The sequence below is a fragment of the uncultured Clostridium sp. genome (assembly GCF_934754915.1).
In the GTDB taxonomy this organism is placed as follows: domain Bacteria; phylum Bacillota; class Clostridia; order Clostridiales; family Clostridiaceae; genus Clostridium.
The window spans coordinates 1-45,332 of record NZ_CAKVKB010000018.1; the positions used below are offsets into that span (position 1 = coordinate 1).

General features: G+C 30.0%; 45 protein-coding genes, 3 tRNA genes, 1 rRNA gene and 1 other annotated feature. Of the genes, 44 read left to right on the forward strand and 5 right to left on the reverse strand.

Translation table 11 applies throughout. The features are described from left to right. The first annotated feature begins 402 nt into the window (after nucleotides 1–402). The 8 genes from Q0F58_RS04900 to Q0F58_RS04935 all read left to right on the forward strand — a co-directional run bounded on the left by Q0F58_RS04900 (nucleotide 403) and on the right by Q0F58_RS04935 (nucleotide 3,778). Nucleotides 403–714, forward strand: a complete 312-nt coding sequence (locus Q0F58_RS04900; protein ID WP_294373204.1) for a DUF6442 family protein — start codon at nucleotides 403–405, stop codon at nucleotides 712–714. Between the two features lie 6 nt (nucleotides 715–720). After that, a complete protein-coding gene (locus tag Q0F58_RS04905) occupies nucleotides 721–930 on the forward strand; it encodes a helix-turn-helix transcriptional regulator (protein ID WP_294373206.1) in 210 nt (69 codons plus the stop codon). Between the two features lie 37 nt (nucleotides 931–967). Continuing rightward, nucleotides 968–1,549 carry a signal peptidase I gene (gene lepB / locus Q0F58_RS04910; RefSeq protein ID WP_294373209.1) on the forward strand — a complete coding sequence of 194 codons (582 nt, stop codon included), beginning with the start codon at nucleotides 968–970 and terminating at the stop codon, nucleotides 1,547–1,549. Nucleotides 1,550–1,695: 146 nt separating this feature from the next. Then, nucleotides 1,696–2,595, forward strand: a complete 900-nt coding sequence (locus tag Q0F58_RS04915; RefSeq protein WP_294373211.1) for a YafY family protein — start codon at nucleotides 1,696–1,698, stop codon at nucleotides 2,593–2,595. Nucleotides 2,596–2,714: 119 nt separating this feature from the next. Continuing rightward, entirely contained in the window at nucleotides 2,715–3,167 is a 453-nt protein-coding gene (locus tag Q0F58_RS04920; protein WP_294373213.1) for a GyrI-like domain-containing protein, read from the forward strand. Between the two features lie 334 nt (nucleotides 3,168–3,501). After that, nucleotides 3,502–3,618 (forward strand): 5S ribosomal RNA (rrf, locus tag Q0F58_RS04925). Nucleotides 3,619–3,623: 5 nt separating this feature from the next. Next, a tRNA-Phe gene (locus Q0F58_RS04930) sits at nucleotides 3,624–3,699 on the forward strand. A 5-nt stretch (nucleotides 3,700–3,704) separates the two neighbouring features. Further along, nucleotides 3,705–3,778: transfer RNA gene (locus tag Q0F58_RS04935), tRNA-Cys, on the forward strand. A gap of 90 nt (nucleotides 3,779–3,868) precedes the next feature. On the opposite strand, the gene Q0F58_RS04940 is transcribed toward Q0F58_RS04935, so the two are convergent. Beyond that, nucleotides 3,869–4,813 (reverse strand): magnesium transporter CorA family protein, encoded by a 945-nt coding sequence (locus Q0F58_RS04940; protein WP_294373215.1) that lies wholly within the window; start codon nucleotides 4,811–4,813, stop codon nucleotides 3,869–3,871. 120 nt (nucleotides 4,814–4,933) lie between these two features. Then, on the reverse strand, nucleotides 4,934–6,097 hold the full coding sequence (locus Q0F58_RS04945) for a M20 family peptidase (RefSeq protein WP_294373216.1): 1,164 nt from the start codon (nucleotides 6,095–6,097) through the stop codon (nucleotides 4,934–4,936). 205 nt (nucleotides 6,098–6,302) lie between these two features. Here Q0F58_RS04945 and Q0F58_RS04950 point away from each other — a divergent pair, with 205 nt between their 5' ends. The 7 genes from Q0F58_RS04950 (at nucleotide 6,303) to Q0F58_RS04980 (ending at nucleotide 9,982) form a co-directional block, all read left to right on the forward strand. Then, complete coding sequence (locus Q0F58_RS04950) at nucleotides 6,303–6,488, forward strand: sigma factor G inhibitor Gin (RefSeq protein ID WP_294373218.1); 186 nt, start codon at nucleotides 6,303–6,305, stop codon at nucleotides 6,486–6,488. A gap of 50 nt (nucleotides 6,489–6,538) precedes the next feature. After that, the gene (tmk, locus tag Q0F58_RS04955; RefSeq protein WP_294373220.1) at nucleotides 6,539–7,174 is read left to right on the forward strand and encodes a dTMP kinase; all 636 of its coding nucleotides are present in this window, start codon (nucleotides 6,539–6,541) and stop codon (nucleotides 7,172–7,174) included. Between the two features lie 106 nt (nucleotides 7,175–7,280). Continuing rightward, nucleotides 7,281–7,616, forward strand: coding sequence for a cyclic-di-AMP receptor (locus tag Q0F58_RS04960; protein ID WP_294373222.1), 336 nt, complete (start codon nucleotides 7,281–7,283; stop codon nucleotides 7,614–7,616). An 18-nt stretch (nucleotides 7,617–7,634) separates the two neighbouring features. Then, a complete protein-coding gene (locus Q0F58_RS04965) occupies nucleotides 7,635–8,567 on the forward strand; it encodes a DNA polymerase III subunit delta' (protein WP_294373224.1) in 933 nt (310 codons plus the stop codon). A gap of 4 nt (nucleotides 8,568–8,571) precedes the next feature. Next, nucleotides 8,572–9,477 (forward strand): stage 0 sporulation family protein, encoded by a 906-nt coding sequence (locus tag Q0F58_RS04970; RefSeq protein WP_294373226.1) that lies wholly within the window; start codon nucleotides 8,572–8,574, stop codon nucleotides 9,475–9,477. Between the two features lie 9 nt (nucleotides 9,478–9,486). Beyond that, entirely contained in the window at nucleotides 9,487–9,690 is a 204-nt protein-coding gene (locus Q0F58_RS04975; RefSeq protein WP_294373227.1) for a heavy-metal-associated domain-containing protein, read from the forward strand. A gap of 121 nt (nucleotides 9,691–9,811) precedes the next feature. After that, entirely contained in the window at nucleotides 9,812–9,982 is a 171-nt protein-coding gene (locus Q0F58_RS04980) for a DUF362 domain-containing protein (protein WP_294373230.1), read from the forward strand. A gap of 39 nt (nucleotides 9,983–10,021) precedes the next feature. Here the strand turns inward: Q0F58_RS04980 and Q0F58_RS04985 are convergent, their stop codons facing one another. Then, a complete protein-coding gene (locus Q0F58_RS04985) occupies nucleotides 10,022–10,672 on the reverse strand; it encodes an MBL fold metallo-hydrolase (protein WP_294373232.1) in 651 nt (216 codons plus the stop codon). Nucleotides 10,673–10,989: 317 nt separating this feature from the next. Between Q0F58_RS04985 and Q0F58_RS04990 the strand changes: the two genes are divergently transcribed. The 5 genes from Q0F58_RS04990 (at nucleotide 10,990) to trxB (ending at nucleotide 16,679) form a co-directional block, all read left to right on the forward strand. Continuing rightward, nucleotides 10,990–11,451: a CtsR family transcriptional regulator gene (locus Q0F58_RS04990; RefSeq protein ID WP_294373234.1), complete on the forward strand. Its 462-nt coding sequence runs from the start codon at nucleotides 10,990–10,992 to the stop codon at nucleotides 11,449–11,451. 14 nt (nucleotides 11,452–11,465) lie between these two features. Further along, nucleotides 11,466–12,038 carry a UvrB/UvrC motif-containing protein gene (locus Q0F58_RS04995; protein WP_294373236.1) on the forward strand — a complete coding sequence of 191 codons (573 nt, stop codon included), beginning with the start codon at nucleotides 11,466–11,468 and terminating at the stop codon, nucleotides 12,036–12,038. After that, the gene (locus tag Q0F58_RS05000; RefSeq protein WP_294373238.1) at nucleotides 12,031–13,041 is read left to right on the forward strand and encodes an ATP--guanido phosphotransferase; all 1,011 of its coding nucleotides are present in this window, start codon (nucleotides 12,031–12,033) and stop codon (nucleotides 13,039–13,041) included. Before Q0F58_RS04995 ends, Q0F58_RS05000 begins: the two co-directional genes overlap by 8 nt. Nucleotides 13,042–13,062: 21 nt before the next feature. After that, complete coding sequence (locus tag Q0F58_RS05005) at nucleotides 13,063–15,510, forward strand: ATP-dependent Clp protease ATP-binding subunit (RefSeq protein WP_294373240.1); 2,448 nt, start codon at nucleotides 13,063–13,065, stop codon at nucleotides 15,508–15,510. Nucleotides 15,511–15,746: 236 nt separating this feature from the next. After that, nucleotides 15,747–16,679 (forward strand): thioredoxin-disulfide reductase, encoded by a 933-nt coding sequence (gene trxB / locus Q0F58_RS05010; RefSeq protein ID WP_294373242.1) that lies wholly within the window; start codon nucleotides 15,747–15,749, stop codon nucleotides 16,677–16,679. Between the two features lie 48 nt (nucleotides 16,680–16,727). Here the strand turns inward: trxB and Q0F58_RS05015 are convergent, their stop codons facing one another. Next, nucleotides 16,728–16,955, reverse strand: coding sequence for a glutaredoxin domain-containing protein (locus Q0F58_RS05015; RefSeq protein ID WP_293978838.1), 228 nt, complete (start codon nucleotides 16,953–16,955; stop codon nucleotides 16,728–16,730). Nucleotides 16,956–17,496: 541 nt separating this feature from the next. Here Q0F58_RS05015 and radA point away from each other — a divergent pair. Both radA and disA read left to right on the forward strand, forming a co-directional pair. After that, nucleotides 17,497–18,873, forward strand: coding sequence for a DNA repair protein RadA (radA, locus tag Q0F58_RS05020; protein ID WP_294373245.1), 1,377 nt, complete (start codon nucleotides 17,497–17,499; stop codon nucleotides 18,871–18,873). Nucleotides 18,874–19,240: 367 nt separating this feature from the next. Then, nucleotides 19,241–20,305, forward strand: a complete 1,065-nt coding sequence (gene disA / locus Q0F58_RS05025) for a DNA integrity scanning diadenylate cyclase DisA (RefSeq protein WP_294373247.1) — start codon at nucleotides 19,241–19,243, stop codon at nucleotides 20,303–20,305. A gap of 198 nt (nucleotides 20,306–20,503) precedes the next feature. Here disA and Q0F58_RS05030 read toward each other — a convergent pair whose 3' ends face one another. Beyond that, nucleotides 20,504–20,905, reverse strand: a complete 402-nt coding sequence (locus Q0F58_RS05030) for a DUF1573 domain-containing protein (protein WP_294373249.1) — start codon at nucleotides 20,903–20,905, stop codon at nucleotides 20,504–20,506. Nucleotides 20,906–21,162: 257 nt separating this feature from the next. Between Q0F58_RS05030 and Q0F58_RS05035 the strand changes: the two genes are divergently transcribed. From Q0F58_RS05035 to fusA, 22 genes are all read left to right on the forward strand, one after another. Further along, complete coding sequence (locus Q0F58_RS05035; RefSeq protein ID WP_294373251.1) at nucleotides 21,163–22,281, forward strand: PIN/TRAM domain-containing protein; 1,119 nt, start codon at nucleotides 21,163–21,165, stop codon at nucleotides 22,279–22,281. Between the two features lie 44 nt (nucleotides 22,282–22,325). After that, nucleotides 22,326–23,000: a 2-C-methyl-D-erythritol 4-phosphate cytidylyltransferase gene (gene ispD, locus Q0F58_RS05040; protein ID WP_294373253.1), complete on the forward strand. Its 675-nt coding sequence runs from the start codon at nucleotides 22,326–22,328 to the stop codon at nucleotides 22,998–23,000. 408 nt (nucleotides 23,001–23,408) lie between these two features. After that, nucleotides 23,409–25,121, forward strand: a complete 1,713-nt coding sequence (locus tag Q0F58_RS05045) for a proline--tRNA ligase (protein ID WP_294373255.1) — start codon at nucleotides 23,409–23,411, stop codon at nucleotides 25,119–25,121. A gap of 18 nt (nucleotides 25,122–25,139) precedes the next feature. Next, nucleotides 25,140–26,540, forward strand: a complete 1,401-nt coding sequence (cysS, locus tag Q0F58_RS05050; protein WP_294373257.1) for a cysteine--tRNA ligase — start codon at nucleotides 25,140–25,142, stop codon at nucleotides 26,538–26,540. A 50-nt stretch (nucleotides 26,541–26,590) separates the two neighbouring features. After that, complete coding sequence (locus Q0F58_RS05055; protein ID WP_294373258.1) at nucleotides 26,591–27,004, forward strand: Mini-ribonuclease 3; 414 nt, start codon at nucleotides 26,591–26,593, stop codon at nucleotides 27,002–27,004. 31 nt (nucleotides 27,005–27,035) lie between these two features. Beyond that, on the forward strand, nucleotides 27,036–27,848 hold the full coding sequence (rlmB, locus tag Q0F58_RS05060) for a 23S rRNA (guanosine(2251)-2'-O)-methyltransferase RlmB (protein ID WP_294373261.1): 813 nt from the start codon (nucleotides 27,036–27,038) through the stop codon (nucleotides 27,846–27,848). A 12-nt stretch (nucleotides 27,849–27,860) separates the two neighbouring features. Continuing rightward, nucleotides 27,861–28,373 carry an NYN domain-containing protein gene (locus Q0F58_RS05065; RefSeq protein ID WP_294373262.1) on the forward strand — a complete coding sequence of 171 codons (513 nt, stop codon included), beginning with the start codon at nucleotides 27,861–27,863 and terminating at the stop codon, nucleotides 28,371–28,373. Between the two features lie 87 nt (nucleotides 28,374–28,460). Further along, nucleotides 28,461–29,081, forward strand: coding sequence for an RNA polymerase sporulation sigma factor SigH (sigH, locus tag Q0F58_RS05070; RefSeq protein ID WP_294373264.1), 621 nt, complete (start codon nucleotides 28,461–28,463; stop codon nucleotides 29,079–29,081). Between the two features lie 77 nt (nucleotides 29,082–29,158). Beyond that, nucleotides 29,159–29,234: transfer RNA gene (locus tag Q0F58_RS05075), tRNA-Thr, on the forward strand. A gap of 60 nt (nucleotides 29,235–29,294) precedes the next feature. Next, a complete protein-coding gene (tuf, locus tag Q0F58_RS05080; RefSeq protein WP_294373266.1) occupies nucleotides 29,295–30,488 on the forward strand; it encodes an elongation factor Tu in 1,194 nt (397 codons plus the stop codon). A gap of 182 nt (nucleotides 30,489–30,670) precedes the next feature. After that, nucleotides 30,671–30,820 carry a 50S ribosomal protein L33 gene (gene rpmG, locus Q0F58_RS05085; protein ID WP_015390327.1) on the forward strand — a complete coding sequence of 50 codons (150 nt, stop codon included), beginning with the start codon at nucleotides 30,671–30,673 and terminating at the stop codon, nucleotides 30,818–30,820. A gap of 50 nt (nucleotides 30,821–30,870) precedes the next feature. Continuing rightward, nucleotides 30,871–31,101 carry a preprotein translocase subunit SecE gene (secE, locus tag Q0F58_RS05090; RefSeq protein ID WP_294373268.1) on the forward strand — a complete coding sequence of 77 codons (231 nt, stop codon included), beginning with the start codon at nucleotides 30,871–30,873 and terminating at the stop codon, nucleotides 31,099–31,101. A gap of 40 nt (nucleotides 31,102–31,141) precedes the next feature. After that, nucleotides 31,142–31,663 carry a transcription termination/antitermination protein NusG gene (nusG, locus tag Q0F58_RS05095; protein WP_294373269.1) on the forward strand — a complete coding sequence of 174 codons (522 nt, stop codon included), beginning with the start codon at nucleotides 31,142–31,144 and terminating at the stop codon, nucleotides 31,661–31,663. A gap of 72 nt (nucleotides 31,664–31,735) precedes the next feature. Then, nucleotides 31,736–32,161, forward strand: coding sequence for a 50S ribosomal protein L11 (gene rplK, locus Q0F58_RS05100; RefSeq protein WP_294373270.1), 426 nt, complete (start codon nucleotides 31,736–31,738; stop codon nucleotides 32,159–32,161). A 76-nt stretch (nucleotides 32,162–32,237) separates the two neighbouring features. Next, a complete protein-coding gene (gene rplA, locus Q0F58_RS05105) occupies nucleotides 32,238–32,927 on the forward strand; it encodes a 50S ribosomal protein L1 (RefSeq protein ID WP_294373271.1) in 690 nt (229 codons plus the stop codon). A 46-nt stretch (nucleotides 32,928–32,973) separates the two neighbouring features. Continuing rightward, nucleotides 32,974–33,100, forward strand: a sequence feature (ribosomal protein L10 leader region). Between the two features lie 31 nt (nucleotides 33,101–33,131). Continuing rightward, a complete protein-coding gene (gene rplJ, locus Q0F58_RS05110) occupies nucleotides 33,132–33,623 on the forward strand; it encodes a 50S ribosomal protein L10 (RefSeq protein WP_294373272.1) in 492 nt (163 codons plus the stop codon). Nucleotides 33,624–33,669: 46 nt separating this feature from the next. Next, the gene (gene rplL, locus Q0F58_RS05115) at nucleotides 33,670–34,035 is read left to right on the forward strand and encodes a 50S ribosomal protein L7/L12 (RefSeq protein ID WP_294373273.1); all 366 of its coding nucleotides are present in this window, start codon (nucleotides 33,670–33,672) and stop codon (nucleotides 34,033–34,035) included. Between the two features lie 335 nt (nucleotides 34,036–34,370). Continuing rightward, nucleotides 34,371–38,078, forward strand: coding sequence for a DNA-directed RNA polymerase subunit beta (gene rpoB, locus Q0F58_RS05120; protein WP_294373274.1), 3,708 nt, complete (start codon nucleotides 34,371–34,373; stop codon nucleotides 38,076–38,078). 21 nt (nucleotides 38,079–38,099) lie between these two features. After that, nucleotides 38,100–41,636: a DNA-directed RNA polymerase subunit beta' gene (gene rpoC / locus Q0F58_RS05125; RefSeq protein WP_294373275.1), complete on the forward strand. Its 3,537-nt coding sequence runs from the start codon at nucleotides 38,100–38,102 to the stop codon at nucleotides 41,634–41,636. Between the two features lie 250 nt (nucleotides 41,637–41,886). Beyond that, on the forward strand, nucleotides 41,887–42,261 hold the full coding sequence (rpsL, locus tag Q0F58_RS05130; protein ID WP_294373276.1) for a 30S ribosomal protein S12: 375 nt from the start codon (nucleotides 41,887–41,889) through the stop codon (nucleotides 42,259–42,261). 157 nt (nucleotides 42,262–42,418) lie between these two features. Continuing rightward, nucleotides 42,419–42,889: a 30S ribosomal protein S7 gene (rpsG, locus tag Q0F58_RS05135; RefSeq protein WP_294373277.1), complete on the forward strand. Its 471-nt coding sequence runs from the start codon at nucleotides 42,419–42,421 to the stop codon at nucleotides 42,887–42,889. A gap of 92 nt (nucleotides 42,890–42,981) precedes the next feature. Beyond that, nucleotides 42,982–45,048, forward strand: coding sequence for an elongation factor G (fusA, locus tag Q0F58_RS05140; protein WP_294373278.1), 2,067 nt, complete (start codon nucleotides 42,982–42,984; stop codon nucleotides 45,046–45,048). Nucleotides 45,049–45,332 lie beyond the last annotated feature (284 nt).

Here is a 45,332-nt window from a genome sequence, read left to right on the forward strand (position 1 = left end):
AGAATATTAAGGGATTGTAGCATCAAGATTATATTAAACAATATTAGTTGTTTTAGTAAAAAACAATGATGAATATTGTAGTTATAATGCTTAATGTGACAATCCTTTTTTGTACAAGAAATTATATGATTTTTTTGCTTCAAACATGATAATATTAATGGATTAAGAGGTACGAATCTGTTAATAAAAATTTGAGAAGTATTTTTGAAAATAGTACTAATATAAATTTTATGAAGTGTATTTTTTAAGAGGTAGTTGTTATGCAATGAAATAATAAAGATAGAATTCTTAGTATAATGAATATAAATTGACTAGTTTTTTTGAAAAAATGTCTGCTATACTTTACAAAAAGTTAATAGAGTGTTACAATTAATTTGAAAAAAATGTAAGGAGGCAACACTTTTGAATAGGGAAGAAATTCTAGAGCGTAATAGAAAAAGTAAGCCTGTAGATGAAGGAGAGCAATATGTAGAAGATAAATCACGAAATGTAGGAGAAATAGGAATAATAATGTTTTTTATTATTTTATTTGTGTATAAAGAGTGGAAAGGAATTCCTACTGAAGATTTAATAGGATTGTTTTGGGGATATCTTGGGTTTTCATACATTGGAAAATTTAAATATTATAGGACCAAAAGATATTTGGTATGCACTATATTGGGATTACTTGGAGCGTTAATATTTATAACTTCATACATGTTGAAGATGTGGTAAAAGATTATGCAGAATGAATTAATATTAAACAATAAAATAAGAATGTGGAGAGCTGAAAAAAGAATATCCCAGGGTGATTTAGCTGAAATGGTAGGTGTATCAAGGCAGACTATAAGTTCTATCGAGAATTTACAATTTTGCCCAAGTGCAAAGCTTGCATATTTAATATGTATTGCATTAGAAAAGAAATTTGAAGAAGTATTTTATTTTGAATAAATTGGGAAAGTAAATTAATAAGGGGAGGAATTGAATTATGCAAGAAAATAAATCTTTAATACATGATGAAACTAATCTGGAAAGTAAAGAAAATTTAAAAAACACTAATAAAAGCAGTTTTTTTAAAGAGTGGATTCTTCCAGTAATATTTTCTATAGGAATTGTATTCTTATTAAATAAATTTGTGTTTATAAATGTATCTCTTCCACCAAGCGGTTCTATGATACCAACTTTAAATGATAATGATAGACTTATTGCAACAAGAGTATGGGACAAAGATAAAATAAAAAGAGGAGATATTCTTGTATTTAAGTCAGAAGAACTTGGTGGAAAATTATTAATAAAAAGAGTCATTGGTTTGCCAGGAGATCATATTGAAATTGATAATGGTATAGTCAGTATTAATGGCAAGGAATTGAATGAAGAATATGTTAAGAACGATGAATTATATAATGGAATATTTGATGTGCCTGATAATAGTATATTTTTCTTAGGAGATAACAGGGCAGGATCATATGATTCAAGGTATTGGGAAAATCCCTATATAGATAAGTCGGAAATTGAAGGAAAAGCCCAAATAAGATATTATCCAATTAGTGATTTTAAGATTATAAAATAAAAATCAGCTATACTCAATAAAATAAAAAATTAATTAATATGTTGTACGCTTAAAGTAAATGGATATTGAAAAAATTATAATAATTTTTGATGAATGTTAATGAGATTAATAAAAGGAAATGTTTATATAGAAGAGAGATTAAAAATATGAAAATAGACAGATTATTTTCTATAGTTCAAATTTTAATAAATAAGAAAACAGTAACAGCTAAATATTTAGCTGATAAATTTGGAGTATCCATAAGAACTATATATAGAGACATAGAAGATCTTTCAGCAAATGGGATTCCTGTTTATTCAATTCAGGGAAAAGGTGGAGGAATATCTATTTTAGATAATTATTCTATTGATAAAACACTAGTTTCAGATGAAGAACAGGACAAAATTCTTATGGCTCTACAGAGTGTAAATGCTACAGGACAGATTGATGTTAAGGATTCACTTATAAAATTAAAAAATGTATTTAAAAAAGATGATACTGATTGGATACAGATTGATTTTTCAGGATGGGAACAAAGCGAAGAAGAAAAGAAAAATTTTGAACTTATAAAGAAAAGCATAATGGATGTAAAGTGTATTAAATTTTTGTACTATAGTAATAAAGGCGAGTCACTGGAAAGAATTATTGAACCATATAAGCTCATTTTTAAGGGAAATAAATGGTATATATATGGATACTGCAAAAAAAGAAAGGATTTTAGATTCTTTAAACTTACACGAATTGATAATATACATATATTAGAGGAAGGATTTAAAAAGAGAAAAGAAGGAATAGTAAACACTCAATATAATGAAGAGGAAAAAAAAGACTACATAGATGTTAAATTAAAGGTAAATATGTCTGCTGCTTCACGTGTTTATGATGAATTTAGAAAAGGCATAATTAGGAATGAAGGTGATTTCCTTATTGTAAAGTTTAGAATGCCTAAATATAAATGGCTTTATAATTATTTTATTGGGTTTGGAGAAGAGCTGGAGATTCTTGAACCTGAATACATGAGAAAAGAATTTAAGCAGTTTATAGAAAACATATTAAATAAGTATTGAAGAAGTTGAAGTCAATTACACATTATAAATTAAAATATATAGATTTTTAGTATAACCTGACATTATGATGTCAGGTTATACTTGTTAATATGAGAATATAAGAAAGGAGATGGATGTTTATGGAATATACAGTAGTTAATTTAAAAGGAATGAAAATAGAAGGATTGAGTGCAGTAACTAAGAATTCAGATCCTGATATGCCATGTGTAATAAGTGGTTTATGGGGAAAATTCTATGAAGGTGGAATTTGCCAGAGTATATCTAATAAGGTTAATGAAAAGGCTGTAGAGATTTATTCAGATTATGAAAGTGATGTAAATGGAAAGTATAAAGTTACTGTAGGTTGTGAAGTGAGTCAATTTAGTAATAGAAAAGATTTGAGTATTAAAACAATTTCAGAAGGGAAATATGCAAAATTTATAGTGAAGGGACATATGATTAAAGCAGTTCAAGAATTCTGGCAGAAGTTATGGAAAATGGATTTAGATAGAAGTTATAAATGTGATTTTGAAGAATATCAGAATAGTTCCATTGATAATGCAGTAATTCATATATATATTTCTATCAATTAAAATTTATATATATTCCAATTAATAATTTACAGTTGACAATCAAGGATAAAATCTTTTCAAGATTTCTTTGAAATTTTTATATGTGTAAAATAAATTTTAAATGTAATTTCAGTCTTGATATATATAAATTATGGGATAGAATAAAAAAATGGTCTAATATTAGAGAAAAGTAAATAAAAATATATAATGTATTAGATTCCTCTAAAATCGTTTATATATGAGGATTAGGAGGAATTCTTATGCATTGTTTTTTACAAAATAATTATAAAAATTAAAAAAAGTTAAAAAAAAGTGTTGACATATTATCTGTATCTCGATATAATTCTATTTGTGATCTGGTGATGATGGCGTAGAGGTAACACTCCTTCCCATTCCGAACAGGAAAGTTAAGGTCTATAGCGCCGATGGTACTGCACGGGAGACTGTGTGGAAGAGTAGGAAGTTGCGAGGTAAGATGGCTCGATAGCTCAGTCGGTAGAGCAGAGGACTGAAAATCCTCGTGTCACTGGTTCGATTCCAGTTCGAGCCACCATATATGGCGCTATAGCCAAGTGGTAAGGCAGAGGTCTGCAAAACCTTTATCCCCAGTTCAAATCTGGGTGGCGCCTCCAAATAAGAACTGAAGCATTTGCTTCAGTTTTTTTATTTATAAATAATATTTTTTACAAACAAAAAAGATATGTTTGGATTACATATCTTTTTTAAAACATATCCTTTTTGTATAGTATAAATGCTACAATAGTACAAAGACCAGCTATTATTCCCATAACAGCAGTAAAAGATTGCGGACCATGAGCAAATGGAAGAACATCAATATTCATACCATAAATACCACTGATTATAGTAGGAATTGCTAGTAATATTGTTACAGAAGCTAAGACTTTCATTACAATATTAAGATTATTGGATATTACAGAAGCAAAGAAATCCATTGTACTTGCAAGAATATTACTGTAAATTTCAGTCATTTCAATAGCCTGCTTATTTTCTATAATAACATCTTCCAAGACATCTTTATCTTCCTCATATTTTTGCATTAGTTCCAGCTTTAGCATTTTTTCTAATGTTATTTCGTTAGCTTTTAAAGAAGTAGAGAAATATACAAGAGATTTTTCTAAAGAATGCAGTTGGATTAATTCTCTATTTTTCATTGATTTATGAAGCCTTTTTTCAATCATAAGGCTTTTTTTATCAATCTGTCTTAAATAAATTAAATAGTAAGTTGAAATTCTATTTAAAATCTGTAATATAAATCTTGATTTTTTAAATGTATAAAAAGATTTAACTTTCATATTAATAAAATCAGTTAGAATTTTACTGTTTTTTAAACATACAGTTATTATCTGTTTTTCAGTATGTATAATTGCCAAGGGGTATGTATCATAAGTTAGAGAGTTATCCTCCATTTCAGTAAAGGGAATATCTACAATTACTAATAAAGTGTCATCTTCAATCTCTATACGTGAAGTTTCCTCATCATCTAATGCTGATTTTAATAAATCAAGATTGACGCCAGTTTTTTTTGAAATTAGAATTAATTCTTCATCTGATGGTGCAACTATATTTATCCATGATCCATTTTCAATAGTATCTAATATTTTTAGGTTGCAGTTAGATTCACTCTCGCTTTTATAAATTTGAATCAATGTGTACACCTCCTGATAGTTATTATATTTATTATACTATTATAACATATATACTATATGTCTAGGATAAATATTTAATAAAGCTCCAGACAACATAAAGATGAATGGAGCTTATGATATTTATTTAATTGTGTTATAGAATTCACTTTTTACTTCTTTTAAAAGAAGTTCATTTTCTATTAAATCTACAGCAGTATGAGCTAAAGAAGTTGCAGCAATTAAACTTTGAGTTAGAGCAAATTCAGATATGGTATTCTTAGCAAATTCGATACTTCCATATTTAATATTATTTGTTCCTTCTTTTAATACAGAAATATAAGGATGAATACAAGGAACTTTGTGACTTACATCACCAATACTTAGACCAGCATATATGTTTTTAGGTTGGTGAATGTGAATTATACCATTTTCTTTAAGATTATGACTGAATAATCTATTTAAAGTTCTGTTTGTTATTAGTTCTTTATTAGGACATTCATATAGGAAAAACTTATGCTGAATATTAGTCAGATCAGTTACATGATTAGCAATACTTCTAATTTTATCATCACCAAATTCAGCTGTTTTTATATCGGTAGCTCGAATATAAAATTTAATTTCTGTTTTTGAAGGCAAGAATAATGGAGTCTCTCCACCATTTGATATAACTGAATTAATTTCAAGGTTGTTAGAAAAGCCTTTTTTTATTGATTGAAGTATATTTAATGTAAGCAGAGATGCATCCAAAGGTGTATATGCATTTTTATTTAAAAAGCTTAATTCTTTCTTGCCAATAAAATTAAGACCAAGAGGTATTATTGCAGAAGAAGACCCACTTTCACAAGTTTCTACATCAGGATGAGTTACTAGAACTACATCAATATCATCAAATACACCTTGCTTTACCATAGTTCCTTTTGTCCCACCAAGGTATTCTCCTGGACATCCAATTAATATTGAAGAACCACCTATTTTATCAACAATATTTCCTAATGCAATGGCAGCAGCAAATGATGTAGCTGTTATCAGATTATGACCTGTTATATGTCCTTCATTTTCTATTGCATCATATTCGCATAAAAAACATATTTTTGGATACCCAGAACCTTTTTGAGCCCAAAATGCATTATCTATATCTAAAAAGTTTTCCTTAACATCAAAGTTATATTTTTTTAGCAAGTTACAAATATATTTTGAAGAATCAGATTCATTGTAGCTTGTTTCAGAAGTTTGATATAAATATTTAGCCAAATTTTCTATATCATCTTTGCATGTAGATAAAAAAGAAATAATATTTTGTTTCATAAGTTTAAATTTTACTAAAGATAAATTATTATAAATTAGCAGTTATAATCTTTAGTAAATTCTCCTTTCTAAAATTCTATCTAATTAATTTTAGTATTACCAATAAAATAAAAATAATTTATTTATAAATGATAGGTATTAAATTTTCTAATAAGGAAATAATTTTAGATAGATTTATTTTTTATGTTAAAAAGGGGGAATAATTGTGGAAAACTTATTAAAAAAATGTTTTATATGTGGACAAATTAAGAGTGATGGTATAATAATAAATGGAGAAATGATTTGTAGAGATTGTGAAAGAAAGATTATAGATACAAAGGTAGAAGATTCGGAGTATGATGAACTTAAGGATTCAATAAAAGTAATTTTATTTGATGAATGTGTAAATTAGATTACTACTTTAGTATATTTCTCTAATATATTTAATGAAGTGAGGTATATATGAGTAAAGGATTGTTTATAACTTTTGAAGGTGGAGAAGGTACTGGAAAAACAACAGCCATAGAATCAATATATGATTGGATTGTAAAAAAAGGATTTAAATGTATAAAAACAAGAGAACCAGGCGGGATAAAAATAGCAGAACAAATAAGACAAGTTATTTTAGATAAAGAAAATACAAAAATGGACGGAAGAACAGAAGCACTTCTTTATGCAGCAGCAAGAAGGCAACATTTAATTGAGAAAGTTATACCAGCATTAGAAGATGGATATGTGGTTTTGTGTGATAGATTTATAGATTCTTCACTTGCATATCAAGGTTATGCAAGAGGATTAGGAATTGATGAAGTTATGAGCATAAATAAGTTTGCAATAGAAGATTATATGCCAGATATATCAATATTATTTGACTTAGATCCTAAAATTGGATTGAAAAGAATAAGTATGAATGAAGAACGTGAAATTAATAGGCTTGATCTTGAAAAACTAGATTTTCATGAAAAAGTAAGAGAGGGATATAATAAAGTTTATGACAAAAATAAGGATAGAATTGTCATGATAAATGCAGATCAATCTAAAGAAGCGATTGTAGCTGAAATTAAAAATATATTGAATGAAAAGTTAAAACAGAATTAGCAATATAATATTTAAAGTAATATCAAATGCATCCTATTTGTGGTAAAATAAAGAATATCTATTTACTTTATTAAAAAAATTATTATTTTAAAGGGTGGAATTGAAAATGAAATTAGTTATTGCTATTGTAGAAGATGAGAATTCAATAAATTTGATAGATGCCTTAACTGATGGTGAATATAGAGTGACTAAACTAGCTACTACAGGAGGATTTCTTAAATCAGGAAATACAACTTTACTCGTAGGAGTTGAAGAAGATAGAGTTAATGATGTTGTAGGTATAATAAAGAATGTATGTAAAAAGAGAAAAGAAATAAGATCTACTCCAACAGCAATGAATGGAGCTGAAAGTGCGATTATGCATCATCATTATCCTATACAAGTGAGTGTAGGAGGCGCTACTGTTTTTGTAATTGATGTAGATCAATTTATAAAAATATAATATTAGGAGAGTAAGAAATTGAGGAAGATACTAGGACATGAAAATATTATAAAAGGAATTGACAGAAGAAAAATTAATAATTCTTTTTCTCATGCAAACTTAATTGTTGGTGCAGATGGAATTGGAAAGAGTGTTGTGGCAAAGTATCTTTCAAATAATATTATAGAGCCTAGAGATAATGTTGAAAGTGTGGATATTGTAAGATATTATCCTTCTTCTGTATCTTTTGGTGTTGATGATGTCAGAAATATAATTGAAGAAGTAAATAAAAAGCCTTATGAAGGGGATAAGAAAGTATTAATATTATACAGATGTGATAAAATGACTGCACAAGCCCAAAATGCATTATTGAAAACAATAGAAGAACCACCAGAAGGGGTATATTTAATATTATTAAGTGATTCATTAGAAAATATATTGGATACTATTCAATCAAGATGTCAGGTATATAAATTAACACCTTTATCTAAAGAAGATATAGAAAAATATATTGATTTAAATTATTCAAATATAGATTCTAGTGACAAGCAGGCAGCTATTGCATTTAGTACTGGAATACCTGGAAAAGTGGATAAATTTATAAACGATGAAAAATTAAAAGAATTAAGAAATATATGTGTTGAGTTATTTTTAGATATTCTTAAACGAGAACATGGTATTGTGCTTAAATATGGAGAATTGCTAAAAAACTTTAAAGATGAAAAATATGATCTTTTAGATATGTTTATCTTATTTATAAGAGATATTATAATATTTAAAGAATTAAATAACAAAAATTTAATTGTTAATTTTGATAAAATAGATGATATTGAAGATATATCAAGGGGAATATCTTATAAAAAGCTTAATAGTATGTTAGAATACATAAAAGAAGCTAGAATAAATTTTAATAGTAATACAAACTATTCAATGACTGTTAGTGTAATGCTGATGGGATTTGCGGAGGTATAAATAGATGATAAAAGTAATAGGAGTGAGATTTAAAAAAGCAGGAAAGATATATTATTTTAGTCCTGCTGATTTTGATATAAAAAGGAATCAATATGTAATAGTGGAAACTGCAAGAGGAATTGAATTTGGAGAATGTGTAATTGGAATAAAAGAAATCAGTGAAGAAGAAATAGTGTCTCCATTGAAATGTGTTATAAGAATTGCAGATGAAAAGGATATTCAAAAACATAGAGAAAATAAATCAAAAGAAATTGAAGCATTAGATATATGTTTAAAGAAGATTAAAGAACATAAACTTGATATGAAATTAATAGATGTAGAATATACTTTTGATAATAACAAAGTTATTTTTTATTTTACAGCCGATGGAAGAGTAGACTTTAGAGAATTAGTTAAGGATTTGGCAACTATATTTAAAACAAGAATTGAATTGAGACAAATAGGTGTAAGAGATGAAGCTAAAATGGTGGGAGGTCTTGGACCATGTGGAAGGCCTATGTGCTGTTCAACATTTTTAGGTGATTTTGCTTCGGTTTCAATTAAAATGGCAAAGGAACAAAATCTTTCGCTTAATCCTACTAAGATATCTGGAATATGTGGTCGTTTAATGTGCTGTTTGAATTATGAACAGAGTACATATGAGGAAATAAGAAAGAGATTGCCTAAAGTTGGAGCAACTGTGAAAACTGAAAATGGAACAGGTTTGGTTGTAGGCAATTCAATAGTGAATGAGATGGTTAAGGTAAAACTTAAAAGAGGAGACGAAGAAGTTGTTGAAGAATTCAAAATCAACAATATTGAATTAGTTTCTGGGGAATACGAGGATACTATTGATGATAGTAATATAAAATTAATACCTGAATCAGAGGAAGATAAAAAACTTATAAAAAATCTGATTAATGAAAAATAGAGGTGGGCTATGAAATCAGTAATAAGAATTTTAAATATGGATTCACAAGAAGATTCGAAAAAAATTCAGAATGTTATTTCACATAATGCTGGAATTATAGCAAGTCAGATATCTTTAAATAAAAAAGAAGTAACAATAGTTTATGATGAGTTATCGGTAAAAATAGAAAAAATATTAGAATCAATAGAAGATATGGGATATTTGGTGATTTAAATAATTTCTATAAATAATGATTAAATTTAGAAAATAGATAGTATAAAATACTTTAAAAACATTAGGATACATGATAAAATGTAATTGGTTAATTACCACAATTTATTAGGAGGTGTTCTAAATGGCATATGTTATTAATGATTCATGCGTTAGTTGTGGAGCATGCGCTGGAGAATGTCCAGTAGAAGCTATATCTCAAGGAGATACTCAATTTGTTATTGATGCAGATACTTGTATCGATTGTGGAAACTGTGCAAATGTTTGTCCAGTAGGAGCTCCAAACCAAGAATAATTATAAAAAAGGAGACTGCTTTAGAGCAGTCTTTTTTCTTTAAAAACTAATAGGTGGAGTTAAAAGTAAAACATTCATATTGTTAGTATTTAAATTCCAATCAGATAAATTTATCTGATTGGAATTAATTTTTTGTATATTATTCATAGATATTAGAAATTTTTTACTGCCGTTTAAATTGATAGAAGTTAAATTCGTTTTATAGTGCATTGGTATAATATAATGTGGTTGTAATAACTTGCAAAGTTTTGAGGCAGTATTTCCATCTATCGTAAAATTCCCACCAATAGGTATAAGAAGAAAATCTAAAGAACTAAGATGATTCAAAACTGAATCATCAGGTATATTTCCGAGATCTCCCAAATGGGCCAATGATATATTTTTGAATTTAAAAATATATATTATATTACGTCCTCTTTTTAAACCATTATAATCATCGTGGAATGAATTTAATCCTTCTATATGTACATAATCTAAATTCAGAATATCACATGTATTAAGAATTTTAGTTTTTGCATTTATTTCATTTATGTAAGAATGATCAAAGTGATTATGACTTATAGTTATTAAATCACATTTTGGAAAATTTGAATTGTAGCCCAAATAATTATTAAATGGGTCCATTAAAATTCTTTTACCTTCATCTGTTTTTATTAAAAAGCAAGAATGTCCAAACCAAATTAATTGCATAAATATCCTCCGAATTTGAATACTATAAATATACTAATTAGTTTTAACAATAATATGAAAATTTAATCTCTCTGTTTTTCGATTCTTTTAATATTTTAAATCTTAAAAAATTAGGATAATATAGATGTTCTAATAATAAAACTATATTAATAATTAAAGAAATTTTTTTAAAATTTAAGTATTCATTGTAAATTGTATATTGTTAATTGGAATATATAATTATGTACTTTAAAAGCTAAAAAAATAATAGTATAATTATATAAAGTCAAAGTAAGTCAAAAACAAATATTTTATTAACAAAGTAAGCAGGTGATGTTATGGCAAGACTTTCAGATGTAATAGAAGACTTTATAAAGGATATGTTTAATAATAACGACAACAATAATAATGTCGTATTTATACAAAGAAATGAATTGGCTGATCAGTTTAGATGTGCTCCTTCACAAATAAATTATGTATTAACAACAAGATTTACGTATGAAAAGGGTTATCTAATAGAAAGTAAAAGAGGTGGTGGAGGACATATTGCCATCAAACAACTTGAAAAAGACTCTTTAAAAAACAGAGAAGAAATAATAAATGAAAGTATTGGAGATACAATAACATATCATAATGCCAGTGCATTGTTAGATCATTTACAGGAGTCGGAGATTATAAGTAAGAGAGAATGTCAAATAATGAAGATGGCAGTAAATGATAGAAGTCTTACGTCATCAGAAAATAGAAATAAAGTAAGAGCTGATATATTAAAAGGAATGATTATGATAATTTTATCTTAAGGGCGGGGATATATATGTTATGTGAAAAATGTAAAAAAAACGAAGCTAGAATTAATTTAGTTAAAATAATTAATGGTGAGAAACAACAGATATGGTTGTGTGAAGAATGCGCTAAAAATATTTCAAATATACCATTTTTAAATTCAATACCTGATGGAGCAGGATTTCCATTTCAAGAAATTTTAAATGGATTGTTAACAGGAGTTGAAAATTCAAGACCAAGGAAAGAACGAATTAAACCTTCATGTCCAACTTGTGGATTAACATATGATGAATTTAAAAAGACTAAAAAAGTTGGATGTTCTGATTGCTACAGTGTATTTAAAGAACCAATTAAGGCAATAATTAAAAATACTTATGGAGAAAAGGTTCATAAAGGAAGAATTCCTAATAGGGTACACAAAGAATTTTTTCAAAGGGATAAACTCAAAAATCTTAAACAGCAGTTACAAATATTAATTGAAGAAGAACAATATGAAAAAGCAGCAATTATAAGAGATGAAATAAGACAAATAGAATTGCATATAATAGACAGTAATATTGGTTCTGATAACAATGTATGTAAGGAGGAAAACTGTAATGAATAACTGGATTCTTAATTGTAATCAGAATGATTTAGTTGTAAGTACAAAAATTCAACTTTCTAGAAATGTTGAAAAGGTGCCGTTTACTGAGAAACTTACTGTTACTGCTGGAAGAAAAAATGTTGAAAATATATATAATTCTATAAAAAATAATTTTAATGAAGATGAATTCAAATTTTATGAAATCTGGGAAAATGATAAAAGCAGTTTTAATAAATATATTGATAGAGATTTAATAAGTGAAAAATTACTTGAAAACGCAGATAAAGCATCATTTATTTTAAATACTGATGAAACTATAAGTATTATGATAAATGAAGAAGATCATATAAAGATTCAATGTATTACTTCAGGATTGAATTTGGAAGATGCTTTAGATAATGCAGTTAAAATCGATCAAAAAATTGAAGAATGTGTAAAATATGCTTTTGATGAAGAATTTGGATATCTGACTTCGAAAATAGAAAATGTTGGAGCTGCTATGAAAGTAAATGTATTAATACATCTGCCGGCTTTGACTATGAGTAAGGAAATTGAAAAAGTTTCTAAAAAATTAAATAATAGAGGATTAGAAATAAAATCACCATATTCTGATGGTTCTAATTTAGGTAATATATATATAATATCTAATAAGGCATCTTTAGGTATGGATGAAGAAGAAATCATAAGTACAGTAAAAGAAGAAGTTTTAAATTTAATTGCAGATGAATATAAGTTTAGAGAAGTATTAACAGGAAAATGCAAATATGAACTTGAGGATAAAATATATAGGGCTCTTGCTATTTTAAAACATGCAGTATTGTTAGATTTTAAAGAAGCATTAGATTTAATATCTAAAGTAAGGCTTGGTGTAGAATTATCAATAATTCAAATTGATAAAGAAAAATTAAATAAATTACTTGTAAGTATCAAAGATTCAGCAATTGAAAGTGTGTTGGGAAGAAAATTAAGTGAAAAAGAAATAAACTATGAAAGAGCTAATATAGTTAGAAAATTATTAATATAAGTAAGATTGTGAGGTTAGAAGATGGAATATAGCAAATTGACAGAACGAGCTCAAGTTGTAATCTTAGAAGCAGAAAATGAATCTGAAAAATTTAAGCATGGATATGTAGGTACAGAACACATATTACTTGGTGTTTTGAAAGAAAATGGATATTCAGCTGAAGTGCTTGAGAAATATGGAATATATCTGGAAAATATAAGAGAAATGCTTCAGAAATATTTAGGGTATGGTGATGTTGTTAAACAAGGAGACGATATATTATTAACTCCAAGAACTAAAAGATTATTGGATGAAAGTTTTTTAGAAGCGAAAAAGTTAAATCATAGATTTGTAAGCCCAGAACATATATTATTAGCACTAACAGCACAAGAAGAAGGAATGGCTTATACAATATTAAAAAGCTTAAAACTTAATTTTGCTGCTGTAAGACAGGATATAATTGCATTTTTATCAAGTGGAAGTTATGAAGATAAATCTGTAGATAAAAATGAAGATGGACATAATATTAAAAAAGAAAAGACTCCTATGCTTGATAAATATGGAAGAGATCTTACTCAAATGGCACAAGATAAAAATTTAGATCCTGTAATAGGAAGAGATAAGGAAAATCAAAGAGTCTTAGAGATATTATGTAGAAGAATAAAGAACAATCCATGTCTTATTGGAGAACCAGGAGTTGGTAAAACTGCAGTTGTAGAAGGCCTTGCACAAAGAATAGTGGAAGGAAACGTACCAGAAATTCTTAGAAATAAGAGAGTGGTATCTTTGGATTTGACATCTATGATAGCAGGAGCTAAGTATAGAGGTGAATTTGAAGAACGTCTTAAAAAGACAATGGAAGAAATACGCAAAGATAAAAGTGTAATAATATTTATCGATGAAATACACACAATTATTGGAGCAGGAGGAGCTGAGGGTGCAATAGATGCATCCAACATACTAAAGCCCGCTTTAGCTAGAGGTGAAATTCAATGTATTGGTGCAACTACAATTGATGAGTATAGAAAGTATATTGAAAAAGATTCTGCCCTTGAAAGAAGATTTCAACCAATAACTGTAAATGAACCTTCTAAGGAGGATACTTTAGAAATATTAAAAGGATTGAGAGATAAATATGAAGAACATCATGGAGTTAAGATAACAGATGAAGCATTAGAAGCTGCTGTTGAATTATCTGCAAGATATATAACAGATAGATTTATGCCGGATAAAGCAATTGACTTAATTGATGAAGGGGCTGCTAAGATAAGGATAGAAAGTTTGACTACTCCTCCAGATCTTAAAGATATTGAAGAAGAAATAGCAAAGATAGATAAAGAAAAAGAAGAAGCTATAATGATTCAAAACTTTGAAAAAGCAGCAAGTTTGAGAGATAAGGAAAATGAATTAAAAGATGAATTGAAAAATAGAAAAGCTGTATGGAATTCTCAAAGTTCAGAAAAATCTTTAATTGTAGATAAAGAACAAGTTGCTAAAGTTGTATCTGCATGGACTAATATTCCAATTGAAAAATTAACTGAATCAGAAAGTGAGAAACTCTTACATTTAGAAGATATACTTCATAAGAGAGTTGTAGGTCAAAATGAAGCAGTTAAATCAATTGCAAGAGCTGTTAGAAGGGCAAGAGTTGGAATTAAAGATCCTAATAGACCTATTGGAAGTTTTATATTCTTAGGACCAACAGGAGTTGGAAAAACTGAGCTTTCAAAAGCACTTGCAGAAGCTATGTTTGGAGATGAAGGCAATATTATAAGAGTAGATATGTCAGAATATATGGAAAGTCATTCTGTTGCAAAATTAATTGGAGCACCTCCTGGATATGTTGGGCATGACGATGGGGGACAATTAACAGAGGCTGTCAGAAGAAAACCTTATTCAATAGTTCTTTTAGATGAAATTGAAAAAGCACATCCTGACATATTTAATGTTCTTCTTCAAATAATGGAAGATGGAAGGCTTACAGATGGAAAGGGCAAGGTTGTAAATTTTAAAAATACAATAATAATAATGACATCTAATGTAGGAGCACATCAAATTAAAAAGCAAAATACTATAGGTTTTAATTCGATTAAAAATGAAGAATCTGATTATGAAAAAATGAAGGAAAATATTTTACTTGAACTTAAGAAACAATTTAAACCAGAATTTTTAAATAGAATAGATGATACTATAGTGTTCCATAAACTTAATGATGAAGATTTAGATAAGATTATGGATCTGATGCTTAATTCAATTAAAGAAAGGCTTAAAAATAGAGATATTTATTTGAATTTTGAAGATGACAGCAAAAAGTTCTTGTTAAATAAAGGAATAGATATTGAAAATGGAGCAAGACCTTTAAGAAGAATATTAATTAAAGAAGTAGAAGATAGACTTAGTGAAGAAATTCTTATGGGCAATATACAGATAGGAGATAAAGTAAAGGTTAGTAATTCAGACGATAAACTCGTTTTTAGCAAATTAGCATAGTTCATATGTGAAACTGTACTGAAAATTTTTATTGAATTTTCAGTACAGTTTTTATATAATGCTTAATTAAGTTTTTTGATATAAGTTAATGGTTATGATTATATATGAACAGGAATTTATATAAGCATATTTGCCTTTTATAAAACAAATAATATATAAGGAATAAAGATTTTTGTGTAAAAATAATCATTTAGATGATAAAATCAATAAAAACATATAATTGATTAGGAGAAGTTATGAATAAAGAAATAAAAGAGTTGGATTTAATAATAATTGGTGGGGGGCCAGCAGGATTAACTGCAGCAATATATGCTGGCAGAGCTAAATTAAAAACTTTGCTTTTGGAAAATATGATTCTAGGAGGTCAAGTGAGAAATAGTTTCACGATTGAAAATTATCCTGGATTTAAAAAAATTGAAGGAAGCAAATTAGCAGATTTGTTTCAAGAACATGCAACTGAGTTTGGAGCAGATATAGATGAATTTGACTTGATTGAAAATATATATCTTTCTAATGATGAAAAGATTATTGAAACAGAAATGTATACTTATAAACCTAAAGCAGTAATAATAGCAACAGGAGCTGTTCCTAAAAAACTTCCTATAAAAGAAGAAAAGGAATTTTCAGGGAAAGGAATTCATTATTGTGCAGTATGTGATGGAGCTATGTATGAAGGTAAAAAAATTGCGGTTGTAGGAGGCGGAAATGCAGCACTTGAAGAGGCTTTATTTTTGACTAAATTTGCAGAAAAAGTATATCTAATTAGAAGATATGACTATTTTAGAGCTGAACAGTCAATAATAGATCAAGTGTTAAATAATCCTAAAATAGAAGTGCTTTTTAATGAAGATTTAATTCAAGCTAAAGGAGAAAACTTTTTAAGCAGCGTTATATTAAAAAATACTAAAGAAGGAACATTATCTGAATTGGGTGTTGAAGGTGTTTTTGTGTATATAGGAACAGAACCGGAGACTTCTAATGTAAAGAAATATCTAAATTTAAATGAAAAAGGCTATATAATTACAGATGAAGATATGCAGACAAATATAAAAGGAGTTTATGCAGCTGGAGATGTAAGAGAGAAAAAATATAGACAAATTACAACAGCTGTAGCAGATGGAACAATAGCACTTCTTAATGCAGAAAAATACATATTGCAAAGTGAGTAAAAAGAAGAGAAGCTGACTTGAAGTTGGCTTCTCTTTTTAAAATGAAGGCTATTTACCTAAGGCTTTTAAAATAGCAGGTTTATCAAAACCAATTATAATATTATCATTTATATCTAATACTGGAACACCCATTTGACGAGATTTTTTTATCATTTCTTCTCTTGCTTCCATATCATCTTGAACATTTAATTCAGTATATTCAAGATTTTGAGATTTTAAATAAGCTTTAACTTTATCACACCAAGGACAAGAATCTGTAGTATATACTTTTATCATAAAGCAACTATTACTATTAAATTATGAAAGTATTAAATAGCAATAGTTTTTCACCTCCTTAATTAATATTTTGTAGATATTATTATAGTATAGCGTTAATATGTAGGCAAGATATTAGAGCATATAATTTAAGATGTAAAACATAAAATAAATTTACTATTAAATAATTGTTTGTCATTTAATAATATTAGAATTATCAAGATTAGAATTAAAAATTAAGTTATTAAATTGATATTGTGAACAGTTATAACTTGATAAGTGGGTTAAATTTATATGATAAGGTTCATGAAGAATGTTTGATTTGGGTTCAGGAATGTTATTAATATAATTATTATTTAACATACTATATCAGCTCCTTAAATTTTATTCATTATAGTTTTTGTAATAAATCCCTCAATTATGTTGAAACAATTGAGTTAATTGAGAATATATTAAACAGCATTAATATAATCAAAATAAATTATTAAAACATTGGATTATGGTATAATAATTAATAGGAATAATATTATATTTTTATATAAATTTCTAAGGGAGATATTTAATGAAGAAGAAAACAGTTTATAGATGTTCAAATTGCGGATTCGAAAGCATTAAATGGCTAGGAAAATGTCCAACTTGCAATTGTTGGAATACATTGGATGAAGTTGTTATAGAAGCTAAGAATACTACAGCATCAAAAGTGAGAGATGCTTCCAAAAAGCCAATAAGGAAATTGAATGAAGTAATATCCAATAAAAGTGATAGAATAATCACAGGAATAAATGAATTTGATAGGGTTATGGGTGGAGGAATTGTTAAAGATTCTATATCAATAATTACAGCAAGACCAGGTGCAGGAAAATCAACATTATTACTTCAGATATCAAATGAAGTGGCTAAACAAGGACTTAAAGTTATTTATGCATCTGGAGAAGAAAGTGACAGTCAAATAAAGAACAGGGCAGACAGAATTCTTGATAAGATACATGAAAATATATGGGTGTTACAAGAAACAAATCTTGATAATGTGTTGGATTCAGTAGAAGAAGTTGATCCTGATTTATTGATAATAGATAGTATTCAAACATTTACTATGGAGAATGCAATGCCGGCAAGAGCTGGATCACCAACTCAAACTATGGAGTGCGCAAATGCACTGCTTAATGTTGCTAAGAATGAAAAGAGGCCTAGGGCAGTAATAATTGTGGGTCAGATGACCAAAAATGATGAACTTGCAGGATTGAGAGCGCTTGAACATCTTGTGGATACTGTTTTGATAATTGAAGATGATAATGATGAAGAACTCAGGGTTCTTGTAAGTTCAAAAAACAGATTTGGAGGAATTGAAAATGGATTTTTTCAAATGTGTGAAAGAGGAATCTTATCAATTGATAATCCATCAGAATTTTTTATGACTAAAAGAGATGAAGGAGAAATCGTTTCTGGAAGTGCGTTAGCAGTTATAAAGGAAGGAACACGCTCTATAATAACTGAAATAGAAAGCCTTGTATCTAAAAGTTTTACACCATATCCAACACGTATAGGCGAAACATTAGGTAAAGATAAACTTAATACGTTAATATCTATACTTGAACAAAGAGGTGGGATAAATTTATTTGATAAAAATGTGATAATAAAGACTACTGGAGGAATAAAAATTCGTGAACAAGGAATAAACTTAGCAGTAATAATGAGCATAGTTTCATCTGTAAAACAGCAAGGAATTGAATCTAATATAGCGTTTATTGCAGATGTTGGATTGACTGGAGAATTAAAAAAAGTTCCATCATTAGAAAGTAGAATAAAAGAATTGGCAAGAATGGGATTTAGAAGGGTTTATGTTCCTAAGGATTCTTTTGTGAAGAGACCTAACATAAAAGAAATTGATATAGTTCAGCTTAAAACATTAAGTGATGTTATAAAACATGTATATAATTGATTAATTTATATGATATAGAAATGTTGTATGGAATGAATTATTTTGGTAAAGTATAGATAAGTATAGTCAATAAATTATTAACTCCATAATTGTTATTGAGTATGGAATTTTATTATAGTATCATATAAATTAGAAGTAAATTTTTGAAGTTTAAATTTGAACTATAAAGATAATTTTTTGACATATTAACTATTACTTTAAATAATTCAATATGAAAAATAAATTACATAAATTTAAGGATTAAAAATTTATTTTATAGAATTTTTAAGAAATCTATTGTATCTATATTTAAATCTGATTTAAATATATTTTCTAATTAAAATATGTGGTAAATATAAATTAATCTATGATGAATAGGGGTGAGTGTATGAGATTAGAAAAAGGAACAGGTATTAAAGATGTATTAAAAATAATATGTCCTGGCACTCAGCTGAGAGAAGGAATTGAAAATATATTAAGAGCTAAAACAGGTGGATTAATAGTAATTGGTGATGATGAAGAAGTAATGGAACTTGTTGATGGTGGTTTTTATATTAATTCAGAATATACTCCTTCATATGTTTATGAATTAGCTAAGATGGATGGAGCTATAGTAATAACAGGTGATTTAAAAAAAATAGTATGTGCGAATGCGCAACTAATTCCAGATTCATCAATACCAACGTATGAAACAGGAACAAGACACAGAACAGCTCATAGAGTAGCAAAACAGACTAATAATATAGTTATTGCAATATCTCAAAGAAGAAATATAATAACTATGTATAAAGGTGACATTAAATATGTCTTGAGAGAAAGCAGTGTGATTTTAAGTAAAGCTAATCAGGCTATTCAAACTCTTGAAAAATATGTAGCTGTTTTAGAACGTGTAATTAATAATTTGAATTTGCTAGAATTTCAAGATTTAACTACTTTGTTTGATGTGGTTAGTGCAATTCAAAGAACCGAAATGGTAATGAGAATTGTTGAGGAAATAAATATGTATATATTAGAACTAGGTAATGAAGGAAGACTTATTTCCATGCAGCTTAATGAACTAGTTAAACATGTAGAGAGAGATGGAATTTTGTTAATAAGAGATTATTGTGCTGAAGGATATAAATTCAATGAAGTTTATGAACATATTCAAAGATTAAATTCGTCAGAACTTCCTGATTTAGATGCTATAGCTAAAACTTTGGGATATGGAGGAATACCGCTTATGGATACTTTAATATCACCAAAGGGATATAGAATATTGAGCAAGGTTCCAAGGATTCCATCAAATGTAATAGAAAATCTAATTAAAGAATTTAAAGAATTAAGCAATATAATTGAAGCTGATATTGACGAATTAGATAATGTTGAAGGAATAGGTGAAGCTAGAGCAACAGCAATAAAAAATGGATTGAAACGTATAAAAGAGCAGGTTTTATTAAAGAAAGAGTTATAATGTGAATTATACACAGAATTTAATTATGTTAGACTCATAAAAGCATAAATAAAGTTTTATGCTTTTATGAGTCTTTTATTTTAATAAATTGAATTTATAATATTGAAAGACATTTACAATATATGTTGTAATTATCTTTTGCATTTTAAGCTTTAATTGGATTACATTAATGTATTATTAGTCAATATTGAATAATAATTAATATAAATTGAATTTTCCTAAAGTTACAGACTTATTATATTCTTTAAGTAAAACATCATATAAATTAATATTTAAATGATTGCAAAGTGCTGCTAAATAGAAGAGATTATTACCAATTTCTCTTTCTATTATTTCATGACACTTATCACAAAGTTCACCATTAATATGAGTGCCTAAACAATTTTTTAAATCTATTTGGGAGTCAAATTTGTTTTTTGGAATATGTTGTTTTTCAGCAGAAATATTTATACAACCACATTGAGTCACTGATTTTGCTATAGAACGAGTGATTTTAGAAGTGGATTCATTGTATTTTGTAATTATATCTAGGATACTTCTATGGCGTATTAATGAATCATCTACACAATTTTGAAAATCATCAAATATTATATCTTTCATATTTTCAGCTCCTTAATTAAAATAATATACAAAAAGGCACTATAATATAATGAATATTGGTAATAATTATATTTGAAATATGTGTATATAATACAAAATTAATTTTTAAATTAATAGGGGGCTTGTGAATTAAACTTAAGAATTTATTCATTTTAGAAGAGGATATTGTATGTTATAATTAACAATATAGTGTAATCTTTATTATTATTGATTAAAACAAAATAAAAATGTAAATAATTTAAGAGGAGGTGAAAAGAATGATAAAAAAGATTACTAGAGGTGTGTTTTCTGTAATGGGATTAATTTTAGGATATATTATTGCAGAAGCATTACTTGAAATACCTCAGATTGCTGATTTATCGTATTTTTCGAAAAGCATTTCACGAATAGCATTTATAGTTGTTCTTTCTATTATATCTGGACTTATATTATATATTATTTCTCCTGCAATATATAAAGGTATTTCGAATTTAATTGAGTATGTTGAAAAAAATGCACAAAAAATGAGTATTACAGAAATAATTTATGGAACAATAGGAGCTGTAGTGGCTTTAATTTTAATGACATTTATTGCAAAACCTATAAGTGATCTTCATAGATTTTTTGGACCTATTCTTTTGGTTTTATTAAATATTTTGGCAGCTGTTATTGGAGCAGAAATATTAATAAAAAAGAAGGAAGACGTAACAACTTTACTTTTAAATATAAAAAAGCCAATTAAAGAGAAAAAAGCTAAAGAATCTTTAAAAGAAGTAAAAGATGAAAAGGAAATTAAGGGAGAAATCCCTAAAGTTTTAGATACGTCTGTAATAATCGATGGAAGAATTTTTGACATATGTGAAACTGGTTTTATTGAAGGACCTTTAATAATACCTAATTTTGTATTAGTAGAATTAAGACATGTATCAGATTCAGCTGACGCGTTAAAAAGAAATAGAGGAAGAAGAGGCTTGGATATTTTAAATAAAATACAAAAAGAATTAACAATTGAAACTAGAATTGTTGATGATGATTTTCCTAAAATACCTGAAGTTGATGTAAAACTTTTAAAGCTTGCTCAAAATATGAATGGTAAGGTAATAACCAATGATTATAATTTAAATAAAGTTGCTGAATTTCAAGGGGTACCAGTATTAAATATAAATGAACTATCAAATGCAATAAAACCAATAGTTTTGCCAGGAGAAGAAATGGTAGTAGATATAGTTAAAGATGGTAAGGAATCAAGCCAAGGAGTAGCATATTTAGATGATGGAACTATGATCGTTGTTGAAGGTGGAAAAAAGCATATAGGTGAAACTAAGGATGTTGTAGTTACTTCGGTTTTACAGACAGCAGCTGGAAGAATGATATTTGCTAAGCCTAAAGAAAATTAATTTATAAAAGTGTTAAATTTAATATTAAAAGGAGACTTTTCTAAATGGTTAGTGCAATAGTATTAGCTGGAGGAAGAGGTAAGAGAATGGGTTCAGTTCAAAGCAAACAGTACATTGATTTGAATGGAAAGCCCATTCTTTATTACACTCTGAATCGATTTATAAGCAATGAAAATATTGATAAAGTAATATTAGTAATCCCAAAAGATGAAACTCAATTTTGTCAGAGAGAGATTTTGGAAAAATATAATCTCAAAGTTGATGAGATAGCTTTTGGAGGAAAGGAAAGACAAGATTCTGTATATAATGGCTTAAAAAAAGCTGAGGGTTCAGATATTGTTTTGATTCATGATGGAGCAAGACCTTTTGTATCTGATAAGATTATAGAAAATGGCATTAAATATGCAAAATTATATGGTGCAGCAGCTCCAGGAGTAATGCCTAAAGATACTATTAAAGTAAAAAACGAAAAAGGATTTTCTTTAGAAACGCCTGATAGAAATACTCTTGTAGCAGTCCAGACTCCTCAGGTATTCGATTATAAAATGATATGTGAATGTCATGAAAAGATAAAAGAAAACAAAATAGAGGTTACTGATGATACGATGGTTGCTGAAATTTTTAATAATAATGTGTATTTATATGAAGGGGATTATACCAATATTAAGATAACAACTCCAGAAGATTTGATATTAGCACAATATTTGGTGGAATCTTAGTATATTGACAGTTAATTTTTTAAAAGTTATAATAAATTAAAAATAAAATGAATTTTAGAGCAATGATGAAGAATAGTAGAAGTCGGCTTTTAAGAGAAAAAGTCCATAGGCTGTAAGACTTTTAATAGACTTTGAACCAGCTTCGGAGCAGTAGGAAAAAACTATCGGTTTAATACCGTTATCATTATTAGAGAACAAATTTAGGTGGTACCGCGAGTTGAATCGCCCTAATATTATAAGTATTAGGGGCGATTTTTTATTTTGTATCAAAATATGATAGCTGTTGAAAAATTGATATATTTAAATAATGATACAGATAGAGAAAAAATTTAAAATTAGTAATTAAATTATAAAGTATTTAATTATTGTGTAAATAATAATGGACAATTGATTAGGAGGAAATTAAAAATGAAAATGTCTAATATGTTAATCTCTACATTGAGAGAAGTTCCAGCAGAAGCGGAAATTGACAGTCATAAACTTATGTTGAGATCTGGAATGATAAGAAAGATGGCTGCTGGTATATATAATTATATGCCTTTAGGATTAAAAGTTCTTAAAAATGTAGAAAATATAGTAAGAGAAGAAATGAATGCAGCAGGAGCTCAGGAATTCCTTGCTTCAGCTATGATACCAGCTGAATTATGGCAGGAATCAGGAAGATGGGATGCTTATGGAGCAGAAATGTTTAGGGTAAAGGACAGAGGCGATAGAGATTTTTGTTTAGGACCTACTCATGAGGAAGTATTTACAGATATAGCTAGAAATGAAATTAAATCTTATAAACAACTTCCATTAAATTTATATCAAATTCAAACTAAATATAGAGATGAACGTAGACCAAGATTTGGCGTGATGAGATCTAGAGAATTTATAATGAAAGATGCATATAGTTTTGATAAAGACCAAGCAGGATTAGATATTGCATTTAATAAAATGCATGATGCATACGTTAAAATATTTAGCAGATGTGGATTAGATGCAAAACCAGTTGAGGCTGATTCTGGTGCAATTGGAGGAGCTAATTCAGCTGAATTTATGGTTAAATCAGAAGTGGGAGAAGATGATGTAGTATTCTGTAGCAGCTGCAATTATGCTGCAAATATAGAAAAAGCAGTTTCGATTCCAGAAAAAGAAGAAAAAGTAGAATTACAAGAATTAAAAGAAACTGAAACTCCAAATGCAAAAACTATAGAAGAAGTAGCAGCATTCTTTAATAAAAATGCAAAGAATTTTGCTAAAACTATTTTATTTAATGCTGATGGAAAGATAGTTGCTGTTATGGTAAGAGGCGACAGAGAAATAAATGAAGTCAAAGTAACAAATGCTATTGGAGAGGTTCTTAATCTTGAATTAGCAAGTAATGAAGAAGTTCATAATGCTACAGGAGCAGCTGTAGGATTTGCAGGTCCAATTGGATTAAAAGCGGATATATTATTAGTAGACGAAGAAGTAGCAAACATGTATAACTTTATAGTTGGAGCTAACAAAACAGGATATCATCTTGAAAATGTAAATTATGGAAGAGATTTTGAAGGCACTGTTGGTGATTTTAGAAATGTAACTGAAGGTGAAAAATGCCCATGTTGTGGAGCAAAAGTTACAATAGCAAGAGGAACAGAAGTAGGGCATATATTCAAACTTGGAACTAAGTATTCAAAAGCTATGAATGCAAACTTTATAGATGAAGATGGTAAGGAAAAACCATTTGTAATGGGATGCTATGGAATAGGAGTTACAAGAACAATGGCATCAATAATAGAACAACATCATGATGAAAATGGAATAATATGGCCATTATCGGTTGCACCATATCATGTTTCTGTGATTCCTGTAAATATTAAAGATGAAGAACAGATGAAAGTTGCAAATGATTTATATGAAGAATTAACTTCTATGGGAGTTGAAGCACTTTTAGATGATAGAAATGAAAGAGCAGGAGTTAAGTTTAAAGATTCAGAACTTATGGGAATTCCTATGAGAGTAACTGTTGGTAAAAAGATTAATGATAGAGAAGTTGAATTTAAGCTTAGAGACGGTGAAATGGAAGTTGTAAAAATAAGTGATGTATGTAATCTTGTAAAAGGTGAATTTGAAAAAAATAATATGAAATTAAAATAATTTTAGGAGGGAATCATAGTGAAGTTATACAATAGCTTAACAAGACAAAAAGAAGAATTTGTTCCTATTGTCCCAGGTGAAGTTAGAATGTATGTATGCGGACCTACTGTATATAATTATTTTCATATTGGGAATGGAAGAACTTTTATAATATTTGATACAATAAGAAGATATTTAGAGTATAGAGGATATAAAGTTACATTTATTCAGAATTTTACAGATATAGATGATAAGATGATTAAAAAGGCAAATGATGAAGGAATTACGGTAAAAGAACTTGGTGATAAATTCATCGAAGAATACTATAAAGATGCAGATGGACTTCAAATAGAAAGAGCAACAATAAATCCAAGAGCAACTGAATATATTCAGGAAGTAGTGGATTTTGTAAAAGAGTTAATAGACAAAGGATTTGCTTATGAAGTTGATGGAGATGTTTATTTCAGTACTAAGAAATTTGAAAATTACGGACAGCTTTGCGGACAAAATCTTGAAGACTTACAGGCTGGAGCAAGAATAAGTGTTGATGAGAGAAAGAAAGATCCTATGGATTTTGCTGTATGGAAATCTCAAAAGCCAGGGGAACCAGCATGGGAGAGTCCTTGGGGATTAGGAAGACCAGGATGGCATATAGAATGTTCATGCATGGCTAAAAAATTATTGGGAGATACTATTGACATTCATGGTGGCGGAATGGATTTAAAATTCCCACATCATGAAAATGAAATAGCTCAAAGTGAAGCTGTTACTGGAAAAAAATTTGCAAACTATTGGATGCACGCTGCTTTTGTTAATGTTGATAATAAGAAAATGTCTAAATCTGAAAATAACTTTGTTACAGCAAGAGAAGCATTAAAGAAATATAGTTCAGATGTTATAAGATTCTTAATGTTATCAGGGCATTATAGAACTCAGATAAATTTCAGTGAAGAACTTTTAGATTCTGCTAAATCTTCAGTTGAAAGAATGTATAACTGTATAAACAATCTTGAAAATTTAATTAATGAAGTTAGTAGAAAAGAAATTAATGATGATGAGAAAAATTATATGAAATCTTTAGATAAATATAGAGAAAAGTTTATTGAAAAGATGGATGATGATTTTAATACTGCTGATGGTATTTCAGTAATATTTGACTTAATAAAAGATGTAAATAATAATATAAATATAAATTCATCAGTTGAATTATGTGAAGGTGCTTTAAGTTTAATAAGAGAATTGGGAAGTCCTCTTGGAATTCTTCAAAAAACTGAAGAAAAATCTTTAGAAGCTGAAATTCAGGAATTAATTGAACAAAGACAAGAAGCGAGAAAAAATAGAGATTTTGCATTAGCTGATAAAATAAGAGATGATTTGAAAGCTAGAAATATTGTTTTAGAAGATACACCTCAAGGTGTCAGATGGAAAAAGATTGATTAATTAAAATAAGGGTTGCAGAATCTGCAACCCTTATTTAAGGGAGAATTATTATGTTAGATGATTTTAGAATAAAAGAATTTACAGAAATAGAAGCAAGGATGTTAAACCCACTTCAATTAGCTTTAATTGGTGATGGAGTATATGAAATTTTTATAAGAAATTATATATTATCTAATAATACAGCTTTATCGGCAAATAAAATTCATGTAAAAGCAATTCAATATGTAAAAGCTAAAAGTCAATCTATAATTATGCATAATATAGAAGAACTTTTGACTGAAGATGAGGAAGCAGTATTTAAAAGAGGACGTAATGCAAAATCGCCTACAGTTCCTAAAAATGCAGATGTAAGAGATTATAGAATGGCAACAGGGTTTGAAGCTTTAGTTGGATATTTATATTTATGTGGAAACAAGGATAGATTGAAATTTATCTTTGATAAAAGTATAGAAATTATGAAGTAGATTCAAAAGATAAATAAGAGGAGGATTTATAATGCAGGTTAACAAGTCTAAAAAAAGTAAGAAGAATAATGAACCCCAAAAAATAAAAGCAAGAATACAACAAGAAGAAAGAGAAGATATAGTAATTGGAAGAAATGCTGTAATAGAAGCATTAAAGGGTGATAGAACTATAGAAGCTTTATACATTTCTAACAATAAACTTGAAGGTTCTATAAATGCAATTGTTGGAATGGCTAAAGAACAGAAAATACTTATTAAGGAAGTTGATAAGAGAAAACTTGATGCTATGTGTGATGGAGAAGTGCACCAAGGTGTAATTGCAAAAGTTACTCCTTTTAAATATTGTGATGTATTAGATATATTGGACTATGCAGAAGAAAGAGGAGAAGCACCATTTATAGTAATATTAGATGAAGTAGAAGATCCTCATAATTTAGGTTCAATTGCAAGAACGGCTGAATTATTTGGTGTACATGGAATTATAATTCCTAAAAGAAGAAGTGCATCAGTTACAGCAACAGTATATAAATCATCTGTTGGAGCAATAGAACATGTTAAAGTGGCTAAAGTAAATAATATTAATACAACTATAGATGAACTTAAGCAAAGAGGAGTATGGATATATGGCACAGATATAAGAGCAGAAGAATACAGCTATGAGGTAGATTATAGTGGACCTTGTGCATTGGTAATAGGAAATGAAGGAAAAGGAATGTCAAAACTTACAGTTCAAAAATGTGATAAGCTCATAAAGATACCTATGGTTGGAAAAATTAATTCTTTAAATGCTTCTGTTGCGGGTGGAATAATGATGTATGAAGTTTTAAAGGGCAGATTTAAATAAGAGGTTATAGCTATGAAAAGTATTTTCGTAGATGGGTATAATGTAATAAATAGTTGGCCAGACTTAAAACAAAAAAAAGATGTGAGCTTTGAAGGGGCAAGGCAAAGTCTCATTGATAAACTTCACAATTATGGAGTGTTTAAAGAATGCAGAATTGTAATAGTTTTTGATGCACATAAAGTTCCAGGAAGTGTGGAAAAAAAAGAGAAGATAAATAATAACATATCAGTAGTTTTCACCAAAGATGGAGAGACTGCAGATTCATATATAGAAAGACATGTAAATGAGATAGGAAGAAAACATGAGGTTGTTGTTGTGACTTCAGATAATCTTGAACAGCAGACAATTTTTCAAAGAGGAGCTGTCAGAATGTCTTCAATTGAATTTTATAATGAAATTTTGAAAGTTGAAAAAATAATAAACAAAAAAGCCGATAGAATTAAGATTAATCATAGAAATATTATAAGTGATAATATAAATGAAGATGTAGTTAAAAAGTTAGAGGAAATGCGTAGAGGTAGGTAGAATTGGTTGACGAATATAATTTTACTAGAGTATAATTGTTTAAAAGATAAGGCAGTTTAATTTTAGAAGAGAGTTGAGAGAATATAGTTGGAAGGATTTTTAGAATTTAAAGATAAACTAGATGAAGAGGTTGTTATGGAAGCTAAAACTGGCAATAACAAAGCTCAGGAATATTTGATTTCCAAATATGAAAATTTTGTAAAGGCCAAGGCTAAGTCATATTTTTTAATTGGTGCTGATAAAGAGGATATTTATCAAGAAGGTATGATTGGCTTGTATAAAGCTATACGTGATTTTAATGCTGAAAAATCTACATCCTTTAAGGCTTTTGCAGAAATATGTGTAACTAGACAAATTATTACAGCAATAAAAACTGCAACAAGGCAAAAACATATACCTTTAAACACATATATATCATTAAATAAACCTATATATGAAGAAGAATCTGAAAGAACTCTTTTGGATGTATTATCTGGATTGAAAATTTCAGATCCTGAAGAGTTGATGATAAGCAAAGAACAGATGCATTTCATAGAAGAAAAAATATCTGAAGTTTTATCTGGACTTGAAAAGAAAGTTTTAACATCATATCTTGATGGAAAATCTTATCAAGAAATTGCTTGTGATTTAGAGCGACATTCAAAATCTATAGATAATGCTCTTCAGAGAGTAAAAAGAAAATTAGAAAAATGCTTGAAAGTAAAGTAATAAATTGTATTGACAAACAAAAAAATTAATAGTAAACTTTATAATTGGTATATCAAGGAACGATATGATTTCGAAACGCTCACATAGCTCAGTCGGCAGAGCGTCACCTTGGTAAGGTGGAGGTCGTCGGTTCAATCCCGATTGTGAGCTCCAAAATAAAAAAAGAAAAAACGCTAGGCAAAGTTTATTACAAGTTAAAGGGAGGAATTTTCAATGGCAAAAGAGAAATTTGAAAGAAGTAAGCCACATGTTAACATTGGTACAATAGGTCACGTTGACCACGGTAAGACAACATTAACAGCTGCAATCACAACTGTATTAGCAAATAAAGGATTCGCAGATGCGTTCAACTATGCAGATATCGATAAGGCTCCAGAAGAAAAAGAAAGAGGAATCACAATCAACACTGCTCACGTTGAATACGAAACAGAAAAGAGACACTATGCTCACGTTGACTGTCCAGGACATGCTGACTACGTTAAGAACATGATTACTGGTGCTGCACAAATGGATGGAGCTATCTTAGTTGTATCAGCTGCAGATGGTCCAATGCCTCAAACAAGAGAACATATCTTATTAGCATCAAGAGTTGGAGTTAACTATATTGTAGTATTCTTAAACAAAGCTGATATGGTAGATGATCCAGAATTATTAGAATTAGTTGAAATGGAAGTAAGAGAATTATTAAATGAATATGATTTCCCAGGAGACGATATTCCAGTAATAACAGGTTCAGCATTAAAAGCATTAGAAAACCCAACAGATCCAGAAGCTACTAAGTGCATCATGGAATTAATGGATGCAGTAGACAGCTACATCCCAACTCCAGAAAGAGCTACAGATAAGCCATTCTTAATGCCAGTAGAAGATGTATTCACAATCACTGGTAGAGGAACAGTTGCAACAGGAAGAGTTGAAACTGGAGTACTTCACGTAGGAGATGAAGTTGAAATCGTTGGATTAAGCGATGAAAAGAAGAAGACTGTAGTAACAGGAATCGAAATGTTCAGAAAGTTATTAGACGAAGCGCAAGCAGGAGATAATATCGGAGCATTATTAAGAGGTATTCAAAGAACTGATATCGAAAGAGGTCAAGTATTAGCAGTACCTAATTCAGTTCACCCACACACTAAATTCGTAGGTCAAGTATACGTACTTAAGAAAGAAGAAGGTGGAAGACATACTCCATTCTTCGATGGATACAGACCACAATTCTACTTCAGAACAACAGACGTTACAGGATCAATCAAATTACCAGAAGGAATGGAAATGGTAATGCCTGGAGACCACATCGACATGAACGTTGAATTAATCACTCCAATCGCTATGGATGAAGGATTAAGATTCGCTATCAGAGAAGGTGGAAGAACTGTAGGTTCAGGAGTTGTTACTAAGATAGTTGAATAGTAGTAAAGTGTTAATTTGTATTTAGGGACTAAGTTTAAGAACTTAGTCCTATTTAAAGGAAGATTGACAATTTACATATTCTATGCTATTGTTTAAAAGTGACATTTTTGAAGCAGTGAATTCGAATGAAACAAAAGAAAAATTCTTTTGTTTAATATATATATAAAACTGGAGGTGCAGTCATGAGAACAAAGATAACTTTAGCATGCACAGAGTGTAAACAAAGAAATTATGATTCAATGAAAAATAAGAAAAATGATCCAGATAGATTAGAAATGAAAAAGTATTGTAAATTCTGTAAAAAGCACACTCTTCATAGAGAAACTAAATAGTTAGCCGTAAAGCAATGACATATGTTAATTTGATTTAAGGATGTGAAAATATGTCAGCAAAAAAAGAAGTGAAAACTGAAAAAGCTGTTAAAAAAAATGGCTTGGTTGGTTTTTTTAGAGAGGTTAAGGCGGAAGTTAAGAGAATAACTTGGCCTTCTAAAGATGAGACAAAAAAGGCATTTGTTGCAGTTGTTATATTCACTCTAATATATATATTATTAGTTAGTGGATTCGATTTTATTTTCAAAAACCTCTTTGAAATAATTTTAAAATTGAAGTAAAAGGGAGGTTCGGCGATTTATTGATAATCGCCTGACAAATATGAGTGATAGAGCAAGATGGTATGTAGTTCATACATACTCTGGATATGAAAATAAGGTTAAAGCAAACTTAGAAAAAACAATTGAAAATAGAAATCTTGAATCACTAATCCAAGACATCCAAGTTCCAATGGAAGAAGTGATTGAAGAAAAAGATGGAAAACAAAAAGTCTCATTAAAGAAAAAGTTTCCTGGGTATGTGCTTGTTAAAATGTTAATGAGTGATGAATCGTGGTACGTTGTAAGAAATACTAGAGGCGTAACCGGATTTGTTGGACCAGGATCTAAACCAGTTCCACTATCTGAAGATGAAGTAGAATCAATGGGAGTATTAGAAATGCCTGTTGATATTGATTTAGAAGTGGGAGAAAGTATTAAAATTATTTCAGGACCATTAAGAGATTCAGTGGCAATAATTCAAGAAATAGTTTTAGAAAAACGTAAAATTAAGGCTTTAGTAGATATGTTCGGAAGAGAAACTCTTGCTGAACTAGACTTTAATCAAGTAGAAAAATTAGTTTAATATACAACTGATTTTAATTAAGTGGGAGAACAAAAAGTTCGTATTTACCACAGTAATAGGAGGAATAACAAAATGGCTAAGAAAGTAACTGGAATGATTAAACTTCAACTTCAAGCAGGTAAGGCAACACCAGCTCCACCTGTAGGTCCAGCTTTAGGTCAACATGGTGTAAACATAATGGGATTCTGTAAGGAGTTTAATGCTAAAACTGCAAATCAAGCTGGCTTAATAATACCAGTAGTTATAACAGTTTACCAAGACAGATCTTTTAGTTTTATATTAAAGACTCCTCCAGCTGCAGTTCTAATTAAGAAAGAATTAGGATTAGAAAGCGGTTCAGGAGTACCAAACAGAACAAAGGTTGGAAAATTAACTCAAGACCAACTTAAGAAAATTGCAGAAACAAAGATGCCAGATTTAAATGCTGCAAACATTGAATCAGCAATGAGAATGATTGCTGGAACAGCTAGAAGTATGGGAGTTACAATCGAAGAATAATTTGAAAATCGATTAACTCAATTTCGTAAAAATAAGTGGGAGGTCAAAACCGTTACTACCACAGAGGAGGCAAATTATGGGAAAAAAATACATTGAAAGCGCAAAGCTTATCGATAAGAGTGCATTATACAATCCAAATGAAGCATTAGAACTTACAGTAAAAACTGCAAAGGCTAACTTTGATGAAACAATTGAATTACATGTAAGACTTGGTGTAGATCCAAGACATGCTGATCAACAAGTTAGAGGAGCTGTTGTTTTACCAAACGGAACAGGTAAAACAGTAAGAGTTCTTGTTTTTGCTAAGGGTGCAAAAGCTGATGAAGCTAAAGCAGCAGGAGCAGATTTCGTAGGAGCTGAAGAATTAGTTCAAAAGATCCAAAGCGAAAACTGGTTTGATTATGATGTAGTTGTTGCAACTCCAGACATGATGGGTGTTGTAGGTAGAATTGGTAGAGTATTAGGACCTAAGGGATTAATGCCAAACCCAAAATCAGGAACAGTAACTTTTGATGTTACTAAAGCAATTGAAGAAATCAAAGCTGGTAAAGTTGAATACAGAGTTGATAAGACTGCTATCGTTCACTGCCCAATTGGAAAGAAATCTTTTGGAGTAGAAAAATTAAAAGAAAACTTTACAACATTAATGGAAGCTTTAGTTAAAGCTAAACCAGCTGCAGCTAAAGGACAATACTTAAAATCAGTTTCTGTTTCAAGCACAATGGGACCAGGAGCAAAAATTAATCCAACAAGAGCGTTAGATTAGTATTGACATAAATCAGATATTGTTGTATAATATTTGATGTTGTGAAAAATGAAAATAGTTTTTTCCGTAGACAGTGGGTGCGAAAGCGTAACGGTAACTACCCACCGAGGTTATATAATAAATGATATTATAGATCTTCCTATGTCTACGGGGAGATCTTTTTTGATAAATATGATTTAAAACTATGAGGAGGTGGACGTAGTAATGAACAATAACAGAACACTTAAAGAAGCAAAAGTTGCTGAAATTAAGGAAAAATTAGAAAAGGCTACTTCAGTTGTTCTTAGCCAATATCAAGGTTTAACAGTTGAAGAAGATACAGCTCTAAGAAAGAACTTAAGAGAAGCTGGTGTTGAATACAAAGTATATAAAAATACTTTAGTAACATTAGCTGCTAAAGAATTAGGTTTAGAAGGTATTGTTGAATACTTAGAAGGACCAGTAGCTATCGCTTTCGGATATGAAGACGTAACAGTAGCTGCAAGAATACTTAATGATTTTGCAAAGGATCATAGTAAATTAGAATTAAAAGCAGGTATCGTTGAAGGAGAAATTTACGATAATGCTAAAATTAAACAACTTGCTACAATTCCATCAAAAGAAGTTCTTATTGCAAAACTTCTTGGAAGTATCAAGTCACCAATCGCAAGCTTTGTACGTGTAATTAATGCAATAGCTGAAAGCAAAGCAGAATAATATAAACATTAAATAATTAAGAAAAATTTTCGGAGGTGCTATTAAAATGACAAGAGAAGATATAATTCAAGCAATAAAAGAAATGAGCGTTTTAGATTTAAACGAATTAGTAAAGGCTTGTGAAGAAGAATTTGGAGTAAGCGCTGCTGCTGCTGTTGTAGCTGGTGGAGCTGCTGCTGGTGGAGATGCTGCTGCAGATAAGACTGAATTTGACGTAGTATTAGCTAGCGCTGGAGATAACAAGATCAAAGTTATCAAAGCTGTAAGAGAATTAACTGGATTAGGATTAAAAGAAGCTAAAGAAATAGTTGATGGAGCTCCTAAGACATTAAAAGAAGGCGTAGCTAAAGAAGAAGCTGAAGAAATCAAAGCTAAATTAGCTGAAGTTGGAGCTACTGTAGAAGTTAAATAGTTCCATTTAAATAAAAAAGGTGCTTTTTAAATAAAGCACCTTTTTTAAACTCTTTTTATAAAGCTATATAAAATGCGTATTTAAAAAATAGGTATTTTATATAGCTTTGTAACTGGAGATTTGACGAAAAATTAATTGACAATAAAAATATGATATGATATTATAATATAATGTATTATTCACTATGGAATAGTATATATTTATGTCAGAAATAAATAGTATAATCTGGTTAATAATGGTTATGCTATTATAAAGATGCTGTCCGAAAGCTAAAGTCCTTAGGGAAAGTCCGCTTTTGGCTATTTTAGTTTATTTTATACAAGGGGTGAAAATTCATGGTACATCCTGTCCAAGTTGGAAAAAGAACAAGAATGAGTTTTGGTAAGGTTAATGACGTTACTGAAATGCCAAATCTGATTGAAGTACAATTAGATTCATATGAATGGTTTTTAAGAGAAGGGTTGCATGAAGTTTTTGATGATATTAATCCTATCACAAACTTCACTGGAAACTTAGTGCTTGAATTTGTAGACTATAAACTTGATATGGAAAACATCAAGTATTCGGTTGAAGAATGTAAAGATAGAGATGCAACTTATGCAGCGCCACTAAAAGTTTCAGTTAGATTACAAAATAATGAAACTGGTGAAATTAAAGAACAAGAAGTTTTTATGGGAGATTTCCCATTAATGACTGAACAAGGTACTTTCTTGATAAATGGTGCAGAAAGAGTTATTGTCAGTCAGTTAGTAAGATCTCCAGGTGTATACTACAGCTATACTATTGATAAAAGTGGTAAAAAGCTGTATTCTTCAACTGTAATTCCTAATAGAGGAGCATGGTTGGAGTATGAAACAGATTCTAACGATGTTATTTATGTAAGAATCGATAAAACTAGAAAGCTTCCAATTACTATATTAGCTAGAGCTATGGGCATGGGAAGTGATCAAGAATTAATAGACTTCTTTGGAGAAGAAGAAAGATTTAGAGCTTCTATAGAAAAAGACAATACAAAGACTAAAGAAGAAGCGTTACTTGAAATATATAAAAGATTAAGACCAGGTGAACCACCAACAGTTGATAGTGCGATATCTTTAATTGATACATTATTTTTTGATGCAAAGAGATATGATTTATCAAGAGTTGGTAGATATAAGTTCAATAAAAAACTTGCTTTAGCATTGAGAATAGCTAATCAAGTTGCTGCTACAGACATAATTAATCCACAAACTGGAGAAGTTATGGTTGAAGAAGGACAAAAAATAAGTAGATTAATGGCAGAAGATATCCAAAATTGTGGAGTGAAGACTGTTGATGTATTAGTTGAAGATAAAGTTGTAAGAGTAATAAGCAATAATTTTGTTGACTTAAGCAAACAAGTTTCTTTTGATATATCAGATTTAGGAATTAAAGAATTAGTTCACTATCCAACATTGAAAGAGATATTAGATAATTTCTCAGATGAAGATGCTATTAAGAAAGAAATTAAGAAAAATATTCATAAACTTATTCCTAAACACATAATAAAAGACGATATATTTGCAACTATAAGTTATGAATTGGGTCTTACTTATGGAATAGGTTACGTTGATGACATAGATCACTTAGGCAATAGAAGACTAAGATCAGTAGGAGAATTATTACAAAACCAATTTAGAATTGGATTATCAAGAATGGAAAGAGTAGTTAAAGAAAGAATGACTATTCAAGACCAAGAAGCAATAACTCCTCAAATGTTAATAAACATAAGACCAGTTGCAGCAGCTATTAAAGAATTCTTTGGTAGTTCACAATTATCTCAATTCATGGATCAAACTAATCCGTTATCAGAATTAACACATAAGAGAAGATTATCAGCATTAGGACCAGGAGGACTTTCAAGAGAAAGAGCTGGATTCGAAGTTAGAGACGTTCACCATTCTCACTATGGTAGAATGTGTCCTATAGAAACACCTGAAGGTCCAAATATAGGATTAATCAACTCATTAGCTACATTTGCTAAAGTAAATGAATATGGATTTATTGAAACTCCATATAGAATTGTAGATAAAGAAAATGGAAGAGCAACTGATGAAATAAGATATTTCACAGCAGATGAAGAAGATCAATGCTTAATTGCACAAGCTAAGACTCCTATGGATGAAAATGGTAAGTTCTTAGAGGATAAGGTTATGGTTAGATATTTGGAAGATGTTTTATTCGTTCCAGCTAATCAAGTAGATTTGATTGACGTATCAGCAAGACAAATGGTTTCAGTTGCAACAGCAATGATACCTTTCCTTGAAAATGATGATGCTACTAGAGCACTTATGGGATCAAACATGCAACGTCAAGCAGTTCCTTTATTAAAAACTGAAGCTCCTATTGTAGGAACAGGTATAGAATTTAAAGCTGCTGTAGACTCAGGAGTTTTACCAAAGGCTAGAAATGCAGGAGTTGTTTCTTATGTATCAGGAAGTGAAATCAGAATAAAGAGAGATTCTGATGGAGGAACTGATGTATATAAATTATTGAAATTTAAGAGAACAAATGCAGGTACTTGTGCAAATCAAAGACCTATAGTAGATAAAGGTGAAATAGTATTTAAGAATCAGGTAATTGCAGATGGTCCTTCAACTGATTTAGGAGAAATTGCATTAGGTAAAAACATCAGAATGGGATTTATAACTTGGGAAGGTTATAACTATGAAGATGCGATGCTTATTTCTGAAGAATTAGTTAGGGAAGATGTATTTACATCAATGCATATTGAAGAATATGAATGTGAAGCTAGAGATACTAAACTTGGACCAGAAGAAATAACTAGAGATATTCCTAATGTAAGTGATGATGCACTTAAGGATGTTGATGATAGAGGTATCATTAGAATTGGTGCAGAAGTTAGATCTGGTGACATATTAGTAGGTAAAGTTACACCTAAGGGAGAGACAGAGCTTACTGCTGAAGAAAGATTATTAAGAGCTATTTTTGGAGAAAAGGCTAGGGAAGTTAGAGATACTTCTTTAAGAGTTCCTCATGGTGAAGCAGGTATAATAGTTGATATTAAAGTCTTTACAAGAGAAAATGGAGATGAATTAAATCCAGGTGTAAATGAACTTGTAAGATGCTATATAGCTCAGAAGAGAAAAATATCTGTTGGTGATAAGATGGCCGGACGTCATGGTAATAAAGGGGTTATCTCTAGAATATTACCAGAAGAAGATATGCCATTTTTACCAGATGGTAGACCACTTCAAATCTGCTTAAATCCATTGGGTGTACCTTCACGTATGAACATTGGTCAGGTTTTAGAAGTTCACTTGGGATGGGCTGCGAGCAATTTAGGATGGCATATAGCTACTCCAGTATTTGATGGTGCAACTCAAGATGAAATAACAGAATGTTTAGTAAAGGCAGGATTTAATGCTAATGCTAAAACAGTCCTTTATGATGGAAGAACTGGTGAACCATTCGATAATGAAGTAACTGTTGGTATAATGTATATGTTAAAACTTCACCACTTAGTTGATGATAAGATTCATGCTAGATCAACAGGTCCTTACTCATTAGTTACTCAACAACCATTAGGTGGTAAGGCTCAATTTGGTGGCCAGAGATTCGGGGAAATGGAAGTTTGGGCTTTAGAAGCGTATGGTGCTGCTCATACATTACAAGAAATACTAACTGTTAAATCAGATGATGTAGTTGGAAGAGTTAAAACATATGAAGCTATAGTTAAAGGTGAAAATATTCCAGAACCAGGAGTTCCAGAATCATTTAAGGTTCTTATTAAAGAACTTCAAGCTTTATGTTTAGATATTAAAGTACTTAATGATAATAATGAAGAAGTGGAATTAAAAGAATTTGCTGATGGAGACATGGCAGATTTAGAAGTTAATATAGAAGGTGCTGAAGATTCTGTAACACCTGAACCAGAAATAGTAGATGATGGTTATGAAGAAAACAGAGAAGAAGACCTAAATGATATAGACTATAATGAAAATGCAGATATGGATGCATTTGATGATCAATTAGAACTTGATGATTTCAATGATGAACACTAATTTTGAAGGGAGGATTTACCCTTGTTTGAATTAAATAATTTTGATGCAATACAAATTGGTTTAGCATCTCCAGATCAAATAAGAGCTTGGTCAAGAGGAGAAGTTAAAAAACCAGAAACAATTAACTACAGAACATTAAAACCAGAAAGAGATGGTTTATTCTGTGAAAGAATTTTTGGACCTATGAAAGACTGGGAATGTCATTGTGGTAAGTATAAGAGAGTAAGATATAAAGGCATAGTTTGTGACAGATGTGGTGTTGAAGTTACAAAAGCTAAAGTAAGAAGAGAAAGAATGGGGCATATTGAACTGGCTGCCCCAGTATCTCACATTTGGTACTTTAAGGGAATTCCATCAAGAATGGGATTAATACTTGATATGTCACCAAGAGCTTTAGAAAAAGTTTTATATTTTGCATCGTATATAGTAACAGACCCAAAAGAAACTCCATTGTTAAAAAAGCAGCTTCTTAATGAAAAAGAATATAGAGAAGCTTGTGATAAATATGGAGAAGAAAGCTTTATAGCTAGTATGGGAGCAGAAGCTATTCAGGAACTATTAGCTGAAATAGATTTAGATGCTGCTTCAAAGGAACTTAAAGAAGAATTAAAACAAAGCACAGGACAAAAGAAAGTTAGAATCATAAGAAGATTAGAAGTTGTTGAATCATTCAGAAAATCAGGAAATAATCCTGAATGGATGGTGATTAATGTAATTCCAGTTATTCCACCAGATTTAAGACCAATGGTTCAATTAGATGGTGGTAGATTTGCAACATCTGACTTAAATGATTTATATAGAAGAGTTATTAACAGAAATAACAGATTAAAAAAATTATTAGATTTAGGTGCTCCAGATATCATTGTAAGAAATGAAAAGAGAATGCTTCAAGAAGCAGTTGATGCACTTATTGATAATGGTAGAAGAGGTAGACCAGTAACTGGACCAGGAAATAGACCATTAAAATCTCTTTCAGATATGTTGAAAGGTAAGCAAGGTAGATTCAGACAAAACTTACTTGGTAAAAGAGTTGACTACTCTGGTAGATCAGTTATCGTTGTTGGGCCAGAATTAAAAATGTACCAATGTGGTCTTCCAAAGGAAATGGCTATAGAATTATTTAAACCATTTGTTATGAAGAAGCTTGTACAAGATGGAATTGCACATAATATTAAGAGCGCTAAGAGAATGGTAGAAAGAGTTCAACCTCAAGTTTGGGATGTATTAGAAGAAGTTATTGCAGATCATCCTGTGTTACTTAACCGTGCTCCTACTCTACATAGACTTGGAATTCAAGCATTCCAGCCAGTATTAGTTGAAGGTAGAGCGATTAAGTTACATCCATTAGCATGTACAGCATATAATGCTGACTTCGATGGAGACCAGATGGCTGTGCATCTTCCGCTTTCAGTAGAAGCGCAAGCAGAAGCAAGATTCTTAATGCTTGCTGCTACAAATATATTAAAACCTTCAGATGGTAAACCAGTTTGTGTACCTACACAGGATATGGTTCTTGGTTCTTATTATTTAACAATGGATAAAGATGGAGCTAAAGGCGAAGGAATGACATTCTCAAGCAAGGATGAAGCTATAATGGCATATGAAAGTAAGGCTATTGCTGTTCATGCTAAGATTAATGTTAGAATGTTTAGAGAAGTTGACGGTGTAGTTAAACATAAAGTTATAAAGACTACAGTTGGTAAACTTATATTTAATGAATCAATTCCTCAAAATTTAGGATTTGTAGATAGAGAAAATGAAGATGAAATGTTTAACTTAGAAATAGATTTCTTAGTTACTAAAAAATCTTTAGGAAAAATAATTGATAAATGTTATTTAAATCATGGACCTGTACAGACTTCTATAATGCTTGATAATATTAAAGCATTAGGATATCATTATTCATCTATTGGAGCTGTTACAGTTGCTACATCAGATATCAAGGTACCACCTGAAAAGTTTGAATTGCTTAAAGAAGCAGATGAGACCGTAGAAAAGATTGAAAAGATGTATAAGAGAGGCTTCATATCAGATGATGAAAGATATGAAAGAGTTATAGAAAAATGGACTAAGACAACTGAAGATGTTGCTGATGCCTTAATGGATAGTATGGATAAGTTCAATCCTATATTTATGATGGCAGACTCTGGAGCCAGAGGTTCTAAGTCACAGATTAAGCAGCTTGCAGGTATGAGAGGACTTATGGCAAGTCCATCTGGTAAGATTATCGAATTACCAATCAGAGCATCATTTAAAGAAGGTCTGGATGTACTTGAATATTTCTCATCTACACATGGTGCTAGAAAAGGTAATGCGGATACAGCTTTAAAGACTGCCGATTCAGGATACTTAACAAGAAGACTTGTTGACGTTTCTCAAGATGTTATTGTAAGAGAAGAAGATTGTGGAACATCAGAAGGATTATATGTAAGTGAAATTAAAGAAGGCAACGAAGTTGTTGAAGAATTAAAAGAAAGATTGATTGGTAGATACACTGCTGAAGATGTAATAAACCCTGAAAATGGTGAAATACTTGTTGAAAATAACACTTATATGGATCCATTTATAGCAGAAAAAGTTGTTTCAGCAGGAATTAAGACAGTTAAGATAAGATCAGTATTTACTTGTGATTGTAAAGTAGGTGTATGTTCACATTGTTATGGTATGAATATGGCAACTGCTAAGAAGATTGACATTGGTGAAGCTGTTGGTATTATAGCAGCACAATCAATTGGTGAACCTGGTACACAGCTTACAATGAGAACATTCCATACTGGTGGTGTTGCGACTGGTGCTGATATTACTCAAGGTTTACCTAGAGTTGAAGAATTATTTGAAGCTAGAAAACCAAAAGGACTTGCAATTGTAAGTGAAGTAACTGGAACAGTTAAAGTTGAAGAAACAAAGAAAAAGAGAACAGTTATTGTTATGACAGCTGATGGTGAAGAGCGTAGCTATGATATTCCATTTGGATCAAGATTAAAAGTATCTGATGGAGATACTATAGAAGCTGGAGATGAAATTACAGAAGGTTCAGTTAATCCACATGATATAATGAATATCAAGGGAATAGATGGAGCAAGAAGATATTTACTTTCAGAAGTTCAAAAAGTTTACAGACTTCAAGGGGTTGATATCAACGATAAGCATCTAGAAGTTGTTGTTAGACAAATGACAAGAAAGATTAAAGTAACTGATTCGGGAGATACAGATTTATTACCAGGAACAATGATAGATATGTTTGACTTTAGAGAAGAAAATGCTAGAGTTAGAGAATTTGGAGGAGAAGAAGCTAAGGGAGAAGAAACATTATTAGGAATTACTAAAGCAGCCCTAGCAACTGATAGTTTCCTATCAGCAGCTTCATTCCAAGAAACTACAAGAGTATTAACTGAAGCGGCAATAAAAGGAAAAGTTGATCCTTTAGTTGGATTGAAAGAAAATGTAATTATAGGTAAGCTTATTCCAGCTGGTACTGGTATGATGAGATATAGAAATCTTAAAGTTGAGAATGTTGAAGAAGTAGCTGATGAAGCTACAACTGAAACTGTAGAATAATAGAATTTAATTGTGTTGACATGTGTATTCAGAAATGATAAAATACATTTTGTGTGATTTAAGATATCAAATTACATAAATTAATGTCAACACGATTGTTTTTGTGTAACTTAAGTAAGAAATGCTAAATTTATTTTTTATTTAGTATTTACATAAATAATCAGGTTGAACATTAGATATTAATGTACTAACCATAAAATAGTTTTATCTTAATTAAAAAATAGATAAATAAATTTCAGGAGGTGAAAAAATGCCAACTATTAGCCAATTAGTAAGAAAAGGCAGAAAAACAACTGTAGTTAAATCAACTGCACCAGCACTTAAAGAGTGTCCACAAAAAAGAGGAGTATGTACAGTAGTTAAAACAACAACTCCTAAGAAACCAAACTCAGCGTTAAGAAAAATTGCCAGAGTTAGATTAACTAATGGATACGAAGTAACTGCATATATTGGTGGAGTAGGTCACAACTTACAAGAACATAGTGTTGTTCTTATAAGAGGTGGAAGAGTTAAGGACCTTCCTGGTGTTAGATACCATATCGTTAGAGGTGCATTAGACTGCGCTGGAGTAGCTAACAGAATGCAAGGAAGATCAAAGTACGGTGCTAAGAGACCTAAGAAGTAATTAGGATCTTAACTATTAAATAGTGCTTATCTTCAACAGAATTTATAGATTTGAAATGAAGTTTATATATAGATGTAAAAGATAGCACTTTGCGGTATTAAAACATAATGCCGAGTACCGATGAACTTAAATTCAAAATGTTAAGGAGGGAAGAAAAGTGCCAAGAAAAGGACATATTGCAAAAAGAGACGTATTACCAGATCCAGTTTATAATTCAAAAGTTGTAACTAAATTTATAAACAGCATAATGGAAGATGGTAAGAAGGGTGTTGCCCAAAAAATATGCTACGATGCATTTGAAATAATAGCTCAAAAGACTGGAAAAGAAGCTTTAGAAGTATTTGAAGAAGCTATGAATAATGTAATGCCATTACTAGAAGTTAAAGCTAGAAGAATAGGTGGTGCTACTTATCAAGTTCCAATAGAAGTTAGACCAGAAAGAAGACAGACATTAGGAATAAGATGGATGTTAATGGGAGCTAGAAAAAGAGGCGAAAAGTTAATGTGTGAAAGAGTTGCTGGAGAATTAATGGACGCAGCTAATAACACAGGAGCAGCTGTTAAGAAAAGAGAAGATACTCATAAGATGGCAGAAGCTAATAAGGCATTCGCTCATTACAGATACTAATATCTACAACAAAACTGTTTTGGCTTCATGCTAAGGCAGTTTTGTCAAATTATAAAATAATTATTTACTCACTGAGAGGAGGAAGTATATAAATGGCTAGAAAATATCCTTTAGAGAAGTTCCGTAACTTCGGAATAATGGCTCATATAGATGCAGGTAAAACAACTACTACAGAACGTATATTATTCTATACAGGAGTTAACCACAAAATAGGTGAAACTCATGATGGAGAATCAACTATGGACTGGATGGTTCAAGAACAAGAAAGAGGTATAACAATTACTTCTGCTGCTACATCATGTGAATGGAAAGGTCATGAATTAAATATCATTGATACTCCAGGACACGTAGACTTCACAGTTGAAGTTGAAAGATCTTTAAGAGTACTTGATGGAGCTGTTACAGTTCTTGATGCTAAGAGTGGGGTTGAACCACAAACAGAAACAGTTTGGAGACAGGCGGATAAATACGGAGTTCCAAGAATGATCTACGTAAATAAGATGGATGCTACAGGTGCAGACTTCTTTAGATGTGTTCAAACAGTTAAAGATAGATTAAAAGCAAATGCTGTTCCAATACAAATTCCAATAGGAAATGAAGATACATTCAAAGGTATGGTTGACCTTATAAAAAATGTTGCGTTTGTATTCTATGATGATCTTGGAAAAGATATGAGAGAAGAAGCAATACCAGCTGATTTAGTTGATCAAGCTGAAGAATATAGAGCAGCTATGATTGAATCAATTGCTGAAACTGATGAAACTTTAATGGAAAAATATCTTGAAGGTGAAGAATTAACAGTAGAAGAGTTAAAGACAGCTTTAAGAAAAGCTACTATAGCTAATGAAATTGTTCCATGTATTTGTGGATCTTCATATAAAAACAAAGGTGTTCAAGAAATGATCGATGGTGTTGTTGACTTTTTACCATCTCCATTAGATATTCCAGCTGTTAAAGGAACAACTTTAGACGGTGAAGAAACTGAAAGAAAAGCTGATGATAAAGAACCATTAGCTGCATTAGCATTTAAGATTGCTACTGACCCATTTGTAGGTAAATTAGCATACACAAGAATATATTCAGGAGTAATGGAAAGCGGTTCTTATGTTCTTAACTCAACAAAGGGTAAGAAAGAAAGAATCGGAAGACTTGTTAAGATGCACTCTAATTCAAGACAAGAAGTTGAGTCATTAGAAGCAGGTGAATTAGGTGCAATAATTGGATTAAAGAACACTACAACAGGTGATACTTTATGTGCTGAAAGCAATCCAGTTGTACTTGAATCAATGGAATTCCCAGAACCAGTTATATCTGTAGCTATAGAGCCAAAGACAAAAGCAGGTCAAGAAAAAATGGGATTAGCGTTAGCTAAATTAGCAGAAGAAGATCCAACATTCAAAACATACACAGATGAAGAAACAGGTCAAACAATCATTGCTGGTATGGGAGAACTTCATTTAGATATTATCGTTGATAGACTTCAAAGAGAATTTAAAGTTGAATGTAACGTTGGTGCTCCTCAAGTTGCTTACAAAGAAACAATTAGAAAAGCTGTTAAGGCTGAAGCTAAATATGCTAAACAATCAGGTGGTAAAGGTCAATACGGTCATGCTGTAATTGAAATGGAACCAACTGAAGGTGAATATTCATTTGAAAATGCTATTGTTGGTGGAGCTATTCCTAAGGAATACATACCAGCTATTGATGCAGGTATCCAAGAAGCTGCTTTAAATGGTATAGTTGCTGGATACAATGTTATTAATTTCAAAGTTAAGTTAGTACACGGTTCATACCACGAAGTTGACTCATCTGAAATGGCATTCAAAATTGCTGGTTCTATGGCATTCAAAAATGCAATGGCTAAAGCAGATCCAGTACTTCTTGAACCAATGATGAAAGTTGAAATAACAGTTCCAGAAGAATACATGGGAGATGTTATTGGTGATGTTAACTCAAGAAGAGGTAGAATGGAAGGAATGGATGCTGTTAATGGTGCTCAAGTTATAAGAGCATTTGTACCATTATCAGAAATGTTCGGATATGCTACTGCATTAAGATCTAGAACTCAAGGTAGAGGAGTTTACTCAATGGTATTCGACCACTATGAAGAAGTTCCTAAGAACATTCAAGAAGAAATCGCTGGTAAGAGAGCTAAGTAGTTTTTGATAAGCAATATTTACTAGTATATATAATGAATAGTGATATTTAATTAAATATCACTATATCATCATTATTTATAGATAAATATTTAATTTTAAAATTAAATATAAAAAAATGAATGTTAAATATGGATATTAATATGTCTATAAGTTATAATAATTACGAAAACATTCTTAAAATTTTATGTCAATAAGGGAGGAAATTCAAATGGCAAAAGAGAAATTTGAAAGAAGTAAGCCACATGTTAACATTGGTACAATAGGTCACGTTGACCACGGTAAGA

Coding starts and splice junctions, on each gene's coding strand:
- rpmG (WP_015390327.1), top strand. CDS start 30,671: ATGAGAACAAAGATAACTTTAGCATGCACAGAGTGTAAACAAAGAAAT.
- Q0F58_RS04995 (WP_294373236.1), top strand. CDS start 11,466: ATGTTATGTGAAAAATGTAAAAAAAACGAAGCTAGAATTAATTTAGTT.
- trxB (WP_294373242.1), top strand. CDS start 15,747: ATGAATAAAGAAATAAAAGAGTTGGATTTAATAATAATTGGTGGGGGG.
- rpoB (WP_294373274.1), top strand. CDS start 34,371: ATGGTACATCCTGTCCAAGTTGGAAAAAGAACAAGAATGAGTTTTGGT.
- Q0F58_RS04920 (WP_294373213.1), top strand. CDS start 2,715: ATGGAATATACAGTAGTTAATTTAAAAGGAATGAAAATAGAAGGATTG.
- ispD (WP_294373253.1), top strand. CDS start 22,326: ATGGTTAGTGCAATAGTATTAGCTGGAGGAAGAGGTAAGAGAATGGGT.
- Q0F58_RS04970 (WP_294373226.1), top strand. CDS start 8,572: ATGATAAAAGTAATAGGAGTGAGATTTAAAAAAGCAGGAAAGATATAT.
- tmk (WP_294373220.1), top strand. CDS start 6,539: ATGAGTAAAGGATTGTTTATAACTTTTGAAGGTGGAGAAGGTACTGGA.
- tuf (WP_294373266.1), top strand. CDS start 29,295: ATGGCAAAAGAGAAATTTGAAAGAAGTAAGCCACATGTTAACATTGGT.
- fusA (WP_294373278.1), top strand. CDS start 42,982: ATGGCTAGAAAATATCCTTTAGAGAAGTTCCGTAACTTCGGAATAATG.
- radA (WP_294373245.1), top strand. CDS start 17,497: ATGAAGAAGAAAACAGTTTATAGATGTTCAAATTGCGGATTCGAAAGC.
- rplJ (WP_294373272.1), top strand. CDS start 33,132: ATGAACAATAACAGAACACTTAAAGAAGCAAAAGTTGCTGAAATTAAG.
- Q0F58_RS05065 (WP_294373262.1), top strand. CDS start 27,861: ATGAAAAGTATTTTCGTAGATGGGTATAATGTAATAAATAGTTGGCCA.
- nusG (WP_294373269.1), top strand. CDS start 31,142: ATGAGTGATAGAGCAAGATGGTATGTAGTTCATACATACTCTGGATAT.
- Q0F58_RS05005 (WP_294373240.1), top strand. CDS start 13,063: ATGGAATATAGCAAATTGACAGAACGAGCTCAAGTTGTAATCTTAGAA.
- rplL (WP_294373273.1), top strand. CDS start 33,670: ATGACAAGAGAAGATATAATTCAAGCAATAAAAGAAATGAGCGTTTTA.
- disA (WP_294373247.1), top strand. CDS start 19,241: ATGAGATTAGAAAAAGGAACAGGTATTAAAGATGTATTAAAAATAATA.
- Q0F58_RS05035 (WP_294373251.1), top strand. CDS start 21,163: ATGATAAAAAAGATTACTAGAGGTGTGTTTTCTGTAATGGGATTAATT.
- Q0F58_RS05030 (WP_294373249.1), bottom strand. CDS start 20,905: ATGAAAGATATAATATTTGATGATTTTCAAAATTGTGTAGATGATTCA.
- Q0F58_RS04990 (WP_294373234.1), top strand. CDS start 10,990: ATGGCAAGACTTTCAGATGTAATAGAAGACTTTATAAAGGATATGTTT.
- rplA (WP_294373271.1), top strand. CDS start 32,238: ATGGGAAAAAAATACATTGAAAGCGCAAAGCTTATCGATAAGAGTGCA.
- Q0F58_RS05045 (WP_294373255.1), top strand. CDS start 23,409: ATGAAAATGTCTAATATGTTAATCTCTACATTGAGAGAAGTTCCAGCA.
- Q0F58_RS05055 (WP_294373258.1), top strand. CDS start 26,591: ATGTTAGATGATTTTAGAATAAAAGAATTTACAGAAATAGAAGCAAGG.
- Q0F58_RS04960 (WP_294373222.1), top strand. CDS start 7,281: ATGAAATTAGTTATTGCTATTGTAGAAGATGAGAATTCAATAAATTTG.
- Q0F58_RS04975 (WP_294373227.1), top strand. CDS start 9,487: ATGAAATCAGTAATAAGAATTTTAAATATGGATTCACAAGAAGATTCG.
- Q0F58_RS04905 (WP_294373206.1), top strand. CDS start 721: ATGCAGAATGAATTAATATTAAACAATAAAATAAGAATGTGGAGAGCT.
- Q0F58_RS05000 (WP_294373238.1), top strand. CDS start 12,031: ATGAATAACTGGATTCTTAATTGTAATCAGAATGATTTAGTTGTAAGT.
- rplK (WP_294373270.1), top strand. CDS start 31,736: ATGGCTAAGAAAGTAACTGGAATGATTAAACTTCAACTTCAAGCAGGT.
- Q0F58_RS05015 (WP_293978838.1), bottom strand. CDS start 16,955: ATGATAAAAGTATATACTACAGATTCTTGTCCTTGGTGTGATAAAGTT.
- rlmB (WP_294373261.1), top strand. CDS start 27,036: ATGCAGGTTAACAAGTCTAAAAAAAGTAAGAAGAATAATGAACCCCAA.
- secE (WP_294373268.1), top strand. CDS start 30,871: ATGTCAGCAAAAAAAGAAGTGAAAACTGAAAAAGCTGTTAAAAAAAAT.
- Q0F58_RS04945 (WP_294373216.1), bottom strand. CDS start 6,097: ATGAAACAAAATATTATTTCTTTTTTATCTACATGCAAAGATGATATA.
- Q0F58_RS04980 (WP_294373230.1), top strand. CDS start 9,812: ATGGCATATGTTATTAATGATTCATGCGTTAGTTGTGGAGCATGCGCT.
- rpsL (WP_294373276.1), top strand. CDS start 41,887: ATGCCAACTATTAGCCAATTAGTAAGAAAAGGCAGAAAAACAACTGTA.
- Q0F58_RS04915 (WP_294373211.1), top strand. CDS start 1,696: ATGAAAATAGACAGATTATTTTCTATAGTTCAAATTTTAATAAATAAG.
- lepB (WP_294373209.1), top strand. CDS start 968: ATGCAAGAAAATAAATCTTTAATACATGATGAAACTAATCTGGAAAGT.
- Q0F58_RS04985 (WP_294373232.1), bottom strand. CDS start 10,672: ATGCAATTAATTTGGTTTGGACATTCTTGCTTTTTAATAAAAACAGAT.